The organism is Stenotrophomonas sp. (assembly GCF_032056425.1).
In the GTDB taxonomy this organism is placed as follows: Bacteria; Pseudomonadota; Gammaproteobacteria; order Xanthomonadales; family Xanthomonadaceae; genus Stenotrophomonas.
On sequence record NZ_DAMBCN010000025.1, the window covers coordinates 1 to 56355 of the forward strand.

50 protein-coding genes (1 of these 50 only partly in view) are annotated in these 56355 nt (G+C 66.8%); 20 read left to right on the top strand and 30 right to left on the bottom strand.

Annotation, left to right across the window (positions count from 1 at the left end):
• Positions 1–172: 172 nt before the first annotated feature.
• Entirely contained in the window at positions 173–1540 is a 1368-nt protein-coding gene (gene purB / locus RTY46_RS15450) for an adenylosuccinate lyase (RefSeq protein ID WP_312709472.1), read from the bottom strand.
• A gap of 231 nt (positions 1541–1771) precedes the next feature.
• Between purB and RTY46_RS15455 the strand changes: the two genes are divergently transcribed.
• The gene (locus RTY46_RS15455) at positions 1772–3211 is read left to right on the top strand and encodes a class II fumarate hydratase (protein WP_108753557.1); all 1440 of its coding nucleotides are present in this window, start codon (positions 1772–1774) and stop codon (positions 3209–3211) included.
• Positions 3212–3316: 105 nt separating this feature from the next.
• On the opposite strand, the gene RTY46_RS15460 is transcribed toward RTY46_RS15455, so the two are convergent.
• The 6 genes from RTY46_RS15460 to RTY46_RS15485 all read right to left on the bottom strand — a co-directional run bounded on the left by RTY46_RS15460 (position 3317) and on the right by RTY46_RS15485 (position 7671).
• Positions 3317–3742: a hypothetical protein gene (locus tag RTY46_RS15460; protein ID WP_312709473.1), complete on the bottom strand. Its 426-nt coding sequence runs from the start codon at positions 3740–3742 to the stop codon at positions 3317–3319.
• Between the two features lie 98 nt (positions 3743–3840).
• The gene (locus RTY46_RS15465) at positions 3841–4455 is read right to left on the bottom strand and encodes a hypothetical protein (RefSeq protein ID WP_312709475.1); all 615 of its coding nucleotides are present in this window, start codon (positions 4453–4455) and stop codon (positions 3841–3843) included.
• 30 nt (positions 4456–4485) lie between these two features.
• Positions 4486–5370: a DUF2807 domain-containing protein gene (locus tag RTY46_RS15470; RefSeq protein ID WP_312709477.1), complete on the bottom strand. Its 885-nt coding sequence runs from the start codon at positions 5368–5370 to the stop codon at positions 4486–4488.
• 32 nt (positions 5371–5402) lie between these two features.
• The gene (locus tag RTY46_RS15475; RefSeq protein ID WP_312709479.1) at positions 5403–6425 is read right to left on the bottom strand and encodes an ABC-2 transporter permease; all 1023 of its coding nucleotides are present in this window, start codon (positions 6423–6425) and stop codon (positions 5403–5405) included.
• A complete protein-coding gene (locus RTY46_RS15480; RefSeq protein ID WP_312709480.1) occupies positions 6422–7312 on the bottom strand; it encodes an ABC transporter ATP-binding protein in 891 nt (296 codons plus the stop codon). The genes RTY46_RS15475 and RTY46_RS15480 overlap by 4 nt, the downstream gene beginning before the upstream one ends.
• Positions 7309–7671, bottom strand: coding sequence for a GntR family transcriptional regulator (locus RTY46_RS15485; RefSeq protein WP_108756605.1), 363 nt, complete (start codon positions 7669–7671; stop codon positions 7309–7311). Before RTY46_RS15485 ends, RTY46_RS15480 begins: the two co-directional genes overlap by 4 nt.
• Before the next feature lie 649 nt (positions 7672–8320).
• Here RTY46_RS15485 and RTY46_RS15490 point away from each other — a divergent pair.
• From RTY46_RS15490 to RTY46_RS15510, 5 genes are all read left to right on the top strand, one after another.
• A complete protein-coding gene (locus RTY46_RS15490; protein WP_312709549.1) occupies positions 8321–8869 on the top strand; it encodes a glutathione peroxidase in 549 nt (182 codons plus the stop codon).
• Positions 8870–8965: 96 nt separating this feature from the next.
• Positions 8966–9943 (top strand): FKBP-type peptidyl-prolyl cis-trans isomerase, encoded by a 978-nt coding sequence (locus RTY46_RS15495; protein ID WP_312709481.1) that lies wholly within the window; start codon positions 8966–8968, stop codon positions 9941–9943.
• A 23-nt stretch (positions 9944–9966) separates the two neighbouring features.
• The gene (locus RTY46_RS15500) at positions 9967–11316 is read left to right on the top strand and encodes a UDP-glucose/GDP-mannose dehydrogenase family protein (protein ID WP_312709482.1); all 1350 of its coding nucleotides are present in this window, start codon (positions 9967–9969) and stop codon (positions 11314–11316) included.
• Positions 11309–11548 (top strand): SlyX family protein, encoded by a 240-nt coding sequence (locus RTY46_RS15505; RefSeq protein WP_312709484.1) that lies wholly within the window; start codon positions 11309–11311, stop codon positions 11546–11548. The genes RTY46_RS15500 and RTY46_RS15505 overlap by 8 nt, the downstream gene beginning before the upstream one ends.
• Positions 11549–11559: 11 nt before the next feature.
• Positions 11560–12243: a DUF2058 family protein gene (locus RTY46_RS15510; RefSeq protein ID WP_312709486.1), complete on the top strand. Its 684-nt coding sequence runs from the start codon at positions 11560–11562 to the stop codon at positions 12241–12243.
• Positions 12244–12303: 60 nt separating this feature from the next.
• On the opposite strand, the gene RTY46_RS15515 is transcribed toward RTY46_RS15510, so the two are convergent.
• The 4 genes from RTY46_RS15515 to RTY46_RS15530 all read right to left on the bottom strand — a co-directional run bounded on the left by RTY46_RS15515 (position 12304) and on the right by RTY46_RS15530 (position 18409).
• Positions 12304–13629 carry an amidohydrolase family protein gene (locus RTY46_RS15515; protein WP_312709488.1) on the bottom strand — a complete coding sequence of 442 codons (1326 nt, stop codon included), beginning with the start codon at positions 13627–13629 and terminating at the stop codon, positions 12304–12306.
• A 67-nt stretch (positions 13630–13696) separates the two neighbouring features.
• On the bottom strand, positions 13697–16381 hold the full coding sequence (gene metH, locus RTY46_RS15520; RefSeq protein ID WP_312709490.1) for a methionine synthase: 2685 nt from the start codon (positions 16379–16381) through the stop codon (positions 13697–13699).
• Positions 16378–17472 (bottom strand): homocysteine S-methyltransferase family protein, encoded by a 1095-nt coding sequence (locus RTY46_RS15525; RefSeq protein WP_312709491.1) that lies wholly within the window; start codon positions 17470–17472, stop codon positions 16378–16380. The genes metH and RTY46_RS15525 overlap by 4 nt, the downstream gene beginning before the upstream one ends.
• A gap of 7 nt (positions 17473–17479) precedes the next feature.
• Positions 17480–18409, bottom strand: a complete 930-nt coding sequence (locus tag RTY46_RS15530; RefSeq protein WP_108750029.1) for a metalloregulator ArsR/SmtB family transcription factor — start codon at positions 18407–18409, stop codon at positions 17480–17482.
• A gap of 164 nt (positions 18410–18573) precedes the next feature.
• On the opposite strand from RTY46_RS15530, the gene RTY46_RS15535 reads away from it, so the two are divergent.
• Together RTY46_RS15535 and RTY46_RS15540 are read left to right on the top strand one after the other, a co-directional pair.
• On the top strand, positions 18574–19722 hold the full coding sequence (locus RTY46_RS15535) for an acyl-CoA dehydrogenase family protein (protein WP_312709492.1): 1149 nt from the start codon (positions 18574–18576) through the stop codon (positions 19720–19722).
• 197 nt (positions 19723–19919) lie between these two features.
• Positions 19920–20207: a hypothetical protein gene (locus RTY46_RS15540; RefSeq protein ID WP_312709493.1), complete on the top strand. Its 288-nt coding sequence runs from the start codon at positions 19920–19922 to the stop codon at positions 20205–20207.
• Between the two features lie 113 nt (positions 20208–20320).
• On the opposite strand, the gene RTY46_RS15545 is transcribed toward RTY46_RS15540, so the two are convergent.
• From RTY46_RS15545 to RTY46_RS15555, 3 genes are read right to left on the bottom strand one after another with little or no spacing between them, the layout of a single operon-like run.
• Positions 20321–23491 carry a multidrug efflux RND transporter permease subunit gene (locus RTY46_RS15545; RefSeq protein WP_312709494.1) on the bottom strand — a complete coding sequence of 1057 codons (3171 nt, stop codon included), beginning with the start codon at positions 23489–23491 and terminating at the stop codon, positions 20321–20323.
• A 15-nt stretch (positions 23492–23506) separates the two neighbouring features.
• Positions 23507–24745 carry an efflux RND transporter periplasmic adaptor subunit gene (locus tag RTY46_RS15550; RefSeq protein WP_312709495.1) on the bottom strand — a complete coding sequence of 413 codons (1239 nt, stop codon included), beginning with the start codon at positions 24743–24745 and terminating at the stop codon, positions 23507–23509.
• Positions 24745–25401 carry a TetR/AcrR family transcriptional regulator gene (locus RTY46_RS15555; RefSeq protein ID WP_312709497.1) on the bottom strand — a complete coding sequence of 219 codons (657 nt, stop codon included), beginning with the start codon at positions 25399–25401 and terminating at the stop codon, positions 24745–24747. Before RTY46_RS15555 ends, RTY46_RS15550 begins: the two co-directional genes overlap by 1 nt.
• A gap of 262 nt (positions 25402–25663) precedes the next feature.
• On the opposite strand from RTY46_RS15555, the gene RTY46_RS15560 reads away from it, so the two are divergent.
• The 3 genes from RTY46_RS15560 to RTY46_RS15570 all read left to right on the top strand — a co-directional run bounded on the left by RTY46_RS15560 (position 25664) and on the right by RTY46_RS15570 (position 32612).
• Entirely contained in the window at positions 25664–30640 is a 4977-nt protein-coding gene (locus RTY46_RS15560; protein WP_312709498.1) for an NAD-glutamate dehydrogenase domain-containing protein, read from the top strand.
• A gap of 202 nt (positions 30641–30842) precedes the next feature.
• Positions 30843–31616 (top strand): NAD kinase, encoded by a 774-nt coding sequence (locus tag RTY46_RS15565; RefSeq protein ID WP_108750021.1) that lies wholly within the window; start codon positions 30843–30845, stop codon positions 31614–31616.
• A gap of 48 nt (positions 31617–31664) precedes the next feature.
• Complete coding sequence (locus RTY46_RS15570; RefSeq protein WP_108750020.1) at positions 31665–32612, top strand: 5'-nucleotidase; 948 nt, start codon at positions 31665–31667, stop codon at positions 32610–32612.
• 86 nt (positions 32613–32698) lie between these two features.
• Here the strand turns inward: RTY46_RS15570 and RTY46_RS15575 are convergent, their stop codons facing one another.
• The 12 genes from RTY46_RS15575 to asnS all read right to left on the bottom strand — a co-directional run bounded on the left by RTY46_RS15575 (position 32699) and on the right by asnS (position 43143).
• Complete coding sequence (locus RTY46_RS15575) at positions 32699–33250, bottom strand: DUF2939 domain-containing protein (protein ID WP_312709500.1); 552 nt, start codon at positions 33248–33250, stop codon at positions 32699–32701.
• A gap of 42 nt (positions 33251–33292) precedes the next feature.
• A complete protein-coding gene (locus RTY46_RS15580) occupies positions 33293–34285 on the bottom strand; it encodes an aldo/keto reductase (RefSeq protein WP_312709502.1) in 993 nt (330 codons plus the stop codon).
• A complete protein-coding gene (locus RTY46_RS15585) occupies positions 34285–34971 on the bottom strand; it encodes a DUF2461 domain-containing protein (RefSeq protein WP_312709505.1) in 687 nt (228 codons plus the stop codon). Before RTY46_RS15585 ends, RTY46_RS15580 begins: the two co-directional genes overlap by 1 nt.
• On the bottom strand, positions 34968–36407 hold the full coding sequence (gene sbcB, locus RTY46_RS15590) for an exodeoxyribonuclease I (RefSeq protein ID WP_312709507.1): 1440 nt from the start codon (positions 36405–36407) through the stop codon (positions 34968–34970). Before sbcB ends, RTY46_RS15585 begins: the two co-directional genes overlap by 4 nt.
• On the bottom strand, positions 36407–37774 hold the full coding sequence (locus tag RTY46_RS15595; RefSeq protein ID WP_312709509.1) for an NAD(P)/FAD-dependent oxidoreductase: 1368 nt from the start codon (positions 37772–37774) through the stop codon (positions 36407–36409). The genes sbcB and RTY46_RS15595 overlap by 1 nt, the downstream gene beginning before the upstream one ends.
• 31 nt (positions 37775–37805) lie before the next feature.
• Positions 37806–39080 carry a kynureninase gene (gene kynU / locus RTY46_RS15600; protein WP_312709511.1) on the bottom strand — a complete coding sequence of 425 codons (1275 nt, stop codon included), beginning with the start codon at positions 39078–39080 and terminating at the stop codon, positions 37806–37808.
• Between the two features lie 95 nt (positions 39081–39175).
• Positions 39176–39697, bottom strand: a complete 522-nt coding sequence (locus RTY46_RS15605) for a 3-hydroxyanthranilate 3,4-dioxygenase (RefSeq protein ID WP_312709513.1) — start codon at positions 39695–39697, stop codon at positions 39176–39178.
• A gap of 16 nt (positions 39698–39713) precedes the next feature.
• Complete coding sequence (gene can / locus RTY46_RS15610) at positions 39714–40376, bottom strand: carbonate dehydratase (RefSeq protein ID WP_108750013.1); 663 nt, start codon at positions 40374–40376, stop codon at positions 39714–39716.
• Between the two features lie 74 nt (positions 40377–40450).
• On the bottom strand, positions 40451–41089 hold the full coding sequence (locus RTY46_RS15615; RefSeq protein ID WP_312709515.1) for an FMN-binding negative transcriptional regulator: 639 nt from the start codon (positions 41087–41089) through the stop codon (positions 40451–40453).
• A 10-nt stretch (positions 41090–41099) separates the two neighbouring features.
• Entirely contained in the window at positions 41100–41411 is a 312-nt protein-coding gene (locus RTY46_RS15620; RefSeq protein ID WP_312709516.1) for a hypothetical protein, read from the bottom strand.
• A 7-nt stretch (positions 41412–41418) separates the two neighbouring features.
• Positions 41419–41718, bottom strand: a complete 300-nt coding sequence (locus RTY46_RS15625; protein WP_005410232.1) for a hypothetical protein — start codon at positions 41716–41718, stop codon at positions 41419–41421.
• A gap of 30 nt (positions 41719–41748) precedes the next feature.
• The gene (gene asnS, locus RTY46_RS15630; protein ID WP_176020277.1) at positions 41749–43143 is read right to left on the bottom strand and encodes an asparagine--tRNA ligase; all 1395 of its coding nucleotides are present in this window, start codon (positions 43141–43143) and stop codon (positions 41749–41751) included.
• A 129-nt stretch (positions 43144–43272) separates the two neighbouring features.
• Here asnS and RTY46_RS15635 point away from each other — a divergent pair, with 129 nt between their 5' ends.
• The 5 genes from RTY46_RS15635 to rplI all read left to right on the top strand — a co-directional run bounded on the left by RTY46_RS15635 (position 43273) and on the right by rplI (position 45681).
• Positions 43273–43611 (top strand): iron-sulfur cluster assembly accessory protein, encoded by a 339-nt coding sequence (locus RTY46_RS15635; RefSeq protein ID WP_006452998.1) that lies wholly within the window; start codon positions 43273–43275, stop codon positions 43609–43611.
• Between the two features lie 110 nt (positions 43612–43721).
• Entirely contained in the window at positions 43722–44264 is a 543-nt protein-coding gene (locus RTY46_RS15640) for a CbrC family protein (RefSeq protein ID WP_312709518.1), read from the top strand.
• 180 nt (positions 44265–44444) lie between these two features.
• Positions 44445–44882 (top strand): 30S ribosomal protein S6, encoded by a 438-nt coding sequence (gene rpsF, locus RTY46_RS15645; RefSeq protein ID WP_049445625.1) that lies wholly within the window; start codon positions 44445–44447, stop codon positions 44880–44882.
• 11 nt (positions 44883–44893) lie between these two features.
• Entirely contained in the window at positions 44894–45124 is a 231-nt protein-coding gene (rpsR, locus tag RTY46_RS15650) for a 30S ribosomal protein S18 (protein WP_002804494.1), read from the top strand.
• 104 nt (positions 45125–45228) lie between these two features.
• A complete protein-coding gene (rplI, locus tag RTY46_RS15655) occupies positions 45229–45681 on the top strand; it encodes a 50S ribosomal protein L9 (protein WP_312709520.1) in 453 nt (150 codons plus the stop codon).
• Between the two features lie 130 nt (positions 45682–45811).
• Here rplI and RTY46_RS15660 read toward each other — a convergent pair whose 3' ends face one another.
• Positions 45812–46054, bottom strand: coding sequence for a hypothetical protein (locus RTY46_RS15660; RefSeq protein WP_312709521.1), 243 nt, complete (start codon positions 46052–46054; stop codon positions 45812–45814).
• 201 nt (positions 46055–46255) lie between these two features.
• Complete coding sequence (locus RTY46_RS15665; RefSeq protein WP_312709522.1) at positions 46256–46864, bottom strand: DUF1963 domain-containing protein; 609 nt, start codon at positions 46862–46864, stop codon at positions 46256–46258.
• Positions 46865–47175: 311 nt separating this feature from the next.
• Here RTY46_RS15665 and smc point away from each other — a divergent pair, with 311 nt between their 5' ends.
• A complete protein-coding gene (gene smc / locus RTY46_RS15670) occupies positions 47176–50679 on the top strand; it encodes a chromosome segregation protein SMC (RefSeq protein ID WP_312709523.1) in 3504 nt (1167 codons plus the stop codon).
• Positions 50680–50725: 46 nt separating this feature from the next.
• Positions 50726–51463 (top strand): cell division protein ZipA, encoded by a 738-nt coding sequence (gene zipA / locus RTY46_RS15675; RefSeq protein WP_312709525.1) that lies wholly within the window; start codon positions 50726–50728, stop codon positions 51461–51463.
• A 76-nt stretch (positions 51464–51539) separates the two neighbouring features.
• Here zipA and RTY46_RS15680 read toward each other — a convergent pair whose 3' ends face one another.
• Positions 51540–51947, bottom strand: coding sequence for a transposase (locus RTY46_RS15680; protein ID WP_312709526.1), 408 nt, complete (start codon positions 51945–51947; stop codon positions 51540–51542).
• A gap of 150 nt (positions 51948–52097) precedes the next feature.
• On the bottom strand, positions 52098–53207 hold the full coding sequence (locus RTY46_RS15685; RefSeq protein ID WP_312709527.1) for a pyridoxal phosphate-dependent aminotransferase: 1110 nt from the start codon (positions 53205–53207) through the stop codon (positions 52098–52100).
• Between the two features lie 235 nt (positions 53208–53442).
• On the opposite strand from RTY46_RS15685, the gene ligA reads away from it, so the two are divergent.
• The gene (gene ligA, locus RTY46_RS15690) at positions 53443–55914 is read left to right on the top strand and encodes an NAD-dependent DNA ligase LigA (RefSeq protein WP_312709550.1); all 2472 of its coding nucleotides are present in this window, start codon (positions 53443–53445) and stop codon (positions 55912–55914) included.
• Between the two features lie 52 nt (positions 55915–55966).
• Positions 55967–56355, top strand: partial view of a GNAT family N-acetyltransferase gene (locus RTY46_RS15695; RefSeq protein WP_312709528.1) — the 5' portion only. It continues 97 nt past the right edge of the window; 389 of the gene's 486 nt are visible here — the first part of the coding sequence; the start codon lies at positions 55967–55969; the stop codon falls past the right edge of the window.

Below are 56355 nucleotides of genomic sequence, written 5' to 3' on the forward strand. Positions count from 1 at the left end.
GGATGCGGCTGCCAAGCCTCCACGGACGGATTCACGGCGTCCCCCGCGAACCCAACCCGCCCCGCCCAGCACGGCATAACCCAGAGCCGCTTTTGACGTTGCCGTTGCCGTTGCCCTGGCAGTAAAGCCTGCCGCAGGCAGCGCCCGCGGCCGCCGCCGCAAAGGAAACCCCTTAGATCTTCTTCGCCAGCGACTCGGCCAGGCCCGTGTAGCTGCCCGGGGTCATGTCCAGCAGGCGCTGCTTGGCATCGGCCGGCAGTTCCAGGTCCTGCACGAACGCGCGCATCGACTCGGCGGTGATGCCCTGGCCGCGAGTCAGCGCCTTCAGCTGCTCGTACGGATTCGGCAGGCCATGGCGGCGCATCACCGTCTGCACGGCCTCGGCCAGCACTTCCCACGCCGCATCCAGATCGGCGTCCAGGCGCTGCGGGTTCACTTCCAGCTTGCCCAGGCCCTTGGCCAGCGAATCCAGCGCCACCTGGCTGTGGCCGAACGCGGTGCCCAGCGCACGCAGCACGGTGGAATCGGTCAGGTCACGCTGCCAGCGGCTGATCGGCAGCTTCGCGCTGAAGTGTTCGAAAAGGGCGTTGGCGATGCCGAAGTTGCCCTCGGCATTCTCGAAATCGATCGGGTTGACCTTGTGCGGCATCGTCGACGAACCGACTTCGCCTTCCTTCAGGCGCTGCTTGAAGTAGCCCAGCGAGATGTAGCCCCAGATGTCGCGGGCCAGGTCGATCAGGATGATGTTGGCGCGGCGCGCGGCATCGCCGATCTCGGCGATGTTGTCGTGCGGCTCGATCTGCGTGGTGTACGGGTTGAACACCAGGCCCAGGCTGGCCACGAAGCGCTCGGCGAAGGCCGGCCAGTCCACCGCGGGGTAGCTGGCGACGTGGGCGTTGTAGTTGCCCACCGCACCGTTGATCTTGCCGGTCAGCTCGACCGCGGCGATCTGCCGGCGCTGGCGCTCCAGGCGGGCGACCACGTTGGCCAGCTCCTTGCCCAGGGTGGTCGGCGAGGCGGTCTGGCCATGGGTGCGCGACAGCATCGGCTGTGCGGCCTGGGCGTGGGCCAGGGTGCGCAGGGTGGCGGCGATGCCGTCCAGGCTCGGCAGCAGCACGTCGCGGCGGGCCTGTTCCAGCATCAGGCCGTAGCTGAGGTTGTTGATGTCCTCGCTGGTGCAGGCGAAATGCACGAATTCCAGAGCCGGGGCCAGCTCGGCGTCGTCCTTCAGCTGTTCCTTGATGAAGTACTCCACCGCCTTGACGTCATGGTTGGTGGTGCGCTCGATCTCCTTCACGCGCGCGGCCTGGGCCGGGGTGAGGTTGGCGGCCAGGGCGCGCAGGCGGGCGGTGGCGGCCTCGGAGAACGCGGCCAGCTCGACGATGCCCGGCTCGGCGCCCAGCGCCAGCAGCCACTCGACCTCGACCGTGATGCGGGCCTTGATCAGGCCGTACTCGGAGAAGATCGGGCGCAGGGCATCGACCTTGCCGGCATAACGGCCATCGAGCGGGGACAGGGCGAGCAGGGCGTAATCGGACATGTCGGCAGGGCTGGGGCAGGCGTCGGGGGCCATATTCTACGACGCTGCGGGCTGCCGCGCTTCGCGCTCGCCGGGCATGGCCCGGCGCTACCGATCGGACGCTGCGGTCCACCGGCGTCATCCCATGCCGCGGACAAGGGAGTATCGTTATCGCAGCCGCCAGCCCGGGAAGCGACACCCTGCCAGCCGCCGCTTCCCTTTCCCCAACAGAAGTAGTGCGGAGTCGATGCAATGAGCAAAGCTGCAAGCAAGGGTGGAACCGCTGGGTTCCGTGTTGAACATGACAGCATGGGTGAGCTGCAGGTACCTGCCGACGCCCTCTGGGGCGCGCAGACCCAGCGCGCGGTGCAGAATTTCCCCGTCTCGGGCCAGCGCATGCCGCGCGGCTTCATCCGCGCCCTGGGCCTGGTCAAGGGTGCGGCCGCCGGGGTGAATGCCGATCTGGGCCACCTGCCCAAGGGCGTGGCCAAGGCCATCCAGTCGGCCGCGGCCGAGGTCGCCCGTGGTGACTGGGACGCGCACTTCCCGATCGATGTCTACCAGACCGGTTCGGGCACCTCCTCGAACATGAATGCCAACGAGGTCATCGCCACCCTGGCCAACCGTGGCGGCAAGGCCGGCAAGGCCAGCGTGCACCCCAATGACCACGTCAACCAGGGGCAGAGCTCCAACGATGTGATTCCCACCGCGCTGCGGGTGTCTGCCGTGCTGGCCGCGCAGGAGCACCTGCTGCCGGCGCTGGCGCACCTGCGCAAGGTGATCGATCGCAAGGGCCGCAGCCTGCGCAAGGTGGTCAAGACCGGCCGCACCCATCTGATGGATGCCATGCCACTGACCTTCGAGCAGGAGTTCGGCGCGTGGTCGGCGCAGCTGGCCTCGGCCCAGGCGCGCATCGACGACAGCCTCAAGCGCCTGCGCCGGCTGCCGCTGGGCGGCACCGCCATCGGCACCGGCATCAATGCCGATCCTCGCTTTGGCGCGCAGGTGGCCAAGGCGTTGAAGCAGCAGACCGGGGCGAAGTTCGACAGCGCCGACAACAAGTTCGAGGGGCTTGCCGCGCAGGACGATGCGGTGGAACTGTCCGGTCAGCTCAATGCGCTGGCGGTGGCCCTGATCAAGATCGCCAACGATCTGCGCTGGATGAACGCTGGTCCGCTGGCCGGCCTGGGCGAGATCGAACTGCCGGCGCTGCAGCCGGGCAGCTCGATCATGCCGGGCAAGGTGAATCCGGTCATTCCCGAAGCGACCGTGATGGCCTGTGCACAGGTGATCGGCCACCACACCGCGATCACCGTGGCCGGGCAGACCGGCAACTTCCAGCTGAACGTGACCCTGCCGCTGATCGCGGTGAACCTGCTTGATGGCATCGGCCTGCTGGCCAACGTGTCCACGCTGTTGGCCGACAGTGCCATCGATGGCCTGAAGGTGCGCCAGGACCGGGTGGCCGAAGCGCTGGCCCGCAACCCGATCCTGGTGACGGCGTTGAACCCGATCATCGGCTATGAGAAGGCCGCGGCGATTGCCAAGCGCGCCTATAAGGAACAGCGCCCGGTGCTGGAGGTAGCGCTGGAAGACAGCGGGCTGGCCGAGGCCGAGCTGCGCCGCCTGCTGGACCCGACCGCGCTGACCGCCGGTGGCATCCAGGCCGGTGGGGGTGGCGCCGGCGGTTGATCTGTGCCTTGTAGCGTCGAGCCTTGCTCGACGTAACCGGGTCAGTCGAGCATGGCTCGACTCTACAGAAATGAGAAACGCCGCCCTGGGGCGGCGTTTTTCGTATCAGCGACGGTCGGCGACGATGTTGCCGAAGGTATCGGTGTAATCCTTGAATTCGGGGATGGTCTGCACCAGGTCGGCGGGGATGACCTCCAGACCTTCCGGCGGCTGGATCTTCACCGGCTGCATGTTGGGGTCGGCCGGCGCGGCCACCAGGGTGTTCTGGCGCAGCACCTGCAGCTTGCCGAACATGGTCTGCAGCATCTGCTTCTGGGGGGCGTCCAGCGGAATCTGGATCTCGTCCATCTTCATCGTGCCGTCGGCCAGGATGATGATGTTCGGCGCGGGCTGGCGACGCACGGTCACCATGTTCTCGCTGACCGAAATCTTCGGCTTGCCGCGTTCGGCGCGGTGGTTGCGGTACTCCTGGTCGCAACCGATCAAGCCGAGACAGAGCAGGGCGGTCAGCAGCAGAAACAACTTCTTCATGGCGGTCGATCGGGGCAAACGGGGTGCCTAGTGTAATCCCGCCCCGCCGCGATGGCCGGCAACGCGGGTGCGCGGCCGGCCGGGTGCGACGAAATGTCTCAGGGTGCGCGTACGACCACGTCGTCCTTGCCGCAGTCGTCCACGTCGCTCTGGTCCATGGTGGCGTAGGGCTGGAAGGCCGGCAGGTCGCGTGCCAGGGCCTGCTGGCTGGCCAGCATCGCCGGCAGGCGGTTGCACAGCTGCTTGGCCTGCGCCTCGATCTTGGCCGCTTCGGCATTGATGCGCTTCTCGATGCCCTCGCTGTCGCCGCTGAACACGCCCTTCAGGGCTTCGCCGGCGGCATTGACGCCCAGCCGGGCACCGGCCACGCCGATGTCCATGCCATCGCTGGCAATGCCGGCGATATGGCCGCGGTATTCCTGCAGCTGGCGCCGCTGGGCCTCGTTGGTGGGCGATTCGGTGCCGCCGATCAGCAGGCGGCCCTCCGGGGTGATCTCGGCACGTGCCTGGCCCTTGCCAGAGATCTTGATGTTGCCCTGGGCGATCTCGCGGCGCGCCTTGTCGGTGGCGTCCTTGATCTCCTTGCCCACCGCGCTGCTGGCCTCGGCCACGGTCTTGCCGGCGCTGTCGGTGGTGGACGGAGTGGAGGGGCCGCCGCAGGCCATCAGCGGCAGGCACATCAGGGTAGCGGGCAGCAGGCGCAGCAGGTTCATGACAGTTCCCTTCCGTTGAATGAGGTGGAATTACTTGCCACGCGGCAGGGTGACGCTGCCGCCGATATCGCGATGGCGCACGTCACCACTGCCGCTGTGCTGCACGGTCAGGCTGCCGCGGGCGCCGTTGACGGTGATGTCGCCCGAGCCGTGGCTGCGCACGCGGACGTTGCCGCCCACCTCGCTGATCTCCACGTCGCCGGAGCCGACCACGCCCACCTCGACATCGCCCTTCACCCGCTGGAAATCGATATCGCCCGAGCCGACGGTCTCCAGGCGCACGCTGCCACCGATGTCGAACAGATCCAGGTCACCCGAACCGACGGTGCCGGTGCGGGCGTCGCCGCGGATGTTGCGCGCCTTTACTTCGCCCGAGCCCAGCGACAGCAGCTCCAACGAGCCGGCGCCGTCGATGTCCAGGTCGCCCGAACCGACGGCGGCGTGCACGCTGCCGCGGGTACCGCGGGCACGGCCATCGCCGGAGCCCACGTCCATGCTCAGCGACTGGGCGTTCTCAACGCTGCCGTCACCCGAGCCGATCTTGAACTGCAGCGGCAGGTTGTCCGGCACGCTGCCGCGGATGTCCAGCCAGGCATAGCTGTTGCCCAGCGACAGCGCCGAGCGGCCGTCACGCCGCAGGCTGACCACCAGTTTGTCACCCACGTGCTGCTGGTCCAGCACCAGCTGGTCCAGCCAGTCGGCGCTGGACGCGCAGGCGCGCCCGTCCAGCTGGCCGCCGCCTTGGCTGGCGACCACCTTCAGGTCGTGCTGGTTCACTTCGAACACCACCGCTTTCACCCCGGCGGTCTCCAGTTTCAGCGTGCGCGGCGCCGAATGTTTGCAGTTCGGGGCATCGGCAGCCAGCGCCGACAACGGCAACAGCAACAACGCAGAGCAGGCAAGCAGGGTACGCATGAGGGTGCCTCCGGTAGTGGTAGAGGGGAACGTCAGATCTCGCCGGCGCGCTTGCGCAGGAAGATCGCCAGCACGATGAAGACCACGCCGAAGACCGCACCGATCCACACGTCGGGCATGGCCAGGGTCTTCAGCTGCTGGGCCGGGCTGAGCAGGGCGGTGATCGAATCCAGATCGTTGGCGCCGCGCATGCCTTCGCGGTAGAGCAGATCCATGCCCGGCACGGTGCCCAGCAGCAGGCGGCCGACGATGTGCTGCCAGAACCAGCCGGTGGTCAGGTCGAACAGGTGCATCGCCTTGGTGGTGCTGACGATGATGCCGGCGAACAGCGGCAGCATCACCGCCCACAGGAACGGCTTGCTCTTGGCCCAGGCCGAGCACAGCAGCAGCCAGCCGGCGGTCGGCAGGGCCCACAGCGCGTACACGGGGATGGCGGCAAGCAGGCCCGCGGTGAGGGTGAGCGGGCTGGCCGGACCCCAGATCAGGCGCATGGCGTCGCCACCGTGGGTGGCAGCGACGATGCTGATGATGACCATGAAGCCGAACATGGTGGCGATGGCGGCCAGGGTGGCCACCAGCGGTGCCACGATCAGCGCGCTGAGCACTTTGGAAAGCACGGTCTGGGTGTCCGACAGCGGCAGCGACTTCCAGAACAGGATGCTGCGGTCGCGGCGGTCGTCGTAGAGGGCGCCCAGGCAGTAGAAGAACACCACGAAGGCCAGGACCACGAACGGCCAGCTCGAGCTGAGCATCAGGGTCAGGTCCAGCCCCTTGCCGAGGTCGGCCATGTCGTGGGCGCTGATGTCGCGGGTCAGCAGGCCCAGGTCCAGACCGTTGATGTTCACGTCCTCGCCATCGATATGCAGGCCGCCATCGCGCGCGGCCCGGTGCAGGGCGAACAGACCAAAGGCGATGCCAACACCACTCATCAGCAGCGAGACGATGCCGGCGATGACCGGGGCGTACAGGAAACCGCCGCGGTTTTCCCAGTATTCGCGCTTGAGCAGCCAGCGCAGCGTGCCTGCGGGGCTGACCGGATGATTGACGGCATTCATGCGTAGGTCCCCTTCATGACAGCAACAAACAGATCGGCCAGGCCCGCGTTGCGGATCTCGCCCAGAGTGGACAGCTGGCTGCGCGGCACGCCGTCGTACAGCAGCACGGTCTTGCCGAAGGCCTGGCTGCGTTCATCGATCGGCTTCAGCGCGCGGGCGGTTTCCAGCTGGTCGGTGCCGACCAGCAGTTCGGTGTAGCGCTCGCCCACCTCATCCATTTCCGCGCTGAGCACGATGCGGCCGTCACGGATGAACATCACGTCGCTGAGGATGTGTTCGATTTCTTCCACCTGGTGGGTGGTGACGATGATCGTCTTCTGCTCGTCGAAGTAGTCTTCCAGCAGGCGCTGGTAGAACTCCTTGCGGTACAGGATGTCCAGGCCCAGGGTCGGCTCGTCCAGCACCAGGATGCGGGCGTCGATGGCCATCACCAGGGCCAGGTGCAGCTGCACGATCATGCCCTTGGACAGCTCGCGCACGCGCTGCTTCGGCTGCAGCTTGGTGCTGGCCAGGAAGCGCTCGCAGCGGGCGCGGTCGAAGCGCGGGTGGACGCCGGCAACGAAATCGATGGCCTCGCGCACGCGCAGCCAGCGCGGCAGCACGGCAACGTCGGCGATGAAGCAGATTTCCTTCATCAGCTCGTCGCAGTGCACGCGCGGGTCACGCCCCAGTACGCTCAGTTCGCCCTCCACCGAGGTCAGGCCGAGGATGGCCTTGAGCGCGGTGGTCTTGCCGGCACCATTGGGGCCGATCAGGCCGACGATGCGCCCGGCCGGGATCGAGAACGAGGTGCTGTCGAGGGCGACGGTGTTCTTGTAGGCCTTGCGCAGGCCCTTGGCGGTAATGACCGCGGAGCTGGGTTCAACATTCACGACATTGGCATTCATGAGGATTTCCCCTGGGGCAGCAATTCGTTCAGGCTCAGGCCCAGGCGCTGGATGCGCTCCAGGACGGCCGGCCATTCTTCGTTGAGGAAGCGGTCGCGCTCGCTGCTGCGCAGCTGCGTGGCCGCCTGCTCGGTCATGAACATGCCCAGACCGCGGCGCTTTTCCACCAGGCCTTCATCGGCCAGCTCCTGGTAAGCGCGCGAAACGGTGATGGGGTTCAGTTGATAGTCGGCCGCCACCTGGCGGACCGAGGGCAGGGCATCGCCCGGCTTCAGGATGCCGTCGAGCATCATGGCAATCACGCGCTCCTTCAGCTGGCGGTAGATGGGAGCGCCGTCGCTCCACTGGATGTCGCTCATGGTCAGCTCCGTGGGGTCAGCGGCTGTGCGAACGAGAAATACGGCATGGACAGGGAGCTGTGCAGCCGACGCGGGGGGGAGGGTTCGGCGTTCCCTGCCGGGGTGGAGACCGCGTCCTGCGTGATATCGGGGGAGGGGGAGGATTCGGCCGGCGGGGCCGGCAACACCAGCCAGACCAGTACGAACAGGGTAGAAACAGCGGTGACCGCGGGGGCGGTGTGGCTGCGACGCGTCCGGATGTTCATGGTTCCCCCTGTCTCAGGTGACTGGTGTTGTATGCAACTATAACACCGGCACGCCTATCTGCAACCCCCGTATTCCCCCAACTGATGGCAGGGGCATGCAATTGAACCGCTGGTGCCGCCAAGTTATTGATTTCATTCGAATGGCATCTGCGATAGCGCTGCTGGACACGGGCCTTGCATTCATACATGTGCACGCTGTGTCCAGCAAGCCGGCGCAGGATGGGGATCTCCCCACGTGCCGCCACGGTTCGCAAAGCCAGGGCCGGGCACCGGCGACAGTGCGCTGGCAGGCCGGTGCTATAGTTCGGCCGATCCCCGGTCTGCATGGGCCGGGCCCCTGTTGCAGCTACCGTGGAATGCCCCGCATGCCTGTGTTTTCTACTGCTCCGCGCCGCCTGCGCGGCCTGTCCCTGCTGGCCGTGCTGGCGCTTGGCCTGGCCGGTTCCGCCAGCGCGTTCGCGGCCGATCTGCTGGACGTGAACTACCGCCCGCTGGCCGGCAAGCAGCAGGTCAACCTGCTCAAGCGCTACCAGGGCCAGGTGCTGCTGGTGGTCAACACCGCCAGCAAGTGTGGCTATACCCCGCAGTACGAGGGGCTGGAGGCGCTGCAGAAGCAGTACGCCAGCCGTGGCTTTGCCGTGCTCGGCTTCCCGTCCAACGATTTCAAGGGTCAGGAACCCGGCGATGAGAAGCAGATCCAGGACTTCTGCACGCTCACCTATGGGGTGAAGTTCCCGATGTTCGAGAAGGTGCATGTGGTGGGCGAGCAGGCCACGCCGCTGTACCAGCGCCTGACCGCCGCCACCGGCGTGGCCCCGGGCTGGAACTTCCACAAGTACCTGGTCGGCCGCGATGGCAAGGTCATCGCCCAGTTCGCCAGCAAGGTCACTCCCGATGACCCGCAGTTGACGGCGGCCATCAGCAAGGCGCTGGCCGCGCCTGCGCCGCGTTGATTGCCGGCACGCATGCCTCGACATCTCCGGCGTGCGTGCGACAATGGTTCTTTTCGCGCCGACGTCGGCGCCCAGACACTTCCAGGAATGCAGCGAATGAAGATGGGAATGCGCGGCGCCGCGGCGTCGGTTCTGATTCTGGCGATGGGCACCTCTGGTGTCGCCCTGTCGCAACAACCGGCCGCAGCGGCGGCCGCCAAGGAGACCGCAACCTTGAATTCCCCCAAGCAGAAGCTCGGCTACGCCATCGGTCTGGATGTGGCCAAGTCGTTCGCACCGATCGCCGATGAAATCGACGTGGCCGCCCTGCGTACCGCTGTGGAGCGTTCGTTCGAAGGCCTGCAGCCGCAGATCACCCAGGACCAGGCCAAGGCCACCGATGCCGCCCTGCGCCAGGTCGTGATGGCCCGCAATGGCCAGCAGGTGCCGGGCATGGCGCCGGGCTCGCAGCCGGCCAAGGTCGACCGCGTGAAGGTCGCGCAGATGATCGGTTCCTACTCCATTGGCCCGTCGCTGGCGCAGCTGAAGGACGATCTCGATACTGCCTCGCTGTTTGACGCGATCAGCACCGGCCTGAGCAAGGGCCAGGCGAAGATGACCGAAGCCGAGGCCACCGCCACCATCCAGTCGTTCATGGGTGCCAAGCAGGCCGAGATGCAGGCCAAGGCCGCGCAGGCCGCGCAGACCAACCGCAGCGAAGGCAACGCCTTCCTGGCCAAGAACAAGACCCAGCCGGGCGTGGTGACCACCGCGTCGGGCCTGCAGTACCAGGTGATCCGCCCGGGCAGCGGCGAGCGCCCGCTGCCCAGCAGCAAGGTGCGCGTGAACTACGAAGGCAAGCTGCTGGACGGCACCGTCTTCGACAGCTCCGCCGGCCGTGGCCCGGCCGAGTTCGGTCTGGACCAGGTCATCAAGGGTTGGACCGAAGGCGTGGCGCTGATGCCGGTGGGCTCGAAGTACCGCTTCTGGATCCCGGGCGAACTGGCCTACGGTGAGAACGGTACCCCGGGCGGCCCGATCGGCCCGAACGCGACCCTGACCTTCGACGTCGAGCTGCTGGGCGTCCTGCCGTAAGCAACCACGGAGCCAGCACGGATATGCGCGTTGCGATTTTCGGTACCGGGTACGTCGGTCTGGTGACCGGCACCTGTCTTGCCGATGTGGGCCACCAGGTGGTCTGCGTCGACATCGACCAGGCCAAGGTGGATGGGCTCAACCAGGGCATCATCCCGATCTACGAACCCGGCCTTGAGCCGATGGTGAAGGCCAACCATGCCGCGCTGCGGCTGTCCTTCACCACCGATGGCGCCAGCGCCATCGGCCACGGCCAGGTGGTCTTCATCGCGGTGGGTACGCCCCCCGATGAAGATGGCAGCGCCGATCTGCAGTACGTGCTGGCCGTGGCCCGCACCATCGGCCGCCACATGGCGGTGCCGACGGTGGTGGTGAACAAGTCGACGGTGCCGGTGGGCACCGCCGACAAGGTGCGTGCGGCCATTGCCGAAGAGTTGGCCGCCCGCGGCGTCGATATCGCATTCGATGTGGTCTCCAACCCCGAATTCCTGAAGGAAGGCGATGCGGTGGCCGACTGCATGCGCCCGGACCGCATCATCGTCGGTGCCAGCAGTGCCGATTCGGTGGCGTTGATGCGCCGCCTGTACGCGCCATTCAACCGCAACCACGACCGCGTGGTGGAAATGGACGTGCGTTCGGCTGAGCTGACCAAGTACGCAGCGAACGCCATGCTGGCCACCAAGATTTCGTTCATGAACGAAATCGCCAACATCGCCGAGCGCGTGGGTGCCGATGTCGAACAGGTCCGTCAGGGCATCGGCTCGGACCCGCGCATCGGGTGGCACTTCATCTATCCCGGTGCGGGCTACGGTGGCTCGTGCTTCCCCAAGGACGTGCAGGCACTGGCCCGCACCGCCCAGCAGTACGGCCTGGAGCCGAAGCTGTTGAACGCGGTCGAAGCGGTGAACGATGCGCAGAAGGGCCATCTGTTCGCGCTCATCCAGCGCCACTACGACAAGGGCGAGGATGAGGGCGTGCGCGGCAAGACGTTTGCTGTGTGGGGCCTGGCCTTCAAACCCAACACTGACGACATGCGCGAGGCCTCCAGCCGCCGCCTGCTGGCGCAGCTGTGGGAGAGCGGTGCCACGGTGCGTGCCTACGACCCGGAAGCGATGCACGAATCGCAGCGCATCTTCGGTGAGCGCGACGATCTGGTGTTCTGCGCCAATGCCAGCGAAGCGCTGGAAGGCGCCGATGCGCTGGTGGTGGTGACCGAATGGAAGCAGTTCCGCAGCCCCGATTTCCAGATGCTGCGCGAGCAGCTGAAGGATGCGGTGGTGTTCGACGGGCGCAACCTGTACGACCCGGCCGAGGTGGAAGCCGCTGGCGTGGCCTACTACGGCATTGGCCGGGGGCGTTCGCTGCATGTCTGAGCTGCCTGCTGAACGCGAACAGGCGCTGGAAGCGCGTCTGGTCGAGCTGGAAATGCGCGTGTCCTTCCAGGAACACGCGCTGGCCGAACTGAGCGATGCATTGGCCGACGCCCGCATGCAGGGCACCCGCAACGCCGATGTGCTGCGCGTGCTGCTGGAAGACCTGGGCAAGGTCCGCAACGCACTGAATTCTTCTGATCCGGCGAGCGAACCGCCGCCGCCGCACTACTGATCTGCATTCCTATGAGCGATACCCTCCGCGACCAGCTGATGGGCCTGGGCTTCAAGCCGGCGCCCAAGCCCGAGCGCAAGAACGATGCCCCCCGCCGTGACGGCCGTCCGCAGGGCAAGGGTGGCCATGGCCAGCCCAAGCCGCAGGGTGCGGGCAAGGGTGACACCACGCCCGGCGGCGAGCGCCGCGGCCACGGTCGCGGCGGTCCGGGCAAACCCGGGCAGTCGCGTGGGCCGGGCCAGCCGGGCCCACGCAAGCCGCGCTCTGCCGAAGAGATGGACCTGGCCAAGGCCTATGCCATCCGCGCGCAGAAAGAAAAGCAGGAGCGCATCGAAAGCGAGCGCCTGAAGCAGGAAGAAGCGCGCGTGCGCCGCGAGGCCAAGGCCAAGCTGGAAGAACTGCTGAAGGACAAGAGCCTGAATGCCGAGGCGGCCGAGATCGCGCGCCACTTCCCCTATGGCGGCAAGATCAAGCGCATCTACGTGACGCCGGAACAGCTGACCGCGCTCAATGCCGGTGAACTGGGCGTGGTCCAGCTCAATGGTCGCTACCTGCTGGTGACGGCCGAGGTGCTGGCGCAGTCCGAGGCGGTGTTCGCCGCATCGGTGGCGTTGAAGGTCGATCCGAATGCGCCGGCGGAGGAAGACCCCTACGCCGACCCGCAGTACCAGGTCCCCGACGACCTGGTCTGGTAACACCGCGGCCGAGACGCAGGGAACGCCGGGCCAGTGCCCGGCGTTCACGTCTGCGGCCGATCAGCGCTCGATCGGCTGCCCGGCCTGCCACACCGCGTGGATGCGCTGGGTGTTGCCGATATCGGCCAGCGGATCGGCATCGAGCACCAGCAGGTCGGCGCGCTTGCCGGCGGCAATCCGTCCGCGGTCATCCAGGCCCAGCAGCGCGGCTGCTTCGGCGGTGGCCGTCTGCAGCGCCTGCGCCGGTGTGAATCCCGCGTCGGTCAGCAACTGCAGTTCGCGGTGCTCGGCAAAGCCGATCACCCGCTGCGGCATCGCGCCGGCATCGGTACCGAAGCCGAACTTCACCTTCGCCGCGCTCAATCGGCGCAGGTTTTCCAGGTTCATCGCCACGGCCGCGCGCGCACCGGGAATGTTGCCGCCGCTCAGCTGTTCGCGCTGCCACTGCGGCTGCTGCCAGCGCTCGCGCACCGCTGCGGGCAGTGCATCGCGCAGGAACGGCTGCTGCAGCGCCTGCGGGTTTTCCGCATACCAGTAGTTGGCTTCGTCGATGTTCACCGTGGCGATGTACCAGGTGCCCTGGTCGTGCATCTTCCGGGCCAGCATCGGGTCCACCGCGCGGTCGCGGATGCCGTGGGCGATGATGTCCACGCGTGCATCGACCAGGTCGCGTGCCTGGTCCAGATCATGGATGTGCGCGGCAACCTTCAGGCCGCGCGCATGGGCTTCGGCAATGGCGGCACGGTAGATCTCCGGCGCCATCATCGGGAACTTGCCGCCCAGTGAGTCCACCCAGAGCTTGATCACATCCACACCGTCGGCCTGCTGGGTGGCCACGGCGGCGCGGGCTTCCTCGGCATTGCGCGGGCGCGCCACCGGGTCGTGGGCCAGGCCCATCGCGGCCGCCGGCGGCGCACCGGCGAACGCGCCGATGCCGGCGCCAGCGCCGTACAGCTGCGCGCCCAGCGCAGGCGAGGCGTTCACTTCCTTGCGGATATCGAAGAAGGCCGGGCCGTTCATGCCCAGCGCGGTGACCGTGGTGATGCCGTAACGCTGGAACTGGCGCAGGTCGCGCACCACGTTGTCGCGGGTGTAATAGCGATCGCCGTGCTCCAGTCCGTCGGTGTTGCCGACATGGGCGTGGTTGCTGACCAGGCCGGGCAGCAGGGTCTTGCCCTGGTAGTCGATCCGCTTGGCGGCACGGGCCGCGGCCGGCAGCGGCGCCCCGACATGCACGATGCGCGTGCCGTCGATCAGCACCGGGGTGACGCCCAGGTCGCGGCGGCCGTCGAACACCCGGGCGTTTTCCAGCAGGATCGGCTGCGCGGCGGCGGGGATGGCGGCAGTGGCGGCAAGCAGCAGCGCCCACAGGCGGGTCGGTCGCATCGGCAACTCCGGTCAGGGGGAAGCCCGAGCGTAACCGATGGGCCGCCCGCAGGCGTGTGGGCGGCGTCTATTCGGGGTCGTAGTCCAGGTTCGATGCCAGCCAGCGCTCGGCCTGCGCGCGGTCCACGCCCTTGCGCCGCGCGTAGTCGCCCACCTGCTCGCGGCTGAGCCGCCCGACCACGAAGTACTGGCTCTGCGGATGGCTGAAGTAATAGCCCGACACGGCAGCGGTGGGCAGCATGGCGAAGCTTTCGGTCAGTTCCATGCTGGCGTGGGTTTCAGCCTGCAGCAGGTCGAACAGGCGGCGCTTCTCGCTGTGTTCGGGGCAGGCCGGGTAGCCCGGGGCAGGGCGGATGCCGCGGTACTGCTCGTCGATCAGCGCCTCGTTGTCGAGCGTCTCGGCACGGTCGTAGCCCCAGAATTCGGTGCGCACACGCTGGTGCAGGCGTTCGGCCAGCGCTTCAGCGAAGCGGTCGGCCAGCGCCTTCAGCAGGATCGCGTTGTAGTCATCGTGGTCGGCCTCGAAGCGGGCCACGTGTGCATCGATGCCGATGCCGGCGGTCACCGCGAATGCGCCGATCCAGTCCTGCCGGCCGCTGTCGGCCGGGGCGATGAAATCGGCCAGGCAGAAGTCGGGGCGCTCGGCCGGCTTGTCCACCTGCTGGCGCAGGAAGTGCAGGGTGGTTTCACCGTCGGGGTGCTGCACGCGGACATCGTCGCCCACGCTGTTGGCCGGCCACAGGCCGAACACCGCCTTGGCGGTCAGCCAGTGCTCGTCGACGATGCGCGCCAGCATGGCCCGCGCATCGCGATAGAGGTCGCTGGCCTGTTCGCCGACGATCTCGTCGGTCAGGATGGCCGGGAACTTCCCGGCCAGTTCCCAGGCCTGGAAGAACGGCGTCCAGTCGATATAGTCGACCAGTTCGGCCAGCGGATAATCCTCGAACACATGCAGGCCGGGCTGTGCCGGCACCGGTGGCGTGTAGTTGGCCCAATCACCCTGGAACTTCTGCCCGCGCGCGTGCTCCAGCGTAACCAGTCGCTTGGCATCGCCACGGTTGCGATGGCGCGCGCGGATCTCGGCATAGTCCGCCTCGTTGGCGGCCACGAAGGCATCGCGCAGCTCGCGCGAGATCAGCGACTGCGCCACGCCCACCGCGCGCGAGGCATCCTTCACCCACACGGTGGGGGCCTGGTAATGCGGGTCGATCTTCAGCGCGGTGTGCGCGCGCGAGGTGGTGGCGCCGCCGATCAGCAACGGCAGATCAAACCCCTGGCGCTGCATTTCGCGGGCGACGTGGCTCATTTCCTCCAGCGAAGGAGTAATCAGTCCGGACAGGCCGACCAGATCGGCGTTGTGCTCGCGGGCGGCATCGAGGATCTTCTGCGCCGGCACCATCACGCCCAGGTCGATCACTTCGAAGTTGTTGCAGGCCAGGACCACGCCGACGATGTTCTTGCCGATGTCGTGCACATCGCCCTTCACCGTGGCCATGATGATGCGGCCATTGCTCTTGGCGGTATCACCGCTGCGGGCTTTTTCCGCTTCGATGTACGGCAGCAGGTAGGCCACCGCTTTCTTCATCACGCGCGCGGACTTGACCACCTGTGGCAGGAACATCTTGCCAGCGCCGAACAGGTCGCCGACGATGTTCATACCATCCATCAACGGGCCTTCGATCACGTCCAGCGGGCGGCTGGAGCCCTGCCGGGCCAGTTCGGTGTCTTCTTCCACCCAGGCGTCCAGGCCGTGCACCAGCGCATGCGCCAGACGCTGCGCCACCGGTTTCTCGCGCCAGGACAGGTCCTCGGCTTTCGCCGCGCCCTTCTTGCCCTTGTAGCGTTCGGCAATCTCCAGCAGGCGTTCGGTGGCGTCGCTGCGGCGGTTGAGGATCACATCCTCCACGCGTTCACGCAGGTCCGGTTCCAGCTCGTCGTAGATCGGCATGGCGCCGGCGTTGACGATGCCCATGTCCATGCCGGCGGCAATGGCGTGGTACAGGAAGACTGAATGGATGGCCTGGCGTACCGTCTCGTTGCCCCGGAACGAGAACGACACGTTGGAGACGCCGCCGGAGACATGGCAGTGCGGCAGGGTCTGCTTGATGATGCGGGTGGCTTCGATGAAGTCCACCGCATAGTTGTCGTGCTCTTCGATGCCGGTGGCCACGGCGAAGATGTTCGGGTCGAAGATGATGTCCTGCGGCGGGAAGCCGATCTCATCGACCAGGATGCGGTAGGCGCGGGTGCAGATCTCCACCTTGCGTGCGCAGGTGTCGGCCTGGCCGGTTTCGTCGAAGGCCATCACCACGGCGGCGGCGCCGTAGCGCAGCACCTTGCGCGCGTGCTCGCGGAACAGCGCCTCGCCTTCCTTCAGCGAGATCGAGTTGACCACGCTCTTGCCCTGCAGGCACTTCAGGCCGGCTTCGATCACGCTCCATTTCGACGAATCGACCATCAACGGAATGCGGGCGATGTCCGGCTCGGACATGATCAGGTTCAGGTAGCGGGTCATCGCCGCTTCCGAATCGATCAGGCCCTCGTCCATGTTCACATCCAGGATCTGCGCGCCGCTGGCCACCTGCTGCCGCGCCACGTCCACGGCCTCTTCGTAGCGGCCTTCCTTGATGAGCTTGCGGAACTGCGCGCTGCCGGTGACGTTGGTGCGCTCGCCTACATTGACGAACAGCAGGTCCGGGGTGATGACCAGCGGTTCCAGGCCGGACAAGCGGGTGTAGGGCGTGGTGCTCATGCGGCCTGCGGCTCCTGTGCGCCGGACACGGCGCGTGGTGCCAGCCCGGCCACGGCCTGGGCGATGGCGCGGATATGGTCCGGGGTGGAGCCGCAGCAGCCGCCCACCAGGTTCAGCAGCCCATCCTCGGCGAAGCTGCGCAGCGTGGCGGCCATTTCCTCGGGTGTTTCATCGTATTCGCCGAAGGCGTTGGGCAGGCCGGCGTTGGGGTGCGCGCTGACGTAGCAGTGGGCGACCTGGGCCAGGGTTTCCACATGCGGACGCATCGCGTCGGCGCCCAGTGCGCAGTTCAGGCCGATCGACAGCGGCCGCGCATGCGCGAGCGAGGCGTGGAAGGCTTCGGCGGTCTGCCCGGACAGGGTGCGCCCGGAGGCATCGGTGATGGTGCCGGAGATCATGATGGGCAGGCGCGCACCGCGCGCATCGAAGGCCTCTTCGATGGCGTACAGGGCGGCCTTGGCGTTGAGCGTGTCGAAGATGGTTTCGACCATCAGGGTGTCCGCGCCGCCATCGATCAGCCCATCAATGGCCTCGCGGTAGGTGTCGCGCAGGGCGTCGAAGCTGGTGTTGCGGAAGCCGGGATCATTCACGTCGGGGCTGATCGAGGCGGTGCGGCTGGTCGGGCCGAGCACGCCGATCACGAAGCGCGGCTTGTCCGGCGTAGTGGCCTGCACCGCGTCGCAGCAGGCGCGGGCGACGGCGGCACCGGCCTTGTTCAGTTCGTACACCAGGTGTTCCAGGTGGTAGTCGGCCTGGCTGACCGAGGTGGCGTTGAACGTGTTGGTTTCCACCAGATCCGCACCGGCCTGCAGGTAGGCGGTGTGGATGTCGGCGATGACCTGCGGCCGGGTCAGCAGCAGCAGATCGTTGTTGCCCTTCAAGTCATGGCCTTCCGGCGTGCCATGGTCGCAGCCGGGGCCGTGGTTGTGATCGTAGCCGCCAGCGAAGCGTTCGCCGCGGTAGTCCGCTTCCTGCAGGCTGTGGCGCTGGATCATCGTGCCCATCGCACCGTCGATGATCAGGATGCGCGCGCGCAGGGCGTCGAGCAGGGCGTTGGCACGTTCGGGATGCAACCACGGCAGGCTGGACACGGCGACCTCAGGGCTTGTTGGCGATCAGCGAAATGACTTCAAAATGCGGCGGGCGCTTTTCGCGGGTGACGGTTTCCAGGCTCGATACCTGCAGGCCGGCCTTGTCCACGAACTTGCGCAGTTCCTTGTCGCTGAAACCCAGATTGACATGGCCGTAGGCTTCCACTGCGGCCTTGTGCTCGTGGCGGGCCAGGCTGCACAGCAGCAGCCGCCCTCCCGGGCGCAGCACGCGGGCGGCTTCGGTCACGGCCTGGGCGGGCTTGCTGGCATAGGTCAGTGCGTGCATCAGCACCACCAGGTCGAAGCTGCGGTCCTTGAAGGGCAGGGCGTGCATGTCGCCCTCGCGCACTTCCACGTTGGGCAGGCGGCGCAGTCGCTCGCTGGCCGCAGCCACCACGCGCGCGCTGGTGTCGATGCAGATGTAGCGCTTGGCGTGCGGGGCCACCAGTTCGGCCAGCACGCCATCGCCGGAGGCGATGTCCAGCACGTCGCCGGTTTCCAGCAGAGGCAGCGCGGTGCGTGCCAGCGCTTCCCAGGTGCGGCCGGGGGAGTAGTGGCGCTCCATGTCGCCGGCCACGCTGTCGGCCCAGTTCTGGTCGGCGGCGCGGTGGGCCAGCACCGCGGCCACGCGTTCAGCGTCCTGGCGCAGCAGCGGGTCATCGCTTCCATTGCTCAGGGCATGCCACAATGCGCGCTGCGCCGGGTCCAGCTGGGCCTCGTCGAAGCGGTAATAGGCCGACACGCCCGAGCGGCGGTCGCGCACCAGGCCGGCTTCCTTCAGGCGTGCCAGATGCGTGGACACGCGCGGCTGGGCCAGCCGGGTAATGGCCGAAAGCTCGGCCACGGTCAGCTCCTCCTGCTCCAGCAGCGCCAGCAGGCGCACGCGGGTGGCGTCGGCGAACACCTTCAGGCGGGTCGACCAGTCTTCCAGATCCATAAATATCTACCTATCGCGATATAGAGATATGTTCGCCGACGGGTGCTGTCGTGGTCAAGCCGGCGCACCGGACGAGTCAGCCGCCGATGCCCGCCCGCAGTTACAATCGGGGCATCCGGGGGCGCCGTGTGCGGCCCCCGTCATCATGTACCTGGGAGGGTGTTGTGGATTTCAGCTTTACCGAAGAGCAGTTGATGCTGCAGGACGTGGCGCGGCGCATCGCGCAGGAAAAAATCGCCCCCAGCGCGGAACACCATGACCGCACCGGCGAATTCCCCCTTGAGAACATCCGCCTGCTGGGCGAAAACGGCCTGATGGGCATCGAAGTGCCGACCGAGTACGGCGGCGCGGGCATGGACCCGATCGCGTACGTGCTGGCGATGGTGGAAGTGGCCGCCGGTGATGCCGCGCATTCGACCATCATGTCGGTGAACAACTCGCTGTTCTGCAACGGCATCCTGACCCACGGCAACGAGGCGCAGAAGCAGAAGTACGTGCGCGCCATCGCCGAAGGCGAGGCCATCGGTGCGTTCGCGCTGACCGAGCCGCAGTCCGGTTCCGATGCCACCGCCATGCGTTGCCGCGCAGTGAAGCAGGCCGACGGCACCTACGTGATCAACGGCAAGAAGAGCTGGATCACCTCCGGTCCGGTGGCCAAGTACATCGTGCTGTTCGCCATGAGCGAGCCGGACAAGGGCGCGCGTGGCATCACCGCCTTCCTGATCGACACCGACAAGGCCGGCTTCGGCCGCGGCAAGACCGAGCCCAAGCTGGGCATCCGTGCGTCGGCCACCTGCGAGATCGAGTTCAACGATTACGTGGCGCAGCCGGATGAAGTGCTGGGCAAGGAAGGCGAGGGCTTCAAGATTGCCATGGGCGTGCTCGACGCCGGCCGTATCGGCATTGCATCGCAGGCCATCGGCATCGCCCGCGCTGCATATGAAGCCACGATCGAGTACGTGAAGGACCGCAAGGCCTTCGGCGCGGCCATCGGCACCTTCCAGATGACCCAGGCCAAGATTGCCGACATGAAGTGCAAGCTGGACGCGGCGCTGCTGCTGACCCTGCGCGCGGCATGGGTGAAGGGCGAGGGCAAGCGCTTCAGCAACGAAGCGGCGATCGCCAAGCTGACCGCGTCGGAAGCGGCGATGTGGATCACGCATCAGGCCGTGCAGATCCACGGCGGCATGGGCTATTCCAAGGAAATGCCGCTGGAGCGCTACTTCCGTGATGCCAAGATCACCGAGATCTACGAAGGCACCTCTGAAATCCAGCGCCTGGTGATCGCCCGCAACGAGACCGGGCTGCGCTGAGTCGCATTGGGGCCCGCCCTGGTAGTAGGTGCCAACCTTGGTTGGCACTGAATGGCGGCCTGGCAGGTGCCAACCTTGGTTGGCACGCCTCTACGAGCGCCAACCAAGGTTGGCGCCTACCGAAAGCCCCGACAGTGGCGACACCGCGCGCGCTGACATGGTCAAATGCGATCCGCATTTCGTTGTGGAGACGTTGAATGATCTATCGCGGTTGGGGGTTGATGACCCTGGTGACACCGATTGCAGCGATCCTGCTGCTGGCGTATTTCTTCCCGCACGATGGCCCGAAGGGCAACATTCCGCTGCAGCAGGTGCTGCTGGGCGCCGGCATCGGCGCTGCGCTGAACGTGCTGCTGGGCCTGTGGGTGAACCGCGCGCCGCGGCAGGAGGGTGAGGCCGCGCCGCATCATTTCTTCTTCGTGCCGATGCAGTGGATCGCGCTGCTGATCGTGGTGGTGTGCGGCGTGATTGCGTTGCTGCGCTGAAGCGTGGCCCGTGCCAACCAAGGTTGGCACCTACCGGGCCACGGTGATGGCCCGGCACCAACAAAAAGGCCCCGGATCGCTCCGGGGCCTTTTCATTTCACTCTACCGCCGGATCAACGATCCGGACGGTGTGCAGCTTCTGCGTCGCGCTGGCGTTCCATGAACTCCTTGGACGGTTCGTCCAGCTTGTCGCCCAGCATGCGGCGCACCACCACGAAGAACACCGGGATCATCAGCAGACCCAGCAGGGTGGCGAACAGCATGCCGCCGATCACGCCGGTACCGATCGCGTGGCGCGAGTTGGCGCCGGCACCGGTGGAGATGGCCATCGGGATGACGCCCATGATGAAGGCGAACGAGGTCATCAGGATCGGGCGGAAACGCAGGCGGGCCGCTTCGATGGTGGCATCGCGCAGGGTCTTGCCCGCCGCACGCTGCTCCACCGCGAACTCCACGATCAGGATCGCGTTCTTCGCGGCCAGGCCGATCACGGTGATCATGCCGATCTTGAAGAAGATGTCGTTGGGCAGACCACGCATCATCGACAGGCCAATGGCACCCAGCACGCCCAGCGGCACCACCAGCAGCACCGCCACCGGAATCGACCAGCTTTCATACAGCGCGGCCAGGCAGAGGAACACCACCACCACCGACAGCACCAGCAGCAGGGTGGCCGCATTGCCCGCCAGGATTTCCTGGTAGGACATGCCCGACCAGTCGTAACCGTAGCCGGCCGGCAGGTCGTTGTTGACGATGTCCTCCATCGCGGTCATCGCTTCACCCGAGCTCTTGCCCGGCGCCTGCGAACCGACGATGTTGATGGCCGAATAACCGTTGTAGCGGCTCAGCGACGGCGGGGCCGACACCCACTCGGAACTGACCACCGTGCTCAGCGGGATCATAGCGCTGGTGCCATCGGCATTGGTGGTCAGGCTGGACGGGCTGTAGAAGCTCTTCAGCGATTCCTGGCCGGTGCGGTACGGCGCGTCGGCCTGCATGGTCACGCGCTTGATGCGACCCTGGTAGAAGAAGTCGTTCACGTACACCGGGGCCAGCATCAGCTGCACCGTGCTGTACACGTCCGACACCGACATGCCCATCGACTGCGCCTGCACGCGGTCCACGTGCAGCTGCAGCTGCGGGGCGTTTTCCAGGCCGTTGGGGCGCACGCCGGCCAGCTTGTCGGTCTCCTGCGCGGCCTTGCCCAGCAGCATGTTGCGTGCCTGGGTGAGCTGTTCGTAGCCTTGGCCACCGCGGTCCTGCAGCCACATGTCGAAGCCGCCGAACTGGCCCAGACCCTGCACGGTCGGCAGGTTGACCACGAAGATCTGCGCTTCCTTGATGCCGTAGAACGCGCCGTTCATGTTCTGGATGAACTCCGGCACGGTGACCTTGCGCTCGTCCCACGGCTTGAGGCGGATGAAGCCCATGCCCACGTTTTCGCCGGAACCGACGAAGCTGAAGCCGGCGATCTGCATCAGGCCTTCATAGCCTTCCTGCTTTTCCAGGATGCCGCGCATCTGGGCGAAGACTTCGTTGGTCTGGCTCTTCGGCGAGCCCGGCGGCAGCTGCACGATGGCCAGTGCGTAGCCCTGGTCTTCTTCGGGCAGGAAGCTGCCCGGCATGCGGGTGAACAGGAAGCCGCACAGCGCGGTCAGCACCACGGCCAGGATCATCCAGCGCGGCGCGTGCTTCACCGCCGAGGTGATGTGGCCCACGTAGGTGTTGCTGATCTTGTCGTAGTACTTGTTGAAGGTGCGGTAGACGATGTTCGGGTGGTCGTTGTGGGTCGGCTTCAGGAACGTGGCACACAGCGCCGGGGTGAAGCCCAGCGCCAGGAACGCCGAGAAGCCCATCGAGATGGCGATGGTCAGTGCGAACTGCTTGTAGATCTCACCGGCCGCGCCGCCCTGCAGCGCCGAGGGGATGAACACCGCCGCCAGCACCACGGTGATGGCCACCACCGCGCCGGTGATCTGGGTCATCGCTTTCTGCGTGGCCGGCTTGGGCGCCAGGCCCTCCTCGGTCATGATGCGTTCGACGTTCTCGATCACCACGATCGCGTCATCGACCACGATGCCGATGGCCAGCACCATCGCGAACAGGGTCAGCTGGTTGATCGTGAAGCCAATCATCCACATGCCCAGGAACGTGCCCAGCAGGGCCACCGGAATGACCAGGGTGGGGATGATGGTGGCGCGGAAGTTCTGCAGGAAGATCAGCATCACCAGGAACACCAGCAACACCGCTTCAAACAGGGTCTTGACCACTTCCTCGATGGAGATCTTGACGAAGGTGGTGCTGTCGTACGGCGAGAACCAGCTGACGCCGGCCGGGAAGCTGGGCTGCAGTTCGTCCATCTTCGCGCGCACCGCATCGGCCACGTTCAGGGCGTTGGCGCCCGGCAGCAGCTGGATGGCGAAGGCACCGGTGGGTGCACCGTTGTACTGGGTATCGAAGCCGTAGTTGTTGGCGCCGAAGCCGATGCGGGCGATGTCCTTCAGCAGCACGCGCGAGCCGTCGGCGTTGGCGCGCAGGATGATGTTCTCGAACTCTTCGGGCGAGCTGAAGCGGCCTTCGGCCGAGACGGTGGCGGTGAAGTGGCCATCGGGCGAGGGGTCAGAACCCAGCGAACCGGCGGCGAACTGCACGTTCTGGGCGCGCACCGCCGCCAGCACCTGGCTGGCCGACAGGCCGTAGCCCTGCATCTTTTCCGGGTTCAGCCAGATGTTCATGGCGTACTCGGAACCGAACTGCTGGGTGCTGCCGACGCCGGGGATACGCGAGACCTGGTCGAGCACGCGCGAACCGACGATGTCGTTCAGCGCATCACGGGTGATCGACGGGGTTTCCGAACGCAGGCCCACCACCATCAGGAAGCCGGCGTTGGCCTTGGCCACCACCACGCCCTGCTGGGTCACTTCGGTGGGCAGGCGCGGCGTGGCCAGCGACACCTTGTTCTGCACCTGCACCTGGGCGATGTCCGGGTCGGTACCGGTTTCAAAGGTCAGGGTGATCTGCGCACGGCCGTTGGACGAGGACGAGGAACTGAAATACAGCAGGTGATCAATACCGGTCAGCTGCTGCTCGATCACCTGGGTGACGGATTTTTCGGTGGTGTCCGCGCTGGCGCCCGGGTAGGTGGCCGAGACGGTCACCTGCGGTGGGGCGATGTTGGGGTAGGACTCCACGCCAAGGTTGAGGATCGCGATCACGCCGCTGAGCGAGATCAGGATCGCCACCACCCAGGCGAAGACCGGATGTTCGATGAAAAATTTAGGCATGACGGAAGGGTCCCGTTACTGCTTGTTCGATTCGGTGGCAGCCGGTTCGGCCTTGTCGGCCGCCTCGGCCGGGGCCTTGTCGGCGGCCGGCGCGGCACCGGCGGCGGCCGGCTTGGCGCTGGCGTCCTGGCCCGGGGTCCAGGGCTTGGCCGTGGCCGGTGCCCCTTCCTTGACCTTCTGCACGCCGGCCACGATCACTTTGTCACCGGCGGCGAGGCCGTCGCTGACCAGCCAGTTGCCGCCCTGGGCACCGTCGGTCTTGACGTTCTTGCGCACCACCTTGCCGTCGGCGCCGACCACCATCACGAAGCCGCCCATGGTGTCGCGCTGCAGCGCCTGCTGCGGCACCAGGAAGGCGTTGTTGCGGTCACCCAGGTTGGCCTGGAAGCTGACGAAGGCGCCCGGCAGCAGGATCTGCTGCGGGTTCGGCAGCACCGCGCGCAGGGACACCGCACCGGTGGTCGGGTCAACCGTGGTGGACGAGAAGTCCAAGGTGCCCTGTTCGCCATAGGTGGTGCCGTCGGACAGCTTCACTGCCACGGTGGCCTTGCCGTCGCCGGACAGCGCCAGCGCGCCCTTGGCCTGCTGTGCGCGCAGCAGGCTCAGCTCGTCCACGCTCAGCGAGAAGTTCACGTACAGCGGGTCCAGCTGGTCCACGGTGGTCAGCAGGGTCACGTCACCCTGGCCGACCAGCGCGCCTTCGGTCACCTGCTGCTTGTTGGCCACGCCGCTGATCGGTGCGGTCACTTCGGCATAGCCCAGGCTGATGCGCGAGGACGACACGGCCGCTTCTGCCTGCTTCACCGCAGCCAGCGCGGTGCGCTCGGTGGCCTGGGCGGCATCCAGGTCGGACTTGGACACGTACTGCTGCGGGGCCAGCGAACGGGCGCGGTCGGCGGCGACCTTGGCGTTGGCGTAGGTGGCACGGGCCGAGGCCAGCTGGGCTTCGGATGCATTCAGTTCGGCGCGCAGCGGGGCCGGATCGATCAGGAACAGGGTCTGGCCCTGCTTCACCTGGCTGCCTTCCTGGTAGACGCGCTTGAGCAGCACGCCCGGCACGCGCGCGCGCACGTCGGCACTGCGGTAGGGCGACAGGCGGCCAACCAGCTCACGCTGCAGCGGCAGGGTCTGCGGCTTGGCATCGATCACGCCCACTTCCGGCGGCGGGGGCGTCTGCTGTTCCGGCTTCTTGCAGGCCGCCAGGGCGACGGCGACGGCGAACGTCAAGGCAAGGGTGCGGAGTGGGGCGGTCATCAGGAGAAACTCCGGTGTTGGTTTGTAGACGGGACCGCTGCCGGTTCCGGCGCGAACGCGCGCAGGAAACCGTCAACGGAGAACTCGGCCCAGCGCCTGCGCGCACGCGCGTCATCGCGATGGGGGGTATGGAAGCGTTGTTTGTCGAAATCCTGACCGGCGATCATGCTCAGCAGCAGTTCGGCCATGTAGTGCGGGTCGTCATGCCGGAGCAGGCCACGCCTGCAAACGGTTTCAATCCATTCAGCAAGATGAAGTGTCAGTGCCCCGGCTCCTTCCCGGTACAGCGTACGCGCCTCTTCGGGGAACTGGGATGCATCGGCAGCAATCAGTCGGCAGGCCTGGCCCACGTGGGGCTGGTTGAAGTGCTCCAGGAAGTCGGTGGCGAACTGCAACAGGCTGGCACGCAGGTCGTCACTGCGGAGTGCACGCAGCAGGATGCCGCTGGCATCGCCCACGTGCCGCTGCACGACCCGGCGCAGCAGGTCCTGCTTGCTGCCGTAGCGCGAATAGAGCGTCTGCTTGGAACAGCCGGCCTGCTGGGCCACCGCGTCCATGCTCATCTGCATGCCCTGGCGGCCCAGCAGTTCGCGCACGGCATCGAACACGCGCTCATCGCGCGCGTCCACGGCAACGGGGAGGGTAGTGGGGTTCACGCGGTGGACTATACCGTCCAGTTCAGGATTGTGGAATCGTGCCGATAGTCCTGCCTGTCACCTGCCATGTGGTTTTCCGTAACACGCTTTGCCGATCCTGTCGGCAGCGCAGGGAACGCCGTGCGCGCCATACCGGTGCGAACTGAATAGGCGTCTAAACCGCAGCAAACCCGAATCTGGTTATTCCGTCCTGCAGCAAGGCCTTTACGCGGGATAGGTCTACAATTTCATTTTCCCAACTGAGCAAGCGCATCGCTCTGCCATGAAACCGCAAAAAACCGCAGCCAAGACCGTGAAAAACAAGACCAAGCCAGCTGAGTCGGAGGTCGCAGTGACCGCTGGTTTCTCCCTGGAGCCGGTGTACACGGCCTTGCGCAAGCGTTACCCCTCTGCCGCGCAGGCCGAGGCAGTGGCATTCGCCGCGGATTTCTACAAGCGCATGGAGTCGGACGAGTTCCCGCACCACAGCGCTGACGAGTGGGCCGCGCTGGCCGCCGACACCCTGGAATTTGCCCGCGCCCGCAAGGCTGGCAAGGCCAACGTGCGCGTGTTCAACCCGACCACCAAGGCCAATGGCTGGGAATCGCCGCACACGGTGCTGCAGATCGTCAATGACGATATGCCGTTCCTCGTCGATACCGTCACCATGACCCTGGCCGAACAGGGCGTGGGCGTGCACGTGCTGGGCCACCCGGTGCTGCGCTTCACCCGCGACAAGGCCGGCAAGCTGGCCAAGGTGGGCGAGGGCGAAGCCGAATCGGTGATGCTGCTGGAGATCGACCGCCAGCCGGCCGATGCCATGGCCGCCATCGAGCAGGCCATCAACAAGGCGCTGGACGAAGTGCGCGCCATCGTGCGCGACTGGCAGCCGATGAAGGACAAGGCACTGGCCCTGGCCGACGACCTGGGCAGCCGCACCCTGCCGGTGGACGACACCTCGCGTGCCGAAGCACAGGAATTCCTGCGCTGGGCCGCCGACAACCACTTCACCTTCTTCGGCTACCGCGAGTACCGCGTTGAGAAGCAGGGCAAGGAAGACGTGCTGGCGCCGCTGAACGACACCGGCCTGGGCCTGATGCGCGGCAAGGACAAGTCCGCTGCGCGCCCGGTCAAGACGCTGGCCGCGCAGGGGCTGAATACCACGTCCGGGCTGAAGGACGCGCTGATCCTGACCAAGACCAATGCCCGTTCGCGCGTGCACCGCGCCGGCTACATGGACTACATCGGCGTGCTGGCATTCGACGCCAAGGGCAGGATCATCGGCGAACAGCGCTTCCTGGGCCTGTTCACCTCCAGCGCCTACAACCGTCGCCCGTGGGAAATCCCGCTGGTGCGCCAGCGCCACGAACACGTGATGAAGCAGTCCGGCCTGGCCCCGGCCAGCCACAGCGGCAAGGCCCTGCGCCACATTCTGGAAACCCTGCCGCGCGAAGAGCTGTTCCAGTCCAGCGAGGACGAACTGCTGCGCACCGCCATGGGCGTGCTGGGCCTGCAGGAGCGCGTGCGCAGCCGCCTGTTCCTGCGCCGCGACAAGTACAGCCGTTTCATTTCCGCGCTGGTCTACCTGCCGCGCGAACGCTTCAATACCGATGTGCGCCTGCGCATCGAAGCCATGCTGAAGGAAGCGCTGCACGGCGAGTACGTGGACAGCTCGGTGGTGCTGGGCGAATCGCCGCTGGCCCAGGTGCACCTGATCGTGCGCCCGAAGCCGGGCGAAATGCTGGACGTCGATACCGCCGAACTGGAACAGAAGCTTGCCCAGGTGCTGCGCAACTGGCAGGACGACCTGCGTGAAGCGCTGGTGTCGCGCCATGGCGAAACCGAAGGCCTGCGCATTGCCGCACGCATCGGCAAGGCACTGCCGGCCGGCTACATCGAAGACAACAGCACCGCGGTTGCCGCCAACGATGTCAGCCAGCTGGACGCGCTGACCGGCCCGGACGACCTGCGCCTGAGCCTGCAGGCCGTGCCGCGCGAAAGCGGCGATGGCCTGCGCCTGAAGCTGTACCGCCAGCTGGATGACATTCCGCTGTCGGACGCGCTGCCGATGATGGAAAACATGGGCCTGCGCGTGATCGCCGAGCGTCCGTACCGCCTGTCGGTCGACAACGCGCCGGTGTACGTGCAGGACTTCGAAGTTGAATCGACCGCCGGCGCCATCGATGCCGCGCGCGTGGATGAAGCCTTCGGCGAGACCTTCGCCCGCGTCTGGCACGGCGATGCCGAGAACGACGGCTTCAACCGCCTGGTGCTGGCCGCCGGTCTGCACTGGCGCCAGGTCGCCATGCTGCGCGGCTACTGCAAGTACCTGCTGCAGACCGGTGTGCCGTTCTCGCAGGCGTACGTGGAAGGCACCTTCGCCCGTTACCCGCTGCTGGCGCGCCTGCTGGTGGAACTGTTCGAAGCCCGCTTCGATCCGGCCACCGGCCACGAGAGCAAGGAGGACATCGCCGCTGGCCAGACCCAGCTGAAGGCACACCTCGATGTGCTGGCCGCCGGCGACGAGGCCACCCTGAAGGTGCTCAAGACCGTGGTCGACGCCCGCAAGGGTGACCGCGATGCGCAGATGCAGGCCGCGCGCGATGCGCTGCTGAAGCTGATGGACCGCGTGTCCAGCCTGGACGAGGACCGCATCCTGCGCTCGTTCATGGGCGTGATCGACGCGACCCTGCGCACCAGCTACTACCAGACCGATGCCAACGGCCAGCACGGCCATGTCATCAGCTTCAAGTTCGATTCGGCGCTGGTGCCGGACCTGCCCAAGCCGCGCCCGTACCGCGAGATCTTCGTGTACGGCCCGCGCGTGGAAGGCACCCACCTGCGCTTCGGTGCGGTTGCGCGTGGCGGCCTGCGCTGGTCGGATCGTCGCGAAGACTTCCGTACCGAAGTGCTGGGCCTGGTGAAGGCACAGATGGTCAAGAACACCGTCATCGTGCCGGTCGGCGCGAAGGGTGGCTTCTTCGCCAAGACCCCGCCGGTGAACGGCGACCGCGATGCGATCTTCGCCAACGGCGTGGCCTGCTACAAGCTGTTCATCCAGGGCCTGCTGGACATCACCGACAACATCGTCAACAACAAGATCGTGCCGCCGGTGGATGTCGTGCGCCACGACATGGACGATCCGTACCTGGTGGTGGCCGCCGACAAGGGCACCGCGACCTTCAGTGACATCGCCAACGGCCTGGCCGTCGCGCACGGCTTCTGGATGGGCGATGCGTTCGCCTCCGGTGGTTCGGTCGGCTACGACCACAAGGGCATGGGCATCACCGCGCGCGGTGCGTGGGAATCGGTCAAGCGCCACTTCCGTGCGCTGGGCCGTGACAGCCAGACCCAGGACTTCACCACCGTCGGCGTGGGCGACATGTCCGGCGACGTGTTCGGCAACGGCATGCTGCTGTCGCGCCACATCCGCCTGCTGGCCGCGTTCGATCACCGCCACATCTTCCTGGACCCGAACCCGGATGCGGCCACCTCGTTCGTCGAGCGTGAGCGCATGTTCACCGTGCCGCGTTCCAGTTGGGCCGACTACGATGCCAAGCTGATCAGCAAGGGCGGCGGCATCTATCCGCGCAGCCTGAAGTCGATCGAGATCACCCCGCAGGTGCGTGAAGCGCTGGGCCTGGACGAGAACGTCAAGGCGCTGTCGCCGAACGATCTGATGAGCGCGATCCTGAAGGCACCGGTGGATCTGCTGTGGAACGGCGGTATCGGTACCTACGTGAAGGCTGCCAGCGAACAGCACAGCGATGTCGGCGACCGCGCCAACAACGCGCTGCGCGTGAACGGTGGCGAGCTGCGCTGCAAGGTGGTGGGCGAGGGTGGCAACCTGGGCATGACCCAGCTGGGCCGCATCGAAGCCGCCCAGGCCGGCGTGCTGCTCAACACCGACTTCATCGACAACTCGGCCGGTGTGGACACCTCCGACCACGAAGTCAACATCAAGATCCTGCTCAATGATGTGGTGCGGGCCAAGAAGCTGACCGTTGAACAGCGCAACAAGCTGCTGGCGTCGATGACCGACGAAGTGGCCGACCTGGTGCTGAACGACAACTACCGCCAGAACCAGGCGCTGAGCCTGATGGAGCGGATGGCCGTCAAGCGCCTGGGTTCCAAACAGCACTTCATCCGCACGCTGGAACAGCAGGGCCTGCTGGATCGCCAGATCGAGTTCCTGCCGTCCGATGCCGAGCTGTCCCAGCGCAAGGCGCGCGGCCAGGGCCTGACCCGTCCGGAACTGTCGGTGCTGCTGTCCTATTCCAAGCTGGTGGCGTTCGCCCAGCTGCTCGATTCGGACATCCCCGAAGACCCGTACCTGTCCAAGGAACTGCAGCGCTACTTCCCGACCCCGCTGCAGAAGAAGTATGCCGACGCGATGGAGCGTCACCGCCTGAAGCGCGAAATCATCGCCACTGCCGTGACCAACCAGACTATCAACCGCATGGGCGCCACCTTCCTGATGCGCATGCAGGAAGACACTGGCCGTTCCATCGCCGAGGTCGCCAAGGCCTACACCATCAGCCGCGAAACGCTGGATGCACGCGCGCTGTGGGCGCAGATCGACGCGCTGGACGGCAAGCTGCCCGAATCGGTGCAGATCGACGCACTGGAAGTGATCTGGAAGCTGCAGCGTTCGTTCGTGCGCTGGCTGCTGTCGCGCCCGGGCCCGATGCCGGGCATCACCGAGGCGGTGAACCGCTACCAGGGTCCGTTCAACGACATCCGCGTGGCTTCGGGCGTGCTGCCCGATTCGCAGCGTCCGACCTACGAAGCCCTGGTGGCCGAGTGGAAGGAGAAGGGCCTGCCGTCGGCACTGGCGCAACAGCTGGCCGAACTGCACTTCCTGGAACCGGCGTTCGACATCATCGAACTGGCCCGTACCCGCAAGCTGAAGCCGGTGGACGTGTCCAAGATCCACTTCCGCCTGGGCGATGCCCTGCAGCTGCCGTGGCTGTTCGAGCAGATCGACGCGCTGGAGGTCAACGGCCGTTGGCACGCGGTGGCCCGTGGCGTGCTGCGTGACGAGCTGGCCCACCACCACCGCAACCTGGCCGGCCAGGTGCTGGCGACCAAGGGCGGCAGTGCCGAAGCCAAGGTGTCGGCGTGGATTGGCCGCGACGACAACAGCCTGCGCTTCACCCTGTCGATGCTGGCCGAACTGGCCGAGCAGAAGACCCTGGACTACCCGACCGTTTCGGTCGCGGTGCAGCGTCTGGGCCAGCTGGCAGCACATGGTGCGTAAGTGATGTAGTGCCGGGCGCTGCCCGGCATGCGTGAAACAGAACGGCCCCGCGAGAGCGGGGCCGTTCTGCGTTGCGGGCCGCCGTTCGCCGGGCATGGCCCGGCGCTACCAACGTGCGGGATTGCAGGTAGCGCCGGGCCATGCCCGGCGAGCGCCGCGGCGCTCGGTTATGCTCTTGAACAGCCTTCCCCCGGATCCACCCATGAGCGACACCCCCCGCATCGCGTTCCTGGCCAGCACCACCGAACCTGCGCAAATGGCCCGCGCGGCCATGGTGTCGCGCTATGGCGACCACGCGCCCGACCAGGCCGATGTGCTGTGCCCGCTGGGCGGCGACGGTTTCATGCTGCAGACCCTGCACCGCCATGGCCACCTGGGCAAACCGGTGTTCGGCATGAAGCTGGGTACGGTTGGCTTCCTGATGAACCAGTACCGCGGCGACGATGACGTGCAGGCCCGCATCGCACGCGCCGAGCCGGCCAACCTGCGCCCGCTGGAAATGATCGCGCTGACCGAGTCGGGCACCAGTACCGGTTCGCTGGCCTACAACGATGTGTCGCTGCTGCGGCAGACCCGCCAGGCCGCGCATATCGGCATCGATCTGAACGGCCAGGAGCGCGTGGCCGAGCTGATCGGCGATGGCGTGCTGGTGGCCACCCCGGCCGGCAGCACCGCCTACAACTATTCCGCGCATGGGCCGGTACTGCCCTTGGGTTCGCACACCATCGCACTGACGCCGCTGGCCCCGTACCGCCCGCGCCGCTGGCGCGGCGCCATCCTCAAGGCCGACACCGAAGTGCGCTTCCGCGTGCTGGACCCGTACAAGCGGCCGGTGAGCGTGACTGCCGATTCGCACGAGACGCGCGACGTGGTGGAAGTGACCATCCGCGAATCGAAGGACCGCCGGGTGACCCTGCTGTTCGACCCGGAACACAACCTGGAAGACCGCATCCTGAGCGAACAGTTCGTTTTTTGAGGACAATACGCCGCCGGCCCCCGCCGTCCGCTGCAAGGAACCCCCGCCATGGGCGACAACACCCCCCGTTTGCTGACCGTCGCGGTAACCTCGCGCGCGCTGTTCGACCTGGAGGAGAGCCACGCGCTGTTCGAAAGCGACGGCGTGGCCGCCTATGCCGAGTACCAGCGGCAGCATGAGGACGACATCCTGGGGCCTGGCGTGGCCTTCCCGGTGGTGCGCAAGCTGCTGGCGCTGAACCAGGGCGCCAGCCCGGAGAACCCGCGGGTGGAGGTGATCCTGCTGTCGCGCAACTCAGCCGACACCGGCCTGCGCATCTTCAATTCCATCCAGCACTACGGGCTGGGCATCATCCGCGCCACCTTCACCGCCGGCGAACCGACCTGGCCCTACGTGAAGCCGTTCGGCACCGATCTGTTCCTGTCGGCCAACCCCGAATCGGTGCGCAGTGCGCTGCGACATGGCATTGCTGCCGCCACCATCCTGCCCAAGCCGCCGGGTGAAACCGCCGCGGCCGCCGAGGACCAAGTGGTGCACAGCGAACGCAATGCCGGCCAGCTGCGCATCGCCTTCGATGGCGACGCGGTGATCTTCGGCGATGAAAGCGAGCGCATTTCGCGCGAGCAGGGCGTGGAAGCGTTCGGTCGCCACGAGCGCGAGCGGGCGCGCGAGCCGCTCAGCGGCGGCCCGTTCCGTGGCTTCCTGTCGGCGCTGCACACGCTGCAGGAAGTGTTCCCGGCCGGCGAGAGTGCGCCGATACGCACCGCGCTGGTCACCGCGCGATCGGCGCCGGCGCACGAGCGGGTGATCCGCACCCTGCGCGAATGGGGCGTGCGCCTGGATGAAGCCCTGTTCCTGGGCGGGCGGCACAAAGGCCCGTTCCTGCAGGCCTTCGGCGCAGACATCTTCTTCGACGATTCCCAGCACAACATCGACAGCGCCCGCGAACACGTGGCTGCCGGTCACGTGCCGCACGGTGTCGCCAACGAGGGATGACGTTCGCCTGGCATGGCCCGGCGCTACCGGATGGGCCCTGCGGTGGCAGCGCCGGGCCATGCCCGGCGAGCGCAGCGGCGCGGGGCTTACGGGTTGCCCGACATCCCCAACTGCAGGTCCACCACCTTCCAGCGCAGGCCCTGCGGTTCCAGCACCACCTTCAACGGCGGTTGGCCAGGCCCGCGGTCCACGTCCACCACGAACCGGTCCAGTGCCTCGAAATGGTGTTCGGCGTGCTTCAGGGGTTGCGCCGGTTCGGTCGGCCCGAACGCATCACCGCCCTGCAGTTCGTTGCGGCCACGCTTCCACAGCACGTGGCCCTGCAGCAGGGCGCCGATGCCGGTGGGGGTCACCATCGTGTCCACTGCCGCCCCGCCCAGCTGGTCGCCCAGGCCATACAACAGCGCGCCGAAGGGGCTGCTGGCCAGCTCGGGCCCGGCCTGCCGCACCAGATAGTCGTTCAACTGCGCGCGCAGGCTGCTGCGCACGCGCGGGAAATCCACGTAACGCTCCAGCCGCGCGGTGTCGCGCTGCTCGATGGCCTTGGACAGACCATGCACGGTCAGGTAGGGGCCGCCAAACCACCACGCGCAGACGGCCGCAACTGCCAGGATCAGGACGCCGATGAGTTTCTTCATGCTGCCCAGACTGCCGCAAACGCCGGCCGTACAGGTGAAGACTCAGTGACTGGGCGACCCGCGGCCATCGCCAAAGGCTGCCACCAACCGCTGCCGCTCGGCCGCGCTCAGCGCGTCCACGCGCGTGGCCAGCACTTCGTCCAGGCCGTCCGGGCGGGTGGTGCCCAGAATGCCGCTGGCCACGCCCGGGTGCTGCAGCACATAGGCAAAGGCGGTCTGCGCCGGGCGCTGGCTGTCGATGCTGGCCACTGCACGGCGCATCGCACCGGCACTGCGCATCAACTGGCGACTGCTCGGCTTCAGCCACGCGCGGGCCAGGTACCAGCCGTCGGCCAGGCGCGGCAGGCGCGGGCGGGCCGGCAGCAGGTGCCCCTGTGCCAGCACGGTGCCGGCCAGCACGCCGATGCCGGCCGCGTGCAGCCGATCGATCAGCGGTGCGCGGTCCTGCTGCAGCGCGTTGAAATCCAGCAGCACCACGTCGAAGGTCTGGGGGTGGGCGATCATCCATTCCAAGGTGACCGCCGAGTGGGTGTTGATGCCGGTGTGCCGGATCAACCCGCGTTCGCGCAGGCGTTGCAGCGCTGCCAGCAGATCGTCATTGATGTCGTGCTCGCTGGCGCCGTGCAGCTGGTACAGATCCAGGTAGTCCAGGCCGAGGTTGCGCAGCGAGGCTTCGCAGCTGGCGGTGATCGCGGCGGGCGAGAAATCCCGCTGTTCGGCGCCGCTGATGCCGGCCTGCCCGGTCAGGGTGCCGCCCTTGCTGGAAATGACCAGCGATTCACGCGGGAACCGCGCCAGCAACGGGCGCAGGATGCGGCCCAGGCGCGGTTCGGCATGGAAGCCGGAATAGTTGTGGCCGGTATCGAGCAGGTTCACGCCCTGCGCCAGGGCGCGATCCACCACGGCCGCCGCAGCATCCTCGGCGAAACGTGGGTGTCCCCAGAAACCGGAGCAGCCCAGCCCGACCGGCGAAACCGCCAGGCCGGTACGCCCCAGGGGGCGCCGTTGCTGGGCCAGTGGCAGTGCGTGGTTCATCAGAACTCCAGGTCCAGCGCCGCGCACAGATAATCCACGAACGGTGCCAGGGTGGCCAGGTCCTTGCCGAGGGTGGACAGCAGGCGGGGGCCGGTCATGGTGTCATCGTCCAGCGAGCGCCACATGACCCAGTTGCGATGCTTCAGGTCATCGATGAATTCGAAGTCAGCCGGGAAACCGCGCGGTGGGCGCACCAGCTTCTCGCTTTCTTCGAAGTCGAAGCGCTTGCGCAGGGGCGCGGCATGCGCGGCCGCCTTCCAGCTGCCCGGGTTGTCCAGGATGAAGTGGCGCACGCGGCGCTGGGTTTCCGGTTCTGGGTGCCACAGGCCGGCGCCGACAAAGCTCTCGCCCGGCTGCAGGTGGATGTAGAACGACGGTGCGGCCACTTCGCGGCGGCGTTCGTGGAACAGGCGCGCACCCTGCCAGGTCTTGTAGGGCGACTTGTCGTTGGAAAAGCGCGCATCACGATGGATGCGGAACAACGAACCGCCCACCCCCCGGGTGTCGGCGCGGAAGTGCTCGCTGATCTCGCCCAGTGCCGGCTGCAGGTCGCCCAGCAGGCGCAGGAACGGCTGCCGGACGTGGTCTTCGTACTGCTGGCGGTGGTCATTGAACCAGGCCTTTTCGTTATGCCGCGCCAGGCTGCGCAGGAACTTGAAACTGGCGTCGGAAAAATACGTGCTCACAGGTGCTCCTGCAGGTGGTGGCCCCAGTCGCGCAGTGACTGCAGCAGCTCGCCACGGCGCGCGTCATCGGGCGCTTCGGCAGCCAGCGCGTCGATCTGCTGCTGGTACTGGGGCAGGTTCAGTTCGCCCAGGCCCTGTTCGCCCAGCAGACGCTGCCGCCGGTAGTCGTGCCAGCGTTCCAGCTCGGCTGGCGACAGGGTCTGCGGGTGGTTGCGGGCGCGGTAGCGGAACAGCAGCTCCGGCAGCCGCGGGTCGCGGAAGCGCTCTTCAAGCGCGGCCAGCTGCGGCGGCGGCGTGGTGCGCGCCAGGGCCAGCAGGGGCTTGTCGCCGGCGCCGAGGAAGCCGTCGTACAACGAGGCATCCACATCGGTCAGCATCGGTGGGCGTGGCTGGTTGAACACTTGGCGGGCCTTCTCGGCCAGTTGCGGTGCCACCTCGCGCAGGCGCGCGGCCTTGGCCTCGATCGCGGCCACGTCCAGCCCCAGCCGTGCATGGTCATCGGCACGCAGGTGGTTCCAGGCCACCAGCGCCGGCACCTTGTTCAGATGCACTTCCTTCAGCGGCACGCGGGCCACGCCCTCGGGCAGTTCGCTGGCGCGCAGGTACAGGCGCTGGGCGATCACCTCGGCGGGCAGGGCCAGCAGATCGTCGATCTCGCCGTCCAGGTCGAACACGATGGCGCGGTTGCCGATGGTGGGGTGCATGGCCAGCGGCAGTACCGGCGCCGCACACAGACGGCTGGCCGGGTAGCGCATGGAAATGTGCAGCACCGGCTGCATGGCGGCCACGTCCAGCAGGCTGCCCACGAAGCGCTTGTCGCGCAGCTTCAGGGCGTAGTCCCACAGGCGCGGCTGCGACTGCTTGAACAGGCGGGCCATGCCCAGCGTGGCGCGCACATCGGAAAGTGCTTCATGCGCATCGCCTTCGCGCACGCCATTGGCCTCGGCCAGGTGTTCGAGCTTGAACGAGGTGGCGCCGTCCTCGCGCTGCGGCCACTGGATGCCATCGGGGCGCAACGCACGCATCAGGCGCAGCATGTCCAGCAGGTCCCAGCGCGAATTGCCGTTGCGCCATTCGCGCTCGTAGGGATCGTGGAAATTGCGGAACAGCCCGTAGCGGATGAATTCGTCATCAAAGCGCAGGGTGTTGTAGCCCAGCGCGCAGGTGCCGGGGCGCGACATCTGCTCGTTGATGCGGTCGAATGCCTCGGCCTCGCTCACGCCCTCGGCCATGGCCTGCTGCGGGGTGATGCCGGTGACCAGGGTGGCCATGGGCGAGGGCAGCAGATCATCGGCCGGGCGCACGAAGAAGCTGACCGGCGTGTCGATCACGTTCAGATCGGCGTCGGTGCGCATGGCCGCGAACTGCGCGATGCGGGTGCGGCGGGGGTCCTGGCCGAAGGTTTCCAGGTCGTAGAACAGGAAGCTGTCAGCCATCAGTGCGCGCCCTCCAGCACCGGCAGCTGCGCGTGGATCTGCGCTTCCAGTGCGGCCCAGTCGATGTTGTCCAGCGTGGTGTGGCCGGCCGTGGCCGCCACCAGCATGTCGCGCTGCAGTTCGGTGCGGCGCAGCGCTTCGGCGTACGGCGTGTGCAGGAAGGTGACCATGGTGTAGTGCGGCACGAAGCGGGTCGGCCAGCGCCGTTGCAGTTCCTGTTCCAGCTCGCGCTGCAGCAGGAAGGCCGGGTCGGCCACGCGGTCGCGCATTTCCAGGTAGTTTTCCAGCGCCATCCGCTGGATGGCCTGCGCGTTGGGCTTGCGCTCGGCCTCGAACGCCGCAAAGGCGCCCTGCAGGTCGCCGGCTTCCATCAGGTGCCGGGCCAGTGCCACGCAATCCTCGAACGCGCAGTTCATGCCCTGGCCGTGGAAGGGCACCATCGCGTGCGCGGCATCACCGATCAGCACGGCACGACCATCCTGGTGCCAACGCTCCAGGGTCAGCGTGCCCAGCAGGCCCGGCGGATGCTGTTCCCAGTCGGCGCGCAGGTGCGGGATCAGCGGCAGCGCATCGGCGAATTCGGCAGCGAACAGCGCCTCGGCCTGCGCGCCGGTGTTGACGGTGGCGAAGCTGGGGCTGCCCTGGTTGGGCAGGAACAGGGTGACGGTGAAGGTGCCTTCGTGATTGGGCAGGGCGATGCACATGTAATGGCCGCGCGGCCAGATGTGCAGCGCATTGCGCTCGATGCGGAAGCTGCCATCGGCGGCCGGCGGGATTTCCAGTTCCTTGTAGGAATGGTCGAGGAAGGCGATGTCCTCACCCAGCGGCGCGCGCCGGTTCATTGCCGCACGCAGTGCCGAACCGGCACCGTCGGCGCCGATCAGGCTGTCGAAGCGGATGTCATGCGGGCTGTCATCGCGGTCATCGATGAAGCGCGCGTAGCCGGCGTCGAAATCCACGGTGTGCAGGCGGCGGTGGAAATGCACGGTGGCACCGGCCTCTTCGGCCAGCTGCAGCAGCGTGGTGTTCAGTTCACTGCGATGGATCGACCAGATCACTTCGCTGTCGTCGCGGCCATAGCGCTGCAGCTGCGGCTGGCCGTCGCGCGGGTGGACCATGCGCCCGCGCATCATCACCGCGCGGGCCATCACTTCGTCCTCCACGCCGGCCTGGCGCAGCGCATTGCGGCCGCGCTCGGCCAGGGCCAGGTTGATCGAACGGCCGCTTTCATAATCGGCCACGCGCGGGTCGCCGCGGCGTTCGTACAGGGTGATGCGCCAGCCTTGCCGCGACAGCAGGATGGCCAGCAGGGAGCCGGCCAGGCCGGCGCCGATGATGCTCAGGGAGCGGGAGGCGTGTGCGATCAACGAACTGTCCAGCAGGAGGGGAGGGCGCGGCTTACAGGCCAGCCCAGGCTTCGACTTCCTCGACGAAATGGTGCACGTCCAGGTAGCGGTTGTAGAGCGGGGTGGGCGAGATGCGGATGACGTCCGGTTCGCGCCAGTCACCCAGCACGCCGACGCCGCGCAGGTACTCGAACAGGGCGCGGCCGCGCTCCCGGCCAGCGATCACACGCAGTGACAGCTGGCAGCCGCGGCGCTCCGGTTCGGACGGGGTCACCACATCCAGCACCTGCGGCAGGCGCGCGCGCACCAGCGCAGCGAGCAGACCGGTCAGCGCCAGCGATTTGCTGCGCAGCGCGTCCATGCCGGCGCGCTCGAACAGGTCCAGCGAGGCGCGCAGCGGGGCCAGGCCCAGGATCGGCGGATTGCTCAACTGCCAGCCTTCTGCGCCCACGGCCGGGGTGAACTGCGGGGACATCTGGAAGCGCGTGGCCTCTTCATGGCCCCACCAGCCGGCAAAACGCGGCAGGGTAGTGTCGCGGTGGTGGCGCTCGTGCACGAAGGCACCGGCCACGGCACCCGGGCCGCTGTTGAGGTACTTGTAGTGGCACCACACTGCGAAATCCGGCGCCACGTCGTGCAGGTGCAGCGGCACGTTGCCCACCGAATGGGCCAGGTCGAAGCCGATGCATGCGCCCTGCAGGCGCGCGGCGCGGGTGATCGCGCCCAGGTCGAACACCTGGCCGCTGCGGTACTGCACGCCGGGCCACAGCACCAGCGCCAGGCGTGGGCCGTGTTCGGCGATCGCGCGTTCGATGGCGGCCATCGAAATCGTGCCGTTCGGTTCATCCGGCTGCACTTCCACCAGGCTGTCGGCCGGGTCGAAGCCGTGGAAACGGATCTGCGCTTCCACCGCGTGGCGGTCGGTCGGGAACGCGCCGGCTTCCATCAGGATGACCGGGCGCTCGGCCGTGGGCCGGTAGAAGCTGACCATCATCAGGTGCAGGTTCACGCTCAGCGTGTTCATCGCCACCACTTCGCTGGGCAGGGCGCCGACCACGCGTGCCAGCTGCGCGCTCACCAGGCGGTGGTAGGACAGCCACTGGGTGGGGCCGGTAAAGTGGCCTTCCACCGCCAGCTCGCCCCACTGCTTCATGACCTCCTGCACCGCGGCGTGCGCGCCGCGCGGCTGCAGGCCCAGCGAGTTGCCGACGAAGTAGGTCTGTTCACCGCCGCCATGGCGCGGAATCAGGAATTCGTTGCGCAGCGGGCGCAGCGGATCGGCAGCGTCCAGGGCGATGGCGTGGGTGCGACTGAGCAGATCGGTCATGGGCGGGCAACAGGCTGCAACGGGATCGCCAGTGTAGCGCCTGGGGCCCGCGTGATGCCGCGCGGCGCGCTCGCCGGGCCATGCCCGGCGACCGATCAGCCCGCCGCGGGCGCCGGCAACGGGTCCACGTGCCCGCATTCACTGCACGTGCGCAGTTCCAGGCTGGCCTGGTAATGCGCGAACACCTTGGGCAGATCGGTCTCGATGTTCTGCAGCGTGAAGTACTCTTCGTACAGCTTGTGGTTGCACTGCTCGCAATGCCAGATCACGCCATCGCGCTCGTGCGCCAGGCGCTTGCGCTCCACCACCAGGCCGACGCCGCCGGGCGGGCGCCGCGGCGAATGCGGCACCTTGCCCGGCAACAGGAAGATCTCGCCGGCGCGGATCGGGATATCGCGCACGGCGCCGCCTTCCTGCACCTTCAGCACCATCTCGCCTTCCAGCTGGTAGAACCACTCCGGGCCTTCGTCGTAGTGGTAGTCGGTGCGCGAGTTCGGGCCGCCCACCACCATCACGATGAAGTCGCCGTTCTCGATCATCTTGTTGCCCACCGGCGGTTTCAGCAGATGCCGGTGTTCTTCGATCCAGGCCAGCAGGTTGATCGGCGAGGCGAGCATGGCAGTCTCCGGGCGGTCAGTCGCGCTTGCCGTGGCGGGGCACGAAGGCCAGGGCCTTTTCGTAAGCCGGCTTCAGCTCGTCCTGGGCGCCAACGTCGATGCCCATCTCGCTTACCCGGCCGTCCTTCAGGCTGTACACCCAGCCGTGCACCATCAGCTTCTGGCCGCGGGCCCAGGCGTCTTCCACGATGGTGGAACGGCACAGGTTGGCGACCTGTTCGATCACGTTCAGTTCGCACAGGCGCGCGTGCTTGAGTTCGTCATCGTCGATCGCATCGAGGATGGCCGCGTGCTTCTGTGCCACATCGCCCACGTGGCGCAGCCAGTTGTCGGCCAGGCCCACGCGGGTGTTGTGCAGGCAGGCATGCACGCCGCCGCAGCCGTAATGGCCCACGATCAGGATGTGCTTCACCTTCAGCTGGTCCACCGCGTACTGCACCACGCTCAGGCAGTTCAGGTCGCTGTGGGCCACCACGTTGGCCACGTTGCGGTGCACGAACACCTCGCCCGGGGCCATGCCGATGATCTGGTTGGCCGGCACGCGCGAATCGGAGCAGCCGATCCACAGGTATTCCGGATGCTGCTGCTTGGCCAGCTGGTGGAAGAACTCAGGGTCTTCCTTCTCGATGCGGTCGGCCCATTCGCGGTTGTTCTGCAGCAGCTTGTGGATGTCTTTCATGTGCGTGTGTCCCTGACGTCAGGTGGGCGCACGAGGCGGCCCTGCCGGCCGCGTCGTGGTGGGGAAGCGTGCGCTCAGCCGCCGGCGGCGGCCTCGTCGCGGTGCCAGCGCATCCACTGCGCCAGCTCGGTGGATGCGGGGGTATGCAGGTCATCCAGCGCGGCGATCACTGCCTGCTGGTTGGCTTCGGGATGGTTCTGGCTCAACTTCAGCTTCAGCTGCACCTGTTCGACCTGGAAACGGAAGCCGACGATGGCGCGCAGTTCCGGGCCGTGTGCGGGGCGGTCGGCCTCGAACTGCCACGACTGCCCGACGCTGGCTTCAAAACGGTCACTGATGGCACCGACCAGATCGGCCAGCGCGGCCGGATCATCGAACCGCTGCAGCTGCCCGCGCAGTTCGGCGGCGGCGTAGTTCCAGGTGGGAACGCGCGCGGCGGGCTCCTTGTCGGGGTACCAGCTGGCCGACACATACCCGTGCGGGCCATCGACCAGCATCTTGGCCGGGCCGTCGCGGCGCGACTGCGGGTTGGCCCGGGCCCAGTGCCCGCGCAGCTCGATCTGCGCGCCCTGGCGGTGGTACAGCACCGGCACGCGGGTCAGTTCCGGCAGGCCGTCGTCACCGGTGGTCAGCACCGTGACAAACGCATCGCGCGCCAGCAGGCGGTCCAGCCAGCGCAGGTCGGTCTCGGCGAAGGCGCGCGGGGTGAACATCGGCCTGGGCTCAGGCGCGCCCGCCCAGCGACTGCACCATGCGGCCGCGCAGGCCTTCATCGCTGCCGGCCTGCGGCGGTTGCACTTCATGCAGGCTGAAGCCGCGCACCAGCGCGTCTTCTTCGTCCAGACCGTCGTACTCGACGAATTCGGCATCGAACAGCTGCGAACGGGCGGTGTCTTCGCTGTCGTAGCTGAGGGTGTTGCCGTCGCTGTCGAGCACTTCGGCGGTGCCGGCCGGGCGCACGCGCAGGCGGGCCCAGATCAGGGTGTTGCCGAGGCTGGCCAGCCACCAGCTGTCTCGTACGGTGTCATCGTTCATGTGTGTGTTACCAGAGCGAGGCCAGCCAGAGCAGGGCAGCCATGCCCAGTCCGGCCAGCAGGGTCAGCAGCGATACCCAGGCCGGCGTCGCCAGCCCGGACAGCGAACGGTCCGGCTGCTGGCGATAGTCGCGGCGCAGCAGCCAGGCCAGGGCGTCGGGCTTGAGGAAGGCGCCACTGCCAAAGCGTGCGGCAAGCGCCGGGTGGCGATCGCGCACGTGCACCAGGGTCAGCGGCCAGAAGATCACGAAGGCACTGAACCCGGCCACTGCTACGCCAACGAAACAGAGGGCGAAGAACAGGGTCATGGGGGCAGTACCTCCGTGCTCGTATGGGGCTTAGAAGTCCGCGCTGCCCGGGGCGCGCGGGTAGGGGATCGCATCGCGGATGTTGGACAGGCCGCAGACGTAGACCACCAGGCGCTCGAAGCCGAGGCCGAAACCGGCGTGCGGCACCGAACCGTAGCGGCGGAAATCGCGGTACCAGCTGTAGTGTTCGCGATCCAGGCCGAACTGGGCCATGCGCGCGTCCAGCACGTCCAGGCGCTCTTCGCGCTGGCTGCCGCCGATGATCTCGCCGATGCCCGGGGCCAGCACGTCCATTGCGGCGACGGTCCTGCCGTCGTCGTTCAGGCGCATGTAGAAGGCCTTGATGTGCTCGGGGTAGTTGGTCACCACCACCGGGCGGCCGACGTGTTCCTCGGTCAGCCAGCGCTCGTGCTCGGTCTGCAGGTCCAGGCCCCATTCGACCGGGAAGTCGAACTTCTTGCCCGACTTCTGCAGCAGGCTGACCGCATCGGTGTAGTCGATGCGCTCGAACGGTGCGTTGATGAAGTCTTCCAGCTTGGTGATCGCGTTCTTGTCCACGCGCTCGGCGATGAAGGCCAGGTCGTCACCGCGCTCGTTCAGCACGGCACGGAACAGGTACTTCAGGAATTCCTCGGCCAGGCGCGCGTCTTCGGCCAGGTCGGCGAAGGCGATTTCCGGCTCGATCATCCAGAACTCCGCCAGGTGGCGGGTGGTGTGGCTGTTCTCGGCGCGGAAGGTCGGGCCGAAGGTGTAGACCTTGCTCAGCGCCAGGCAGTAGGCCTCGACGTTCAGCTGGCCGGACACGGTCAGGAAGGTTTCCTTGCCGAAGAAGTCGCGGCTGAAGTCGATCGCGCCCTTCTCGTCGCGCGGCAGGTTCACCATGTCCAGGGTGGACACGCGGAACATCTGGCCGGCGCCTTCGGCGTCGGAGGTGGTGATGATCGGGGTGCTGATCCAGTTGAAGCCGTTCTCGTGGAAGAAACGGTGCACGGCCTGGGCCAGGCAGTTGCGGATGCGGGTGACCGCGCCGAACAGGTTGGTGCGCGGGCGCAGGTGCGCCACTTCGCGCAGGAACTCCGGCGACATCGGCTTGGGCTGGATCGGGTAGGTCAGCGGGTCTTCGACCCAGCCGACCACTTCCAGCGCACTGGCCTGGATCTCGAACGACTGGCCCTTGCCCTGCGACTTCACCAGGGTGCCGGTGGCGATGACCGAGCAGCCGCTGGTCAGGCGCTTGATCTCGTCGAAGTTGCCCAGGGTGTCGTTGGCCACGACCTGGATCGGGGCGAAGCAGGAGCCGTCGCTCACATTCACGAAGGCCAGATTCGCTGAACCGCGCACCGTGCGCACCCATCCGCGTACCGTGACTTCGCCGCCTTCCGGGATCTTCCCGGCAAGCGCATGTTCAACGCTGACCACCGTCATGACTTGAATCCTCTGCTGATCGACTCGATCTGTGAACACGGGAGTTTACCGGTTGCAGCGTTCTGCTTGCGAGGCATTTTTCGTGGCAACGGCTCCTTATAATGTCCCCGTACCCTTGGAGTGAGCCTCATGGCCGTCAGCCTGACCCCCATCGCCTTCGAGCGCGTGCAGCGCTTTGTAGCCCAGACCCCCGGCGCCCTGGGCCTGCGCTTCGGCGTGACCAAGACCGGTTGCTCCGGCTGGGGCCATGTGACCGACCTGGCCCGGGACGAGCGCGAAGGCGATACCGTGTTCGACCAGGACGGCGTGAAGATCTACGTCGACGCCAAGAGCCTGGCCCTGGTGGACGGCACCGTGATCGACTTCGGCAAGCACGGCCTGAGCGAGACGTTCACGTTCAGCAACCCGAACGCCACCGCCGAGTGCGGGTGCGGTGAAAGCTTCACCACCGACGCCGACAAGGCCTGACGCACGCTTGTGGCATCCGCCGGGCATGGCCCGGTGCTACCCCGCCGGGGAATGGCCCGGCCAGCCCGCCTGGTAGGTGCCGACCTTGGTCGGCACGAATGGACCCACGGATGGAACGCCCGGTTTTCACCTACCACCCCAACGCCTACGCGACCGCCTTCGAAACGGTCGACGGGGTCTGTGACGGCTGCGGCCAGTCTCGCGCGCTGCGCTACCGCGGGCCGTTCTACGCCGCCCGGAAACCCGACTACCTGTGCCCGTGGTGCATTGCCGATGGCAGTGCGTCGGCACGTTTCGAGGGCGAATTCACCGGCTGGAGTGACATCGAGGGGGTGTCGCCGGACCCGGCTGACCCGCCGCCAAGCATTCCCCGTGAGATGCTGCTGGAGATCTGCGAGCGCACCCCGGGCTACCCGTCCTGGCAGCAGTCGGTCTGGCTCAGCCATTGTGAACGGCCCTGCGCGTTCCTCGGATTCGCCAGCGGCGAAGACCTGCGGCCGATCCTGGACCAGATCCGGCCGGACGTGGCGGCGGTCAACCCGCGCGACGCCGACGGGATACTGGAATGCCTGACCCGTGATGGCGAGATGGTCGGTTGCCTGTTCCAGTGCCTGCAGTGCGGCCAGCACCGCCTTCACGTCGATCTGGGCTGAATACGTCCGCCGGGCATGGCCCGGCGCTACCTACCCCTCGGCAGGCCGGGTTGCCCGCCACCCCCATCTGCGCCATAATGCGCGGCTTCCTGCCTTCCTGGCGGGAACCCTTGCCCCACCGCGGTATCCACGGCGGGGGGCTGTCCGGCCGCAAGGCCACATCCGAAAGGTAGAAAAAACATGAGTCGTCATTACGAAATCGTGTTCATGGTCCACCCGGACCAGAGCGAGCAGGTCCCGGCCATGATCGAGCGCTACAAGTCGCTGGTCGAGAACGGCAACGGCACCATCCACCGTCTGGAAGACTGGGGCCGCCGCCAGCTGGCGTACCCGATCCAGAACCTGGTGAAGGCGCACTACGTGCTGCTGAACATCGAAGCCGACCAGGCCGTGCTGAACGAGCTGACCGAAAGCTTCCGCTTCAACGACGCCGTGCTGCGCAACCTGGTCATCAAGCGTGACGAGGCTGACACCGAGCAGTCGCTGATCATGAAGAGCAAGGACGAGAAGGGTGACAAGCCGGAGCGCGGTGAGCGCCGTCGTCGTGACGACGAAGAAGGCGAGTCCACCACCACCGCTGACAACGAAGCTGGCGACGACGCCGCTTCCGCCGCCTAAGGAGCCTTCCCATGTCCAAGTTCTTCCGTCGCCGCAAGTTCTGCAAGTTCACGGCTGAAGGTGTGAAGGAGATCGACTACAAGGATCTCAACACCCTGCGCCAGTACCTGACCGAGAACGGCAAGATCGTGCCGAGCCGCGTCACCGGTACCAAGTCGAAGTACCAGCGTCAGCTGGCGACCGCCGTCAAGCGCGCTCGCTTCCTGGCCCTGATCCCGTACACCGACAACCACGACGTCTGATGCCCGGCGGGGCGGCCCGGTGCCGCCCCGCTGTGCCAGCTATTCGGACAGCCACAGTTGCGGGGCAGCGCCTCGCTAACGAATAACTTATCTGGAGCACTACCATGCAGCTGATCCTCCTGCAGAAGGTCACCAACCTCGGCAACCTGGGTGACCTGGTCACCGTCAAGCCGGGCTACGGCCGTAACTTCCTCGTGCCGCAGGGCAAGGCCGTGCCGGCCACCGAGAGCAACAAGGCCGAGTTCGAAGCCAAGCGCGCCGAATACGAAGCCAAGGCACAGGCCATCCACGCCGACGCTGAAGGCCGCAAGGCCAAGCTGGAAGGCGCGAGCGTGACCATCGCCGCCAACGCTTCGACCGAAGGCAAGCTGTACGGCTCGGTCGGCGCCCGCGAAATCGCCGATGCCTTCACCGCTGCCGGCCTGGAGCTGAGCAAGAGCGAAGTCATCCTGGGCGAAGGCGCCTTCCGCAACATCGGTGAGTACGACGTCCTGGTGCACCTGCACGCCGACGTGGAAACCACCGTCAAGGTTGTGGTCGAAGCCGAAAAGGCCTGATTCCGGGCCGAAAGGCCGGGTATCACTGCAGAACGGGCGCCCGCAGGGGTGCCCGTTTTGTTTTGGGCGGATGTCGGACCTGTAGAGTCGAGCCATGCTCGACTGGCCAGCCGTCCTGCACCACTGCCTGCTAGACAGCCTCACCCAGGAAGTGGCGTTCGAAATCTGCAAGCGCATTGGCAACGTCCATCCGTAGTTGATCGGGTTGCAGAAGTTCTCCCGCACGACGCGCGCGTTCGATCATCATGTCGATGCAGGTCGCCATGTCTGCTGATACAACAGGTGCGAGAGCGTTCCTGTCGATGGTTTTCCAGGGCTGGCAGGCGTAGACCATATCCATGGTCAGTAGGTGCCTTTTGAGAAACAGCTTCAAGCGGTCTGGTCCATCTGGTTCGAATGTCCGGATCATCCCGGAGACCCGAAGAACGATTCCGAATTTGGTGATGGATCTAAGATGGCTCCCCGTCACATGGCGTTGGAAGCAGGTATTCAGCTGTATCTGGAGTGGGGCAAAAAGGGTGCCTGAGTGCGAATCGCCATACTGGCCGCTGATCTGTATCTGCATGGACCGCTCTCAAGTGGTTTGGATGACAAATCGACCGCAGTCCACTGAAGGTGCGGGAATGTTGCGATCGAGCAACAGGTAGCCCATTCCTCCGGCGAGGATCCCTCGATGTGTGGGTGCTGCCCGGTTCAATCGGGAACCGTTGATCTGGAGGACGAACTCCCGTCCTTCAGCGCAATCGTCCTGAAGCCAAGCAGGAATTCCGCCGATCTTGGCGATTCCGTTATCGGCGTCGTCCGGTATGCGGGCCGCAGCGGTGGTGATCAGACGCGGTTCAAAAGAGAGCATTGCGCTGTCTGCGCCGGGTTCGTGGGGTGCGTAAGCGATGACACGTCCGCCAGTCAGTAGGACGGTTTCGATGTAGGCGTCATCAAGAGCGTCATAAGGCGTGAAGATCGACACGCAGAGATCAGCTCTGATTTCGATCTTCTGGGCATGCGTTTGAACAAAGGGTGCAGGCAGGCTCGCAAGATGAAGCATTGGCTTCCCATTTGCGTCGCAAGGCCAAGGAGTATCGGGAGGCAGGTATGGGTCACCTCCAAGAAAGGCGCGATCCCGGGCCTGGCCAAGATGTTCAAAATTCAGTTCCTGATAGAGCGGCTGGCTAGGGATGTGCATTGGTTAATGTTGGTGCCGGACTCGGTGGCTGGCTAGGCTGGTTCTTGAAATGTATTTTAAAATCAGTCGCTTGGGTTGCGGGTGAGGTGGCTGCGCGGTCCTGAAGCGACATTCAAGCGTGAAACGGAGTGCGTGTATGGGCTTTCTCGGCCGGTCATCCCGCCCGTGGAACATTTGCGCCGTTATACTCATTCCATTGTGTCACCCTTGGCTTCATTGAATTCTTTTGAAATCAATGGCTTGAGGTGCTGGCTGACCTGACATCCACAATGCGGACGCCCTCTGGGCGGCCGTTGGAACCCAATCACGCCATGCGTCTTTCCACGATCAAGCTGTCCGGCTTCAAGTCGTTCGTCGATCCGACCACCCTGCACCTGCCGACCAACATGACCGGCGTGGTGGGCCCCAATGGCTGCGGCAAGTCGAACATCATCGACGCCGTACGCTGGGTCATGGGTGAGAGTTCGGCCAGCCGTCTGCGCGGCGACTCGCTGACCGACGTGATCTTCTCCGGTTCCAATGCGCGCAAGCCGGTGTCGCAGGCCACCGTCGAGCTGATCTTCGATAATTCGGACCACACGATTTCCGGCGAGTACGCCTCGTTCAACGAAATCTCCGTCAAACGCACCGTCAGCCGCGACGGCAGCAGCAACTACTATCTCAACGGCACCAAGTGCCGCCGCCGCGATATCACCGATCTGTTCCTGGGCACCGGCCTGGGGCCGCGCAGCTACTCGATCATCGAGCAGGGCATGATCAGCCAGATCATCGAGGCGCGCCCGGAAGACCTGCGCGTGTACCTGGAAGAGGCCGCCGGCATCTCCAAGTACAAAGAGCGCCGCAAGGAAACCGAAACCCGCATCCGCCACACCCGCGAGAACCTGGACCGGCTGGGCGACCTGCGCGATGAGATCGGCAAGCAGCTGGAGCACCTGAAGCGCCAGGCCAAGCAGGCCAAGCAGTACCAGGCGCTGCAGGAAGAGCGCCGGGTGAAGGATGGGCAGTGGAAGGCGCTGGAATTCCGCGGTCTGGATGGCCGTCTTTCCAAGCTGCGCGAAGGCCTGTTGCAGGAAGAGACCCGCCTGCAGCAACTGATTGCTGAGCAGCGTGAAGCCGAAGCCCATATCGAAACCTCGCGCGTGCGCCGCGAAGAGGCGGCCGACGCCCTGAACACCGCACAGGCGGCGGTCTACCAGGTGGGCAGCACGCTGGCCCGGGTGGAACAGCAGATCCAGCACCAGCGCGAACTGTCGCAGCGGCTGCACAAAGCGCGTGACGAAACCCAGCAGGCATTGGCCGAGCTGGGCCAGCACATCAGCGGCGACGAGGCGCGCCTGGGCGTGCTGCGCGCGGCCGTCGAAGACGCGACCCCGCAGCTGGAAGCGCTGCAGGAAGAGAACGAGATCAAGCAGGAAAGCCTGCGCGAGGCCGAAGACCGCCTGGCCAGCTGGCAACAGCGCTGGGAACAACACACTTCGCAGAGTTCGGAAGCCTCGCGCGCCGGCGATGTCGAGCGCACCCGCGTGGACTACCTGGACAAGCAGATCCTGGATGCCGACCGCCGCCGCGAGGCGCTGGCGGCCGAGCGTGCCGGCCTGGATGTCGAGGCACTGGAAGAGGCGTTCGAGCAGCTGCACCTGCAGCACGACACGCAGAAAACGGCGCTGGACGAGCTGACCGAAGAGGTCGAGCACCGCAAGGAAGGCGTGGCTGCCGTGCAGGAACAGCAGCGCGCGGGCCAGAACGAACTGGTCGAGCTGCACAAACAGGTCAACGGCCTGCGTGGCCGCCTGGCATCGCTGGAAACCCTGCAGCAGGCCGCACTGGGCCAGGAGCAGGGCGCTGCGGTGGCTTGGTTGCAGTCGCACGGCCTGGATTCGGCGGCGCGCGTGGGCGAACGGCTGGACGTCGATGCCGGCTGGGAGAATGCCGTTGAGCGTGCGCTGGGCGAACTGATCGAAGGCGTGCTGGTCGATGATCCGGCACGTCTGGTCGATGCGCTCGGCGAGCTGGGCGAGGGCCGCATCGCACTGGTGTCCAGCGATGACGCCGCACTGGATGTGGCGCCGACCTCGCTGGCCGCGCGCGTGCGTGGCCCGGCGGCAATCCGTCGCCTGCTGGCGCACCTGCATGGTGCCCGCGATCTGGCAGAGGCGAAGACGCTGCAGTCTGGTCTGCCTGAAGGTGATTCTGTCATTACCCAGGACGGCGAGCGCTTGGGCCAGGGCTGGCTGCGCGTGTCGCGCTCCGGCGCCGCGCAGCAGGGCGCCTTGCTGCGCGAACGTGAAATCAACGAGCTGCGCGAACAGATCGAGCAGCTGCAGGACCGTGAAGCCGAACTGGAAGAACAGCTGGCCGGCCTGCGCGAACAATTGCTGGCGGCCGAACAGCAGCGCGAGGATGCGCAGCGCACCTTGTACCAGGCGCATCGCGCGGTGTCCGAACTGGCCGGCCAGTTGCAGGGCCAGCAGGGCAAGGTCGAGGCCGCACGCACCCGCATCGATCGCATCGAAGGCGAGCTCAAGCAGCTGGCGGAGACGTTGGACGCCAACCAGGAACAGGCGCGTGAAGCCCGTTCGCGGCTGGAAAACGCGGTCAGCAGCATGGGCGACCTGGAATCGACCCGGCAGCGCCTGGAGGGCGAGCGCCGCCAGCTGACCGAAGCGCGCGACCTGGCCCGCGATGCGGCACGCGCGGTGCGCGAGCGCTCGCATGCGCTGGCGCTGACCCTGGAGTCGCAGCGCGCGCAGCTGGCGTCGCTGGGGCAGGCGCTGGAGCGCATGAGCACTCAGCGTGGCCAGCTGGATTCGCGGCTGGGCGAACTGCATTCGCAGCTGGACGACGGCGATTCACCGGTCGAATCGCTGCAGGCCGAGCACCAGAGCGCGCTGGAAGAGCGCGTGCGCGCTGATCGGGTGCTGACCGAAGCCCGTACCCTGCTGGACGGCATCGATGCCGACCTGCGCACCTATGAACAGACCCGCCACCAGCGTGACGAGCAGGCATTGGCGCAGCGCGAGCGTATTTCCCAGCGTCGATTGGACCAGCAGGCGCTGGTGCTGAGCGCCGAAACGCTGCAGGCCGCCGTGGAGAAGGCCGGCTTCGTGATGGCCGAGGTGCTGGAGGCGCTGCCGGACGATGCGCGGCTGGGCGAGTGGGAACAGGCCGTGCACCAGATCGACGCGCGCATGCGCCGGCTGGAGCCGGTGAACCTTGCCGCCATCCATGAGTACGGCGAAGCGTCGCAGCGGTCGGATTATCTGGATGCGCAGCACACCGACCTGACCACCGCGCTGGAAACCCTGGAAGATGCGATCCGCAAGATCGACCGCGAAACGCGCGGGCGCTTCAAGGACACCTTCGACCGGGTCAACGCCGGCGTGCAGGCGCTGTATCCGCGCCTGTTCGGCGGCGGCCATGCCTACCTGGAACTGACCGGCGAAGACCTGCTCGACACCGGCGTGACCATCATGGCGCGCCCGCCGGGCAAGCGCGTGTCCAGCATTTCGCTGCTGTCCGGTGGCGAAAAGGCGATGACCGCGGTGGCGCTGGTGTTTGCCATCTTCCAGCTCAACCCCGCGCCGTTCTGTCTGCTGGACGAAGTGGACGCGCCGCTGGACGAGGCCAACGTCGGTCGCCTGGCCAACATGGTCAAGGAAATGAGCGAGAAGGTGCAGTTCCTGTTCGTCAGCCACAACAAGGCGACAATGGAAGCGGCGCACCAGCTTTCCGGCGTGACCATGCGCGAGCCGGGTGTCAGCCGCTTGGTCAGCGTGGACCTGGAAGAAGCCGCGCGATTGGCGGGCGCGGCCTGACGTGCCATTCTAGTTACCTGAATGAACTAGCCGGAGAACCCATCGAATGTCCGACACGGCACTGTTGCGCATCGGCATCCTGGCCGCCGGCCTGCTGCTGGTGGTTGCGATCTTCCTGTTTGGCCGCCCCAAGAAGAAGCCGCAGGGCCGCCGCGTGGACGGCCCCGAGCCGGCTGCAGGCGAGCGTCGCGAACCGGTACTGGGCGAAGACGGCGTACCGCTGGCCGACACCCGCAGCGAACCCGGCCTGGGCGAAGAGGGCCAGCAGGCCGAACTGGGCCTGGCCGATGCAGACGGCGCGGCCAACGACCTTGGCAAGCGCGCCACGCAGGATTTCGACAAGATCGTTTCGCTGTTCGTGGCCGCCCGCGCGGGCGAACAGCTGCGCGGCGAAGACATCGTGGTGGCGGCGGAAAAGACCGGCCTGGTGTTCGGGCACATGAACGTGTTCCACCGGCTGGTGGAAGGCCACCCCGAGCGTGGCCCGATCTTCTCCATGGCCAGCATCATGAAGCCGGGCAGCTTCGACATGGCCAACATCCGCGCCATGGAAACCCCGGCCATCGCCTTCTTCCTGACCCTGCCGGCGCCGCTGACCGCACTCGATGCCTGGGAAAAGATGCTGCCCACGGTGCAGCGCATGGCCGAACTGCTGGATGGCGTGGTGCTGGATGACAGCCGCAATGCCCTCGGCCGCCAGCGCATCGCCCATATCCGTGACGAACTGCGCGCCTACGACCGCCAGCACCAGGCCCCGCCGCTGACCAAGACCCCGCGCTGGTAAACGCGCCAGTCGAGCATGGCTCGACTCTACATGTCGGCGCCCGTCTGTAGAGTCGAGCCATGCTCGACTCAAATTCTTACGGCGCCCGATCAAACCACCTGCACCACGCAAACGGATGATCGCCAAGCTGTGCTGCGAGGCCCGCGCGTACGGGATTGGCGGCGATGTACAGCGCCTGGCTCTTCAATGATTCGTCACACCGTACTGCGTGGTCATAGTAGCCACGCTGCCAGAGTGGGCCGTCGGTCCCAACCAGACGGCTGCAGCGCGACTTCATCATCTGCACCGACGCAGCCAGGGTTCCTGAGCGCAGTTGCATCAACCAATGCACGTGGTCGGGCATGACCGCCCAGGCAAGATTGAGGCATCGGCCCTCCTGCTGGATCCATTGCAGGCCGGCAACGATGATGGCGGCGCGCTCGGGGTCATCAAAGTGCCGGCGGCGCTGATGGGTGACCGTCGTGATCGCATAGACATTCCGCACGTGCGACCAACAACCTTTCAGGAGGAGTGGACTGGGCATGCCTCAGCATTGGCTGGGCAAGGCAGCGGGGGTATCGCTTGAATGCGGGCGGATATGTAGGAAAGGCCCCAGTCGAGCATGGCTCGACTCTACAGATGGGTGTGCTCTGCGTTACGCCGGTACGCCGGCCACCTTCGCAAATGCGCGGCGGAATGCCGCCATCTCCGCGTCGGTTCCCACGGTGACCCGCACCCGCTGCGGCCAGATCGGCCAGCTGCGGCCGATCACTACGCCGTTGTCCGCCATGGCCTTGGCAAAGGCGCTGCCGTCACGCTGCACATCCACCACGAAGCAGTTCGCTTCCGACGGCACGCAACTGAAACCGCGCTTGCCCAGCCAGGCGATAGTGGCCTGGCGTACCTGCGCGTTCTGCAGGCGCCGCTGCGGCACCAGTTGCGCGTCGCCCAGGCTGGCCAGTGCGGCGGCCAGGGCGGGCACCGGCAGGGGGTTCTCGCCCAGGCTGGCCAGTTCTCGCAGGCGCTCGGGCTGGGCGGCGGCCACGCCCAGGCGCAGGCCGGCCATGCCATACAGCTTGGAAAAGGTACGCAGCACGATCAGGTCATCGCGCTGGGCCACCTGGGCGATCAGGCTCGGCTGTTCGCTGTACTGCAGGTAGGCCTCGTCCACCAGCACGCGGGTGCCCACTGGTTTGTTGGCCAGCAGCCATGCCAGTTCGGCCGGCGGGCTGATCGATCCGGTCGGGTTGTTCGGGTTGCAGACGTAGATCAGGCCGGTGGGTCGATCATGGGCCGCTGCCACCATTGCCCGCAGGTCGTGCGCACCGTCCTCGCGCAGCGGCACCTGGGTGACATGCGCACCGCGCGCAGCGGCCAGATCGCCGAGCGCCTCGAAGGTGGGGTCGGCCACCACCAGTGCGGACTTCGATCCAGTCCACAGCGTGGCAGCGCGGTTCAGGGGTTCGCTGGAACCCGGGTAGAGGCGTACATGGTCGGCCGGGACGGCGTTCTGGGCGGCGAAGATATCGCGCACCTGCCCGGCCAGGGCGAACTGATAGCGGCCACTGCCGGCGATGCTGTCGCGTGCGGCCTGTTGGGCGACGGGCGCGGGGCCGTAGGAGCACTCGTTGAAGTTGAGCAGGACCGGGCCGGTGCGGGTGGGCACCGGTTGCGCTGCAGCAGGGCCGGGCAGGCCCGTGCTGGCAACGGCCAGGCCGGCACCGGCCAGTTGCAGGAAATGGCGGCGCGAAGTGGGCAGGGTCACAGGCAGGCTTCCGAGGGGCGTCTGCCGCACGCTAGCGCTGGTGGGGGCAGGGCGGCAAGCGGCTGGCGTGTAGAGTCGAGCCATGCTCGACTGCTGTTGCCGGGCCAGTCGAGCATGGCTCGACTCTACAAGGGCGCCAGCGGCAGTCGAGCATGGCTCGACGCTACAAAATGCGGGGGATACGGGGCGTTGCGGTCGGGCGCGGTAGAATTCCCGGCCATCCCAGAACCACCGGATTCCGATGAGCCCCAGCCCCGCCGAACGCGCCGAGGACCTCCGCCGGCAGATCGCCCAGGCCAACCGCGCCTACCATGAGCTGGACGCCCCGGAGATCCCGGACGCTGACTACGACCGGCTGGTGCGCGCGCTGGAAGCGCTGGAGCAGGAACACCCGGAACTGGCCCGCGCCGACAGCCCGACCCAGCAGGTGGGCGCGCGCCCGTCCGGGCGCTTCGCCGAAGTCGCCCATGCGGTCCCGATGCTGTCGTTGTCCAATGCCTTCAGCGATGAGGAAGTGGCGGATTTCGTGCGCCGTATCGACGAGCGCCTGCGCCGCGGCGCGCTGCGCTTTTCCGCCGAACCGAAGATGGACGGCCTGGCGATCAGCCTGCGCTATGAAGACGGCCAGTTCGTGCTGGGCGCGACCCGTGGCGACGGCAGCACCGGCGAGGACGTGACCGCCAACCTGCGGCAGATCGCCGATATTCCCAAGCGCCTGCAGGGCAGTGGCTGGCCCGACGTGCTGGAAGTGCGCGGCGAGGTGTACATGGCGCGCGCCGATTTCGAGGCCTACAACGAGCGTGCGCGCCTGCACGGCGGCAAGGTGCTGGCCAACCCGCGCAACGCCGCGGCCGGTTCGCTGCGCCAGCTCGATGCGAAGATCAGTGCGCAGCGGCGGCTCAGCTTCTTTGCCTACGGCACCGGCGAAGTGCAGGGCGGCGAGCTGCCCGACACTCATTCGGGCACGCTGGCGCAGTTGGGCGACTGGGGCTTCCCGGTCAGCGAGCTGTGCCAAGTGGTGGAGGGTACCGACGGGTTGCTGGGCTACTACCGCATGATCGGCGAGCGCCGTGACGGCCTGCCGTTCGATATCGACGGCGTGGTCTACAAGCTGGACGACCGTGCCGGCCAGCAGACGATGGGGTTTGTTTCGCGTGCACCTCGCTGGGCCATCGCACACAAGTTCCCGGCGCAGGAACAGAGCACCACGGTGGAGGCGATCGAGATCCAGATCGGCCGCACCGGTGCGGCCACGCCGGTCGCGCGCCTGGCGCCGGTGGCGGTGGCCGGGGTGATCGTGTCCAACGCCACCCTGCACAACGCCGATCAGATCGCGCGGCTGGACGTGCGCGTAGGCGACAGCGTGATCGTTCGCCGCGCCGGCGATGTCATTCCCGAAGTGGTCAGCGTCATTCTGGACCGTCGCCCGCAAGGCACCGCGCCCTGGCAGATGCCGACCCAGTGCCCGGTGTGCGGTGCCGAGATCGTGCGCGAAGAGGGTGCCGCGGCGTGGCGCTGTTCCGGCGAACTGTCCTGCCCGGCGCAGCGCAAGGAGGCCATCGCGCACTTCGCATCGCGCCGGGCCATGGATATCGACGGTCTGGGCGACAAATACATCGAGACGCTGGTGGATGCCGGCATCGTGAAAAGCGTGGCCGACCTGTATCGCCTGAGCCGCGATACGTTGCTGCACCTGAAGCTGGTGCTCGACGCCGAAGACCCCTCGGCGCTGGCCGCATCGCTGAATCTGCATCTGCCCGCCGAGGGCAGTGGCGCGGTGCTCACGGCGGTGCTGAAGCTGGACGGGGCCGATCCGGGCTGGCGTGCGCAGGCGCTGGTACAGCCGGCCAGCTTCGAGTGGAACGCGAAGAAGATCGCCACCAAGTGGGCCGACAACCTGATCGCGGCCATTGATGCCAGCCGTGATGCCACGCTGGAACGCCTGCTGTTCGCGCTGGGCATCGAGCACGTGGGTGAAAGCACGGCGAAGGCGCTGGCGCAGTGGTTCGGCGATCTGGAGCTGATCCGCCACCTGCCGTGGCCGCTGTTCAAGCGCGTGCCGGATATCGGCGGTGAGGTTGCACGTTCGCTGGGGCATTTCTTCGAGCAGCCGGGCAACCAGCAGGCCATCGACGATCTGCTGCAGGTGGGGCAGGTACGTATTGCCGACGCCCATCCGCCCAGCGCCAAGCTGCGCGAAGGGCTGGACCTGGCCCAGCTGCTGGTGGAAGCCGAGATTCCCGGCATCACCCGTCTGCGTGCGGAAAAGCTGGTGGCCGCACTGCCGTCGGCACAGGCGGTGCTGGACGCCGAGCACGGCCAGTTCGTCAACGCCGGCCTGCCCGATGACACCGCCCGCGGGCTGGCGCAGTGGCTGGACAGCGACGGCCATGGAGCACTGCTGCTGGCCGCCGAGCGCGCCATGCAGCACATCCTGGCGCACGCACCGGCCCTGGCCGAGGTGGTGGCCGGGCCGCTGGACGGACAGACCGTGGTGCTCACCGGCACCTTGGCCCAGCTCACCCGCGATGTCGCCAAGGAACGCCTGGAGGCGCTGGGCGCCAAGGTTTCCGGCAGCGTGTCGAAGAAGACCAGCTTCCTGGTGGCCGGCACCGAAGCCGGTTCCAAGCTGGACAAGGCGCAGTCGCTGGGCGTGCCGGTCTGGGACGAAGACCGGCTGCTGGCCTATCTGGCCGAACACGCGTGATGAACCCGCCGGGTGCCGCGCGCGCCCGGCCTGATGCAAGAGAGGACTACCGATGCAGATCGCCCCGCTGGACTTCCGCCTGGCCACCCGTGCCGATGAAGAGGCATTGATTGCCCTGATGCGCGACTTCTACGCCGAAGACAGGATCGAGTTCGATGATGCCCGCGTTCGCCGCGGGGTCGATGCGCTGCTGGCCGATCCGCGCAATGGCGAGGTGCTGCTGTGGCTGGACGAGGCCGGCGAGGTGGTCGGCCACGCGGTGCTGGCGATGGGCTTCAGCCTGGAACAGGGCGGCCATTTCATGCTGCTGGACGAGCTCTACCTGAGCCACCGCGCGCGCGGTCGCGGCCGCGGCAAGCAGGCGCTGGCCATCTGCGAACATCGTGCGCGTGGCCGCGGCGTCACCCGCCTGCGGCTGGAAGTGAATCACCACAACGAGCT

What these genes read in the sequence shown, in the direction of transcription:
- purB (WP_312709472.1), bottom strand. Translation starts at nt 1,540, where the DNA reads ATGTCCGATTACGCCCTGCTCGCCCTGTCCCCGCTCGATGGCCGTTAT.
- RTY46_RS15455 (WP_108753557.1), top strand. Translation starts at nt 1,772, where the DNA reads ATGAGCAAAGCTGCAAGCAAGGGTGGAACCGCTGGGTTCCGTGTTGAA.
- RTY46_RS15460 (WP_312709473.1), bottom strand. Translation starts at nt 3,742, where the DNA reads ATGAAGAAGTTGTTTCTGCTGCTGACCGCCCTGCTCTGTCTCGGCTTG.
- RTY46_RS15465 (WP_312709475.1), bottom strand. Translation starts at nt 4,455, where the DNA reads ATGAACCTGCTGCGCCTGCTGCCCGCTACCCTGATGTGCCTGCCGCTG.
- RTY46_RS15470 (WP_312709477.1), bottom strand. Translation starts at nt 5,370, where the DNA reads ATGCGTACCCTGCTTGCCTGCTCTGCGTTGTTGCTGTTGCCGTTGTCG.
- RTY46_RS15475 (WP_312709479.1), bottom strand. Translation starts at nt 6,425, where the DNA reads ATGAATGCCGTCAATCATCCGGTCAGCCCCGCAGGCACGCTGCGCTGG.
- RTY46_RS15480 (WP_312709480.1), bottom strand. Translation starts at nt 7,312, where the DNA reads ATGAATGCCAATGTCGTGAATGTTGAACCCAGCTCCGCGGTCATTACC.
- RTY46_RS15485 (WP_108756605.1), bottom strand. Translation starts at nt 7,671, where the DNA reads ATGAGCGACATCCAGTGGAGCGACGGCGCTCCCATCTACCGCCAGCTG.
- RTY46_RS15495 (WP_312709481.1), top strand. Translation starts at nt 8,966, where the DNA reads ATGAAGATGGGAATGCGCGGCGCCGCGGCGTCGGTTCTGATTCTGGCG.
- RTY46_RS15500 (WP_312709482.1), top strand. Translation starts at nt 9,967, where the DNA reads ATGCGCGTTGCGATTTTCGGTACCGGGTACGTCGGTCTGGTGACCGGC.
- RTY46_RS15505 (WP_312709484.1), top strand. Translation starts at nt 11,309, where the DNA reads ATGTCTGAGCTGCCTGCTGAACGCGAACAGGCGCTGGAAGCGCGTCTG.
- RTY46_RS15510 (WP_312709486.1), top strand. Translation starts at nt 11,560, where the DNA reads ATGAGCGATACCCTCCGCGACCAGCTGATGGGCCTGGGCTTCAAGCCG.
- RTY46_RS15515 (WP_312709488.1), bottom strand. Translation starts at nt 13,629, where the DNA reads ATGCGACCGACCCGCCTGTGGGCGCTGCTGCTTGCCGCCACTGCCGCC.
- metH (WP_312709490.1), bottom strand. Translation starts at nt 16,381, where the DNA reads ATGAGCACCACGCCCTACACCCGCTTGTCCGGCCTGGAACCGCTGGTC.
- RTY46_RS15530 (WP_108750029.1), bottom strand. Translation starts at nt 18,409, where the DNA reads ATGGATCTGGAAGACTGGTCGACCCGCCTGAAGGTGTTCGCCGACGCC.
- RTY46_RS15540 (WP_312709493.1), top strand. Translation starts at nt 19,920, where the DNA reads ATGATCTATCGCGGTTGGGGGTTGATGACCCTGGTGACACCGATTGCA.
- RTY46_RS15545 (WP_312709494.1), bottom strand. Translation starts at nt 23,491, where the DNA reads ATGCCTAAATTTTTCATCGAACATCCGGTCTTCGCCTGGGTGGTGGCG.
- RTY46_RS15550 (WP_312709495.1), bottom strand. Translation starts at nt 24,745, where the DNA reads ATGACCGCCCCACTCCGCACCCTTGCCTTGACGTTCGCCGTCGCCGTC.
- RTY46_RS15560 (WP_312709498.1), top strand. Translation starts at nt 25,664, where the DNA reads ATGAAACCGCAAAAAACCGCAGCCAAGACCGTGAAAAACAAGACCAAG.
- RTY46_RS15565 (WP_108750021.1), top strand. Translation starts at nt 30,843, where the DNA reads ATGAGCGACACCCCCCGCATCGCGTTCCTGGCCAGCACCACCGAACCT.
- RTY46_RS15570 (WP_108750020.1), top strand. Translation starts at nt 31,665, where the DNA reads ATGGGCGACAACACCCCCCGTTTGCTGACCGTCGCGGTAACCTCGCGC.
- RTY46_RS15575 (WP_312709500.1), bottom strand. Translation starts at nt 33,250, where the DNA reads ATGAAGAAACTCATCGGCGTCCTGATCCTGGCAGTTGCGGCCGTCTGC.
- RTY46_RS15580 (WP_312709502.1), bottom strand. Translation starts at nt 34,285, where the DNA reads ATGAACCACGCACTGCCACTGGCCCAGCAACGGCGCCCCCTGGGGCGT.
- sbcB (WP_312709507.1), bottom strand. Translation starts at nt 36,407, where the DNA reads ATGGCTGACAGCTTCCTGTTCTACGACCTGGAAACCTTCGGCCAGGAC.
- kynU (WP_312709511.1), bottom strand. Translation starts at nt 39,080, where the DNA reads ATGACCGATCTGCTCAGTCGCACCCACGCCATCGCCCTGGACGCTGCC.
- RTY46_RS15605 (WP_312709513.1), bottom strand. Translation starts at nt 39,697, where the DNA reads ATGCTCGCCTCGCCGATCAACCTGCTGGCCTGGATCGAAGAACACCGG.
- can (WP_108750013.1), bottom strand. Translation starts at nt 40,376, where the DNA reads ATGAAAGACATCCACAAGCTGCTGCAGAACAACCGCGAATGGGCCGAC.
- RTY46_RS15615 (WP_312709515.1), bottom strand. Translation starts at nt 41,089, where the DNA reads ATGTTCACCCCGCGCGCCTTCGCCGAGACCGACCTGCGCTGGCTGGAC.
- RTY46_RS15620 (WP_312709516.1), bottom strand. Translation starts at nt 41,411, where the DNA reads ATGAACGATGACACCGTACGAGACAGCTGGTGGCTGGCCAGCCTCGGC.
- RTY46_RS15625 (WP_005410232.1), bottom strand. Translation starts at nt 41,718, where the DNA reads ATGACCCTGTTCTTCGCCCTCTGTTTCGTTGGCGTAGCAGTGGCCGGG.
- asnS (WP_176020277.1), bottom strand. Translation starts at nt 43,143, where the DNA reads ATGACGGTGGTCAGCGTTGAACATGCGCTTGCCGGGAAGATCCCGGAA.
- RTY46_RS15635 (WP_006452998.1), top strand. Translation starts at nt 43,273, where the DNA reads ATGGCCGTCAGCCTGACCCCCATCGCCTTCGAGCGCGTGCAGCGCTTT.
- RTY46_RS15640 (WP_312709518.1), top strand. Translation starts at nt 43,722, where the DNA reads ATGGAACGCCCGGTTTTCACCTACCACCCCAACGCCTACGCGACCGCC.
- rpsF (WP_049445625.1), top strand. Translation starts at nt 44,445, where the DNA reads ATGAGTCGTCATTACGAAATCGTGTTCATGGTCCACCCGGACCAGAGC.
- rpsR (WP_002804494.1), top strand. Translation starts at nt 44,894, where the DNA reads ATGTCCAAGTTCTTCCGTCGCCGCAAGTTCTGCAAGTTCACGGCTGAA.
- rplI (WP_312709520.1), top strand. Translation starts at nt 45,229, where the DNA reads ATGCAGCTGATCCTCCTGCAGAAGGTCACCAACCTCGGCAACCTGGGT.
- RTY46_RS15665 (WP_312709522.1), bottom strand. Translation starts at nt 46,864, where the DNA reads ATGCACATCCCTAGCCAGCCGCTCTATCAGGAACTGAATTTTGAACAT.
- smc (WP_312709523.1), top strand. Translation starts at nt 47,176, where the DNA reads ATGCGTCTTTCCACGATCAAGCTGTCCGGCTTCAAGTCGTTCGTCGAT.
- zipA (WP_312709525.1), top strand. Translation starts at nt 50,726, where the DNA reads ATGTCCGACACGGCACTGTTGCGCATCGGCATCCTGGCCGCCGGCCTG.